General features: G+C 57.7%; 55 protein-coding genes and 5 tRNA genes (1 of these 60 cut by a window edge). 33 read left to right on the top strand and 27 right to left on the bottom strand.

The features are described from left to right. The 4 genes from ACMWJS_RS08400 to ACMWJS_RS08385 form a co-directional block, all read left to right on the top strand. Nucleotides 1-715: the 3' portion of a LacI family DNA-binding transcriptional regulator gene (locus ACMWJS_RS08400; RefSeq protein ID WP_262790554.1), read on the top strand. 299 nt of this gene lie to the left of the window's left edge; only the last 715 of its 1014 coding nucleotides appear in the window; its start codon lies off the left edge, out of view; its stop codon occupies nt 713-715. Between the two features lie 134 nt (nt 716-849). After that, on the top strand, nt 850-1395 hold the full coding sequence (gene hydN / locus ACMWJS_RS08395; protein ID WP_032643033.1) for an electron transport protein HydN: 546 nt from the start codon (nt 850-852) through the stop codon (nt 1393-1395). Between the two features lie 5 nt (nt 1396-1400). Then, the gene (gene hypF, locus ACMWJS_RS08390) at nt 1401-3641 is read left to right on the top strand and encodes a carbamoyltransferase HypF (protein ID WP_414746940.1); all 2241 of its coding nucleotides are present in this window, start codon (nt 1401-1403) and stop codon (nt 3639-3641) included. Then, nucleotides 3619-4641: a HoxN/HupN/NixA family nickel/cobalt transporter gene (locus ACMWJS_RS08385; RefSeq protein ID WP_414746939.1), complete on the top strand. Its 1023-nt coding sequence runs from the start codon at nt 3619-3621 to the stop codon at nt 4639-4641. Before hypF ends, ACMWJS_RS08385 begins: the two co-directional genes overlap by 23 nt. 81 nt (nt 4642-4722) lie before the next feature. On the opposite strand, the gene norW is transcribed toward ACMWJS_RS08385, so the two are convergent. Both norW and norV read right to left on the bottom strand, forming a co-directional pair. Next, entirely contained in the window at nt 4723-5856 is a 1134-nt protein-coding gene (norW, locus tag ACMWJS_RS08380; protein WP_414746938.1) for an NADH:flavorubredoxin reductase NorW, read from the bottom strand. After that, entirely contained in the window at nt 5853-7295 is a 1443-nt protein-coding gene (gene norV / locus ACMWJS_RS08375) for an anaerobic nitric oxide reductase flavorubredoxin (RefSeq protein ID WP_414746937.1), read from the bottom strand. The genes norW and norV overlap by 4 nt, the downstream gene beginning before the upstream one ends. 188 nt (nt 7296-7483) lie before the next feature. Between norV and norR the strand changes: the two genes are divergently transcribed. After that, nucleotides 7484-8998, top strand: coding sequence for a nitric oxide reductase transcriptional regulator NorR (gene norR, locus ACMWJS_RS08370; protein ID WP_235403482.1), 1515 nt, complete (start codon nt 7484-7486; stop codon nt 8996-8998). Here norR and gutQ read toward each other — a convergent pair. The 7 genes from gutQ to srlA all read right to left on the bottom strand — a co-directional run bounded on the left by gutQ (nt 8995) and on the right by srlA (nt 13930). Beyond that, a complete protein-coding gene (gutQ, locus tag ACMWJS_RS08365; RefSeq protein WP_414746936.1) occupies nt 8995-9960 on the bottom strand; it encodes an arabinose-5-phosphate isomerase GutQ in 966 nt (321 codons plus the stop codon). The genes norR and gutQ overlap by 4 nt on opposite strands. Continuing rightward, a complete protein-coding gene (srlR, locus tag ACMWJS_RS08360) occupies nt 9953-10726 on the bottom strand; it encodes a glucitol operon DNA-binding transcriptional repressor SrlR (RefSeq protein WP_032640855.1) in 774 nt (257 codons plus the stop codon). The genes gutQ and srlR overlap by 8 nt, the downstream gene beginning before the upstream one ends. 63 nt (nt 10727-10789) lie before the next feature. Beyond that, nucleotides 10790-11149, bottom strand: coding sequence for a transcriptional regulator GutM (gene gutM, locus ACMWJS_RS08355; protein WP_045908515.1), 360 nt, complete (start codon nt 11147-11149; stop codon nt 10790-10792). 92 nt (nt 11150-11241) lie between these two features. Then, nucleotides 11242-12021 carry a sorbitol-6-phosphate dehydrogenase gene (srlD, locus tag ACMWJS_RS08350; RefSeq protein WP_023294411.1) on the bottom strand — a complete coding sequence of 260 codons (780 nt, stop codon included), beginning with the start codon at nt 12019-12021 and terminating at the stop codon, nt 11242-11244. 14 nt (nt 12022-12035) lie between these two features. Then, nucleotides 12036-12398, bottom strand: a complete 363-nt coding sequence (gene srlB, locus ACMWJS_RS08345; protein WP_022649147.1) for a PTS glucitol/sorbitol transporter subunit IIA — start codon at nt 12396-12398, stop codon at nt 12036-12038. A 12-nt stretch (nt 12399-12410) separates the two neighbouring features. Then, nucleotides 12411-13370: a PTS glucitol/sorbitol transporter subunit IIB gene (locus ACMWJS_RS08340; RefSeq protein WP_039025237.1), complete on the bottom strand. Its 960-nt coding sequence runs from the start codon at nt 13368-13370 to the stop codon at nt 12411-12413. Continuing rightward, nucleotides 13367-13930: a PTS glucitol/sorbitol transporter subunit IIC gene (srlA, locus tag ACMWJS_RS08335; RefSeq protein ID WP_003862164.1), complete on the bottom strand. Its 564-nt coding sequence runs from the start codon at nt 13928-13930 to the stop codon at nt 13367-13369. Before srlA ends, ACMWJS_RS08340 begins: the two co-directional genes overlap by 4 nt. 251 nt (nt 13931-14181) lie before the next feature. Here srlA and mltB point away from each other — a divergent pair, with 251 nt between their 5' ends. From mltB to ACMWJS_RS08240, 19 genes are all read left to right on the top strand, one after another. After that, complete coding sequence (gene mltB, locus ACMWJS_RS08330) at nt 14182-15282, top strand: lytic murein transglycosylase B (protein ID WP_045908517.1); 1101 nt, start codon at nt 14182-14184, stop codon at nt 15280-15282. A gap of 300 nt (nt 15283-15582) precedes the next feature. Then, complete coding sequence (locus ACMWJS_RS08325) at nt 15583-16236, top strand: metal ABC transporter ATP-binding protein (protein WP_414746935.1); 654 nt, start codon at nt 15583-15585, stop codon at nt 16234-16236. Further along, complete coding sequence (locus ACMWJS_RS08320) at nt 16233-17093, top strand: metal ABC transporter permease (RefSeq protein ID WP_024907701.1); 861 nt, start codon at nt 16233-16235, stop codon at nt 17091-17093. The genes ACMWJS_RS08325 and ACMWJS_RS08320 overlap by 4 nt, the downstream gene beginning before the upstream one ends. A 14-nt stretch (nt 17094-17107) precedes the next feature. After that, entirely contained in the window at nt 17108-17986 is an 879-nt protein-coding gene (locus ACMWJS_RS08315; protein ID WP_414746934.1) for a metal ABC transporter substrate-binding protein, read from the top strand. Between the two features lie 129 nt (nt 17987-18115). Next, nucleotides 18116-18613 (top strand): nicotinamide-nucleotide amidase, encoded by a 498-nt coding sequence (pncC, locus tag ACMWJS_RS08310; RefSeq protein WP_045908520.1) that lies wholly within the window; start codon nt 18116-18118, stop codon nt 18611-18613. A gap of 89 nt (nt 18614-18702) precedes the next feature. Next, nucleotides 18703-19761 (top strand): recombinase RecA, encoded by a 1059-nt coding sequence (recA, locus tag ACMWJS_RS08305; RefSeq protein ID WP_048224541.1) that lies wholly within the window; start codon nt 18703-18705, stop codon nt 19759-19761. A gap of 69 nt (nt 19762-19830) precedes the next feature. After that, complete coding sequence (recX, locus tag ACMWJS_RS08300) at nt 19831-20331, top strand: recombination regulator RecX (RefSeq protein ID WP_032640869.1); 501 nt, start codon at nt 19831-19833, stop codon at nt 20329-20331. Between the two features lie 131 nt (nt 20332-20462). Further along, nucleotides 20463-23090: an alanine--tRNA ligase gene (gene alaS / locus ACMWJS_RS08295; protein WP_008499543.1), complete on the top strand. Its 2628-nt coding sequence runs from the start codon at nt 20463-20465 to the stop codon at nt 23088-23090. A gap of 241 nt (nt 23091-23331) precedes the next feature. Beyond that, on the top strand, nt 23332-23517 hold the full coding sequence (gene csrA / locus ACMWJS_RS08290; RefSeq protein ID WP_000906486.1) for a carbon storage regulator CsrA: 186 nt from the start codon (nt 23332-23334) through the stop codon (nt 23515-23517). A gap of 329 nt (nt 23518-23846) precedes the next feature. Continuing rightward, nucleotides 23847-23939: transfer RNA gene (locus ACMWJS_RS08285), tRNA-Ser, on the top strand. A 4-nt stretch (nt 23940-23943) separates the two neighbouring features. Beyond that, nucleotides 23944-24020, top strand: a tRNA-Arg gene (locus ACMWJS_RS08280). Between the two features lie 64 nt (nt 24021-24084). Continuing rightward, nucleotides 24085-24161, top strand: a tRNA-Arg gene (locus ACMWJS_RS08275). Nucleotides 24162-24190: 29 nt separating this feature from the next. Beyond that, nucleotides 24191-24267: transfer RNA gene (locus ACMWJS_RS08270), tRNA-Arg, on the top strand. Nucleotides 24268-24294: 27 nt separating this feature from the next. Beyond that, nucleotides 24295-24371: transfer RNA gene (locus ACMWJS_RS08265), tRNA-Arg, on the top strand. Between the two features lie 250 nt (nt 24372-24621). Continuing rightward, on the top strand, nt 24622-25188 hold the full coding sequence (gene yqaB / locus ACMWJS_RS08260; protein WP_032648006.1) for a fructose-1-phosphate/6-phosphogluconate phosphatase: 567 nt from the start codon (nt 24622-24624) through the stop codon (nt 25186-25188). Further along, nucleotides 25185-25613, top strand: coding sequence for a YqaA family protein (locus tag ACMWJS_RS08255; protein WP_021241956.1), 429 nt, complete (start codon nt 25185-25187; stop codon nt 25611-25613). The genes yqaB and ACMWJS_RS08255 overlap by 4 nt, the downstream gene beginning before the upstream one ends. 83 nt (nt 25614-25696) lie before the next feature. Then, nucleotides 25697-27241, top strand: a complete 1545-nt coding sequence (gshA, locus tag ACMWJS_RS08250) for a glutamate--cysteine ligase (protein WP_045909305.1) — start codon at nt 25697-25699, stop codon at nt 27239-27241. A 153-nt stretch (nt 27242-27394) separates the two neighbouring features. Continuing rightward, nucleotides 27395-27910 carry an S-ribosylhomocysteine lyase gene (gene luxS, locus ACMWJS_RS08245; protein ID WP_014833019.1) on the top strand — a complete coding sequence of 172 codons (516 nt, stop codon included), beginning with the start codon at nt 27395-27397 and terminating at the stop codon, nt 27908-27910. Between the two features lie 64 nt (nt 27911-27974). After that, a complete protein-coding gene (locus ACMWJS_RS08240; RefSeq protein WP_414746933.1) occupies nt 27975-28739 on the top strand; it encodes an AraC family transcriptional regulator in 765 nt (254 codons plus the stop codon). On the opposite strand, the gene leuA is transcribed toward ACMWJS_RS08240, so the two are convergent. The 13 genes from leuA to ACMWJS_RS08175 form a co-directional block, all read right to left on the bottom strand. Further along, on the bottom strand, nt 28726-30381 hold the full coding sequence (leuA, locus tag ACMWJS_RS08235; RefSeq protein WP_414746932.1) for a 2-isopropylmalate synthase: 1656 nt from the start codon (nt 30379-30381) through the stop codon (nt 28726-28728). The two genes, ACMWJS_RS08240 and leuA, sit on opposite strands and share 14 nt — an antisense overlap. 204 nt (nt 30382-30585) lie before the next feature. Beyond that, on the bottom strand, nt 30586-32133 hold the full coding sequence (gene emrB, locus ACMWJS_RS08230) for a multidrug efflux MFS transporter permease subunit EmrB (protein ID WP_028014182.1): 1548 nt from the start codon (nt 32131-32133) through the stop codon (nt 30586-30588). 16 nt (nt 32134-32149) lie between these two features. Beyond that, nucleotides 32150-33322, bottom strand: a complete 1173-nt coding sequence (emrA, locus tag ACMWJS_RS08225) for a multidrug efflux MFS transporter periplasmic adaptor subunit EmrA (protein ID WP_045909303.1) — start codon at nt 33320-33322, stop codon at nt 32150-32152. A 126-nt stretch (nt 33323-33448) separates the two neighbouring features. Beyond that, nucleotides 33449-33979, bottom strand: a complete 531-nt coding sequence (gene mprA / locus ACMWJS_RS08220) for a transcriptional repressor MprA (RefSeq protein ID WP_023308933.1) — start codon at nt 33977-33979, stop codon at nt 33449-33451. Between the two features lie 313 nt (nt 33980-34292). Beyond that, nucleotides 34293-35477: an MFS transporter gene (locus tag ACMWJS_RS08215; RefSeq protein ID WP_414746931.1), complete on the bottom strand. Its 1185-nt coding sequence runs from the start codon at nt 35475-35477 to the stop codon at nt 34293-34295. Nucleotides 35478-35639: 162 nt separating this feature from the next. Further along, nucleotides 35640-36635 carry a glycine betaine/L-proline ABC transporter substrate-binding protein ProX gene (proX, locus tag ACMWJS_RS08210; protein WP_048029249.1) on the bottom strand — a complete coding sequence of 332 codons (996 nt, stop codon included), beginning with the start codon at nt 36633-36635 and terminating at the stop codon, nt 35640-35642. A 9-nt stretch (nt 36636-36644) separates the two neighbouring features. Beyond that, nucleotides 36645-37709, bottom strand: coding sequence for a glycine betaine/L-proline ABC transporter permease ProW (gene proW / locus ACMWJS_RS08205; protein WP_248222190.1), 1065 nt, complete (start codon nt 37707-37709; stop codon nt 36645-36647). After that, nucleotides 37702-38904, bottom strand: a complete 1203-nt coding sequence (gene proV, locus ACMWJS_RS08200) for a glycine betaine/L-proline ABC transporter ATP-binding protein ProV (RefSeq protein WP_008502574.1) — start codon at nt 38902-38904, stop codon at nt 37702-37704. The genes proW and proV overlap by 8 nt, the downstream gene beginning before the upstream one ends. Nucleotides 38905-39234: 330 nt before the next feature. After that, nucleotides 39235-40194: a class 1b ribonucleoside-diphosphate reductase subunit beta gene (nrdF, locus tag ACMWJS_RS08195; RefSeq protein ID WP_048029250.1), complete on the bottom strand. Its 960-nt coding sequence runs from the start codon at nt 40192-40194 to the stop codon at nt 39235-39237. Between the two features lie 9 nt (nt 40195-40203). Beyond that, the gene (gene nrdE, locus ACMWJS_RS08190; RefSeq protein WP_414746930.1) at nt 40204-42348 is read right to left on the bottom strand and encodes a class 1b ribonucleoside-diphosphate reductase subunit alpha; all 2145 of its coding nucleotides are present in this window, start codon (nt 42346-42348) and stop codon (nt 40204-40206) included. Then, nucleotides 42321-42731 (bottom strand): class Ib ribonucleoside-diphosphate reductase assembly flavoprotein NrdI, encoded by a 411-nt coding sequence (gene nrdI, locus ACMWJS_RS08185; protein WP_024907682.1) that lies wholly within the window; start codon nt 42729-42731, stop codon nt 42321-42323. Before nrdI ends, nrdE begins: the two co-directional genes overlap by 28 nt. Continuing rightward, complete coding sequence (gene nrdH, locus ACMWJS_RS08180) at nt 42728-42967, bottom strand: glutaredoxin-like protein NrdH (protein WP_008502570.1); 240 nt, start codon at nt 42965-42967, stop codon at nt 42728-42730. Before nrdH ends, nrdI begins: the two co-directional genes overlap by 4 nt. A 252-nt stretch (nt 42968-43219) precedes the next feature. Continuing rightward, nucleotides 43220-43546, bottom strand: coding sequence for a DUF883 domain-containing protein (locus ACMWJS_RS08175; protein WP_008502569.1), 327 nt, complete (start codon nt 43544-43546; stop codon nt 43220-43222). A 160-nt stretch (nt 43547-43706) separates the two neighbouring features. On the opposite strand from ACMWJS_RS08175, the gene ACMWJS_RS08170 reads away from it, so the two are divergent. Then, the gene (locus ACMWJS_RS08170) at nt 43707-44051 is read left to right on the top strand and encodes a DUF2002 family protein (protein ID WP_008502568.1); all 345 of its coding nucleotides are present in this window, start codon (nt 43707-43709) and stop codon (nt 44049-44051) included. 32 nt (nt 44052-44083) lie between these two features. Here the strand turns inward: ACMWJS_RS08170 and alaE are convergent, their stop codons facing one another. Then, entirely contained in the window at nt 44084-44533 is a 450-nt protein-coding gene (gene alaE / locus ACMWJS_RS08165; RefSeq protein ID WP_023617655.1) for an L-alanine exporter AlaE, read from the bottom strand. A 494-nt stretch (nt 44534-45027) separates the two neighbouring features. Between alaE and stpA the strand changes: the two genes are divergently transcribed. After that, nucleotides 45028-45432, top strand: coding sequence for a DNA-binding protein StpA (stpA, locus tag ACMWJS_RS08160; protein WP_048029252.1), 405 nt, complete (start codon nt 45028-45030; stop codon nt 45430-45432). A 38-nt stretch (nt 45433-45470) separates the two neighbouring features. Here stpA and ACMWJS_RS08155 read toward each other — a convergent pair whose 3' ends face one another. From ACMWJS_RS08155 to ACMWJS_RS08145, 3 genes are all read right to left on the bottom strand, one after another. After that, nucleotides 45471-45650, bottom strand: a complete 180-nt coding sequence (locus ACMWJS_RS08155) for a hypothetical protein (RefSeq protein WP_048029253.1) — start codon at nt 45648-45650, stop codon at nt 45471-45473. A 79-nt stretch (nt 45651-45729) separates the two neighbouring features. Further along, the gene (locus tag ACMWJS_RS08150; protein WP_414746929.1) at nt 45730-46251 is read right to left on the bottom strand and encodes a rhodanese family protein; all 522 of its coding nucleotides are present in this window, start codon (nt 46249-46251) and stop codon (nt 45730-45732) included. 9 nt (nt 46252-46260) lie between these two features. Beyond that, nucleotides 46261-46560, bottom strand: coding sequence for an ArsR/SmtB family transcription factor (locus ACMWJS_RS08145; RefSeq protein ID WP_048029255.1), 300 nt, complete (start codon nt 46558-46560; stop codon nt 46261-46263). Nucleotides 46561-46741: 181 nt separating this feature from the next. On the opposite strand from ACMWJS_RS08145, the gene ACMWJS_RS08140 reads away from it, so the two are divergent. Next, on the top strand, nt 46742-46900 hold the full coding sequence (locus ACMWJS_RS08140) for a YqaE/Pmp3 family membrane protein (RefSeq protein ID WP_045909293.1): 159 nt from the start codon (nt 46742-46744) through the stop codon (nt 46898-46900). Here the strand turns inward: ACMWJS_RS08140 and ACMWJS_RS08135 are convergent. Beyond that, nucleotides 46897-47826: a LysR substrate-binding domain-containing protein gene (locus tag ACMWJS_RS08135; RefSeq protein ID WP_048029256.1), complete on the bottom strand. Its 930-nt coding sequence runs from the start codon at nt 47824-47826 to the stop codon at nt 46897-46899. The two genes, ACMWJS_RS08140 and ACMWJS_RS08135, sit on opposite strands and share 4 nt — an antisense overlap. Nucleotides 47827-48146: 320 nt before the next feature. Here ACMWJS_RS08135 and ACMWJS_RS08130 point away from each other — a divergent pair, with 320 nt between their 5' ends. The 6 genes from ACMWJS_RS08130 to ACMWJS_RS08105 all read left to right on the top strand — a co-directional run bounded on the left by ACMWJS_RS08130 (nt 48147) and on the right by ACMWJS_RS08105 (nt 55717). Next, nucleotides 48147-48752: an ankyrin repeat domain-containing protein gene (locus ACMWJS_RS08130; RefSeq protein WP_196352678.1), complete on the top strand. Its 606-nt coding sequence runs from the start codon at nt 48147-48149 to the stop codon at nt 48750-48752. A gap of 109 nt (nt 48753-48861) precedes the next feature. Next, nucleotides 48862-50403 (top strand): acyl-CoA synthetase FdrA, encoded by a 1542-nt coding sequence (gene fdrA, locus ACMWJS_RS08125; RefSeq protein ID WP_414746928.1) that lies wholly within the window; start codon nt 48862-48864, stop codon nt 50401-50403. Beyond that, on the top strand, nt 50403-51818 hold the full coding sequence (locus tag ACMWJS_RS08120) for a DUF1116 domain-containing protein (RefSeq protein WP_334755572.1): 1416 nt from the start codon (nt 50403-50405) through the stop codon (nt 51816-51818). Before fdrA ends, ACMWJS_RS08120 begins: the two co-directional genes overlap by 1 nt. 11 nt (nt 51819-51829) lie before the next feature. Next, entirely contained in the window at nt 51830-53383 is a 1554-nt protein-coding gene (locus ACMWJS_RS08115) for a xanthine permease (RefSeq protein ID WP_334755571.1), read from the top strand. Further along, nucleotides 53380-54336, top strand: coding sequence for a carbamate kinase family protein (locus ACMWJS_RS08110; RefSeq protein ID WP_414746927.1), 957 nt, complete (start codon nt 53380-53382; stop codon nt 54334-54336). The genes ACMWJS_RS08115 and ACMWJS_RS08110 overlap by 4 nt, the downstream gene beginning before the upstream one ends. A gap of 1 nt (nt 54337) precedes the next feature. Then, complete coding sequence (locus tag ACMWJS_RS08105; protein ID WP_414746926.1) at nt 54338-55717, top strand: amidohydrolase family protein; 1380 nt, start codon at nt 54338-54340, stop codon at nt 55715-55717. Nucleotides 55718-55774 lie beyond the last annotated feature (57 nt).

The raw sequence follows: 55774 nt of genomic DNA, 5'->3' as shown, positions 1-55774 counted from the left end.
GCACAGCGCCGATGAAGAGCGCGAGGCGATCCAGTATCTGCTCGATATGCGCTGCGACGCGGTGATTATCTATCCGCGTTTTCTGAGCGTGGAAGAGATGGATGAGATCGTCGAGAAGTGCGAGCAGCCCATTATGGTGCTCAACCGCCGCCTGCGGAAAAACAGTAGCCACAGCGTGTGGTCCGATCATAAAGCCTCCAGCCAGGACGCGGTGTCACAGCTGATTGCGAAAGGGCATCGGGAGATCGCCTTTATCACCGGCTCGCTGGATTCTCCCACCGGGGTTGAGCGTCTCTCCGGCTATAAGGACGCGCTGGCGCAGCACGGTATTCCGCTGCGCGAGGGGCTGATTGCGCAGGGGAAGTGGAACCCCGCCAGCGGCGCGGCGGCGGTGTCCGAACTGCTTGCTCGGGGTGAGCGCTTTACGGCGCTGGTGGCGAGCAATGACGATATGGCCATCGGTGCCATGAAGCAACTGCACGACAGCGGCGTGGCCACGCCGGACGCGGTGTCGGTGATCGGTTTCGACGACGTGGCCATTGCGCCTTACATTGTGCCGTCGCTCTCCAGCGTCCGCATCCCGGTAACGGAAATGATCAAAGAGACCATCAGCCGCCTGATCTTTATGCTCGACGGCGGTGAGTTTAAATATCAGCAAACCTTCTCCGGCGAGCTTGTCCTGCGCGACTCGGTTATTGACGGCCCGCACCGCTGATGTCGACAGCTGTCATCGTCATAAGTGACGATGACGGCACCACTGTGATTTTTAAAATGCTATAAAATCAATAATTTAATTATTGGCACGGTTTATGAATATCTCCGCGCATAACTGTAATGCTGGAGAAGCAGATGAACCGTTTTATTATGGCCGATGCCAGTAAGTGTATTGGTTGCCGTACCTGTGAAGTGGCGTGCGTGGTTTCCCATCAGGCGGAGCAGGACTGCGCGTCGCTTACCCCTGACACCTTCCTGCCGCGCATCCACGTCATCAAAGGCGTGAATATTTCCACCGCCGCCATCTGTCGCCAGTGCGAAGACGCACCGTGCGCGAACGTCTGCCCGAACGGGGCGATTAAACGCGAGAAAGGCTTTGTGCACGTGATGCAGGAGCGCTGCATTGGCTGCAAAACCTGCGTGGTCGCCTGTCCGTATGGCGCGATGGAGGTGGTGGTCCGTCCGGTAGTGCGCAACAGCGGTATGGGGCTGAGTGTGCGCGCGGACAAAGCCGAAGCCAACAAATGTGACCTGTGCTACCACCGTGAGGCCGGCCCGGCCTGTATGGAAGCCTGCCCGACGCACGCGCTGGTCTGCGTGGATCGCGACAAGCTTGAGCAGATGAGCGCCGAAAAGCGCCGTCGCGCGGCGTTCGACACCTCGTCATCACTGCTGTTCTGAGCCGTATGAGCAGCAACGGCATTCAGCTGCGGGTGCGCGGCAAAGTGCAGGGCGTCGGGTTTCGTCCCTTCGTCTGGCAGCTGGCGCAGGCGCTTCAGTTGACCGGTGACGTCTGCAATGACGGAGAGGGCGTGCTGGTGCGCCTCGCGGGTAATGGGGGGGCCTTTACCGCGAGGCTGCATCAGGACTGCCCGCCGCTGGCACGCATTGACCGCGTGGAAGCGCAGCCGTTTACCTGGTCGCGCGTGCCGGAGGACTTTACCATCCGCCACAGCGCGGCCGGGACGATGGACACCCAGATTGTCCCCGATGCGGCGACCTGCCCGGCGTGTCTGGCTGAGATGGGCGACCCACGCGAACGCCGTTATCGCTATCCGTTTATCAACTGCACCCACTGCGGGCCGCGGTTTACCATTATCCGCGCCATGCCTTACGACCGCCCGGCCACGGCAATGGCGCCGTTCCCGCTCTGCGGGCCGTGTGAAGCCGAGTACCGCAATCCTGCCGACCGCCGTTTTCACGCCCAGCCGGTCGCCTGCCCGGACTGCGGGCCCGCGCTTATGTGGCATGCGGGCGACATGACCGCTGAGCGCGAGGCTGCGCTGCGCGCGGCGGTGGCGATGCTGAAAAGCGGCGGTATTGTCGCCGTCAAAGGGCTAGGGGGCTTTCACCTCGTCTGTGACGCGCGTAACCCGCAGGCGATCGCGACGCTTCGGTCACGCAAGCAGCGGCCCGCGAAGCCGCTGGCGGTGATGATCCCGCATGCGGATGACCTGCCGGAGACGGTTCAGACGCTGCTACGCTCACCCGCCGCACCCATTGTGCTCACGCCAAAAGCCTGGCTGCCCGCGTTCCCGGAAGGTATCGCACCCGGTCTGGATTCCGTGGGCATCATGCTTCCTGCGAACCCGCTGCAGCACCTTCTGATGATGGACTGCCAGTGCCCGCTGGTGATGACCTCCGGCAACCTTAGCGGCAGGCCGCCTGCCATCACCAACCGGCAGGCGCTGGATGAGCTCGGCGACATCGCAGACGGCTTCCTGCTGCACAACCGCGATATCCTGCAGCGGATGGATGATTCAGTGATGGATCGCGACGGCGCGATGCTTCGCCGGGCGCGCGGTTTTGTGCCTGATGCCATCACGTTGCCTGCCGGGTTCGAGAATATCCCCGCCATGCTGTGCACCGGCGCGGAGAAGAAAAACACCTTCTGCCTGGTGCGTGGCAGCCAGGCGGTGCTGAGCCAGCATTTTGGCGATCTCGGTGACGAGGGTGTCGAAGCGCAGTGGCGTTCCGCGCTGTCGGTGATGCAGGACATCTACGCCTTCCAGCCGGAACGCGTGGTGTGCGACGCCCATCCGGGATATCGCGCTCGTCAGTGGGCACAGGCGCAGGCGTTGCCCCTTGAAGAGGTACACCACCATCACGCTCACGCCGCGGCGTGCCTGGCCGAAAACGGCTGGCCGCGCGATGGCGGAGACGTTATCGCCCTGACGCTGGACGGGATCGGTATGGGGGAAAACGGCGCGCTGTGGGGCGGAGAGTGCCTGCGGGTCAGCTATCTCGACTATGCGCATTTGGGTGGTCTGCCTGCCGTTGCGCTGCCGGGCGGCGATCTGGCGGCGCGGCAGCCGTGGCGTAATCTGCTCGCCCACTGTCTGGCGTTTGTACCCGACTGGCAGCAGTACCCGGAAACCCATGCGGTTCAGCGCCAGAACTGGCCGTTGCTGGCGACGGCGATCCAGCGTGGCATCAACGCGCCGCGAGCTTCTTCCTGTGGTCGCCTGTTTGACGCGGTTGCCTGTGCGCTCGGCATCGACACGCAGCGTTACGAAGGGGAAGCGGCCTGCCGGCTGGAAGCCCTGGCATCGCAGTGCGCGGGTGTCGACCATCCGGTGACGCTGGAAGTGGATAACCTCGCGCTTTTCTGGCAGCAGTGGCTGAGCTGGCAGGCGGAACCCTGCGCGCGCGCCTGGGCGTTTCACGATGCGCTGGCAAAAGGGCTGGCGGAGCTCGCCACGTTTCATGCCCGGCGCCTGTCGCTGTCGACAATCTGTCTCAGCGGCGGGGTATTACACAACCGTCTGCTGTGCGCACGTCTGCGTCATTATCTTTCTGACTTTACGCTTCTTTTTCCTTCGCGCCTGCCCGCAGGTGACGGAGCGATCTCCTTCGGGCAGGCGGTGGTCGCCGCTGCCCGGTCATGTTTACAAAGGACTAAAAATGTTACGACTGTTACGCAATGAACCTCGCGCCGCGCTTCTGCTGCTGGCTCTGGTAATGGCAAACCTGTTGGCCTGGGGATGGGCATGGCACACTTTTAGCGGCAGCACGGCGCTGATGGCGGCAAGCCTGCTGGCGTGGTGCTACGGACTGCGTCATGCGGTGGACGCTGACCACATTGCAGCCATAGATACCGTGACGCGTAAGATGATGCAGCAGGGCAAACGCCCGTCCGGCGTGGGGGCGTGGTTCTCGCTGGGCCACTCCACCATCGTGGTGCTGGCCTCCATTGCCATCGCCGCTACCGCCACGGCGTTTCAGAAGAACATGGCGTGGTTCCACGAAACCGGCAGCCTGATTGGTACCGCCGTTTCCGCGACCTTCCTGCTGGCGATGGCGCTGGTGAATATGGTGATCCTGCGCGGCGTCTGGCGCAGTTTTCAGGCGCTGAAACACGGCAGGCCTGTGCAGGACGACATCACGCTACCTGCTCAGGGCGGGGTAATGAACTGGCTGTTTGGCAAGACCTTCCGCCTCGTCAATAAAAGCTGGCAGATGTACTTGGTTGGCTTCCTGTTTGGTCTCGGCTTTGATACGGCCACCGAGATCGGCGTGCTGGGGATCTCTGCCGCCAGCGCGTCCAGCGGGATGTCGGTGTGGTCAATCATGATCTTCCCGGCACTCTTCGCCAGCGGCATGGCGCTGGTGGATACCCTCGACAACCTGCTGATGGTCGGCGCCTACGGCTGGGCGTTTAACAAGCCGCAGCGCAAGCTCTACTACAACATGACCATCACCGGCACCTCCGTGGTGGTGGCGCTGTTTATCGGCGGGCTGGAAGCGCTGGGTCTGCTGATGGATAAATTTGACCTCAGCGGCGGCCTGTGGGATCTGATTGGCACGGTGAACGACAATCTGGGCAACGCCGGGTTTGTCGTCGTGGGTTTGTTTATCGCCTGCTGGCTGATTTCCATGGCGAATTACCGCTGGCGCGGCTACGACGCGCTGGTGGTACGTTCCTGACCGACCCAGCCCGGTGGCGCTACGCTTGCACGGGTCTGCATGTAGGCCGGGTAAGCGCAGCGCCACCCGGCAATACGAGGGTTAAGCAGGGAGCGATTTCAGCAGGGCGAAGGCCTCTTTCATCCTGTCTTCACTGACGACAAAGGCGCGCATCTGACCGTCATTATCCGTACCGCGCGCCACCATGCCCTGCGGCGAAAGGGCAATCTGCCAGTTCAGATCCTGACGCTGCGTTTCGCCTGCGAGATGCAGCGGTAATTCCGGCGTTTTCACTTTGACCAGCATGGCGGCTAATTTCACCGGCGTACTGCCGCCGAGCAGGTTTTTCGCCAGAGACAGCGCGCTTAATTGAATCGGCTGTAAAAAGGGCAGCACCTGGCCGTTAATTTCCGCGCAGTCGCCCAGGGCATAAATGTCCGGCTGGGTGGTTTGCAGGTAGCTGTTAACCTTCACGCCGCGGTTGATTTCGGCGCCTGCGCGATGCGCCAGCGCCGTTTCCGGGCGCAACCCCGTCGCCGCAATCACCACATCCACTTCCACGCTGCGGCTGCGGTCGAGCGTTACACGTATGCCGCTGCCGGTTTTGCTCAGGCTCTGCAGCTGCGATTTCAGCAGCAGATGGACGCCCATGTCGGTCAGATGATGCTGTAAGCGGCTGCTCACTTCAGCGGGCATCAGTGCTGACAGAATGCTCGCCGCGTGGTCGACCAGGGTGACGGATTTACCCGCACGGCAGAAATCCATCGCCAGTTCGGTGCCGATCAGCCCGCCGCCGACAATCATCACCCGCGTGGCGTCGTGAAGCTCCGTTTCGCTGGCCTGATACGCCTGCTGGCTGTTGAGCGTGACCATCAGCTCGCGGCCCTCAACCGGCGGCACAAACGCAGAGGCACCCGTGGCCAGCACCAGCTTGTCGTACTGCCAGGTTTTATCTTTCGCTTTCACCAGACGGGCGTCGGCGTCGATATCGGTGACCCAGGTGTACGGAAACAGACGCAGGTTAAACTGTTCTGCGAACGCCCCCGCCGTCTGGCGGATGAGATCGTCGGCGCGCTGGTTCTGGCTAATGACGTGGCTTAAATCAGGCTTGTTGTACTCGTCCATGCTGTCGGCGGCGATCAGCGTCAACGGCACGTTAGCGTCCTGTTTGCGGATATTTTTTACCAGCTGGCGGGCGGCAAAACCCGAGCCGATAATGACGATGCCGTGGCTCATTTTACCTCCGTTGCCAGTTCATCAAAAACGTCTTTCCCGAGGGAACATTCCGGGCAGAGGAAGTTGTCCGGCACCTCACTCCACGGCGTGCCTGGGGCGACATCCTGCAGCGGCTCGCCCCGTTCCGGGTCGTAAATCCACTGGCATACGCTGCACTGCATGCATGGACCGAGGTCGGCAGCGGCGGCTTCAGCTATGGCTTCCGGCGCAATCGCCGCGGCGGGGGTGGTTTCCGGCAGCGGTGCGAGCGCCCACTGACGGGCAATGTCGCGGCCGTGCTGGCGGCAGATTTCCAGGGCGTCGATATCCGGCCGCCATTTCGCCTTCAGACTCATCGACATCTCAAACCCTGCATCCTGTAAACGGGTAGAGAGACGGTCTACCGCGCCGCCGCTCCAGCCGTGGGAGCCAAAGGCGCTGGCGCGCTTGTTGCGAAAACGCAGGCCGGTCATCTCTTCGACCAGACCGGCAATCTTCGGCATCATCACGTTGTTCATGGTGGACGTACCCACCAGCACCCCTTTTGAGCGGAAGACGTTGGTGAGGATCTCGTTTTTATCACTGCGCGCCACGTTGAAGATTTTCACCGCCACGTTCGGGTCCACTTCGTTGATGCCCTGGGCAATGGCGTCCGCCATCATGCGGGTATTGTTGGACATGGTGTCGTAGAAGATCGTGATGCGGTCTTCCTGATAATCCGCCGCCCATTTCAGGTACAGCTCGACGATCTGGGTGGGGTTTTCACGCCACACCACACCGTGAGAGGTGGCAATCATCTCCACCGGCAGGTTAAAGCCGAGGATCTCGGTGATTTTTGGCGTCACCAGGCGGCTGAACGGGGTCAGGATGTTGGCGTAGTAACGCTGGCACTGCTCGAAAAGCTCGGTCTGATCCACTTCGTCATTAAACAGGCGTTCGTCGCAGTAGTGCTGGCCGAAGGCGTCGTTACTGAACAGCACCGCGTCGCCGGTCATGTAGGTCATCATGCTGTCCGGCCAGTGCAGCATCGGGGTTTCCACGAAGATCAGCTGTTTACCGTTGCCGATATCCAGCGCATCGCCCGTTTTCACGGTGTGGAAGTTCCACTCCGGATGGTGGTGATGACCGTTGATCGAGTCGATGGCGTTGGTGGTGCAGTAGATCGGAGTGTCCGGAATATACGACATCAGCTCGGTCAGGGCACCGGCATGATCCTCCTCCGCATGGTTGATGATGATGTAGTCGATGGCATTCAGGTCGATTTCACCGCGCAGGTTCTGCACGAACTCGCGGCTGAACCTGTGATCGACGGTATCGATCAGCACGTTTTTTCCTTCGCGGATGAGATAGCTGTTGTAGCTGCTGCCGCGCAGCGTTTTGTATTCCGTTCCGTGGAAATCGCGCACTTCCCAGTCACGTTGACCGACCCAATGAATGTTATTTTTAACCAGAATAGACATAGCAAACCTCAGCGTAATATCACGTTTTTCAAATAGGATGGTTTGCTTATATCAAGCTGCGTGCCAACTTTTAATTTATTGATTTTTATAAATTAATGTTTTTATGATCCGTAATGGGTAGTCATTATGACTATCAAAAACAGTGTCATTATGACAATATGCATTGTCAAAATGACAGCGAGGCAGGCATGAGCTTTTCCGTAGACGTGCTGGCGAAGATCGCCATTGAGCTGCAAACCGGTATCGGCCATCAGGACCGCTTTCAGCGGTTGATCTCCACGCTGCGCCACGTGCTGGCGTGCGACGCCTCGGCGCTGCTGCGCTACGAAGGGCGGCAGTTTATTCCCCTGGCGATCGACGGCCTGGCGAAGGACGTGCTCGGGCGGCGCTTTACCCTTGAAGGCCATCCACGTCTGGAGACCATTGCCCGCGCGGGTGACGTGGTGCGTTTCCCGGCGGACAGCGACTTGCCCGACCCGTACGACGGGCTGATTCCCGGCCAGGAGAGCCTGAAGGTGCACGCCTGTATCGGCCTGCCGCTGTTTGCCGGGCAGAATCTGATTGGGGCGCTGACCCTCGACGGCATGTCGCCGGACCAGTTCGATACTTTCAGCGATGAAGAGCTGCGCCTCATTGCGGCGCTGGCTGCCGGGGCGCTTAACAACGCGCTGCTGATTGAACAGCTGGAGAGCCAGAATATCCTTCCCGGCAGCCCGGCGTCGTTTGAGCAGGTCACGCACACGGAGATGATTGGCCTCTCTCCGGGCATGGCGCAGCTCAAAAAAGAGATTGAGATTGTTGCCGCGTCCGATTTGAACGTGCTGATCTTCGGGGAGACCGGCACCGGCAAGGAGCTGGTGGCGAAGTCGATTCATGAAGCGTCGCCGCGCGCGGTCAATCCGCTGGTGTACCTCAACTGCGCCGCGCTGCCGGAAAGCGTGGCGGAAAGCGAATTGTTTGGTCACGTCAAAGGGGCGTTTACCGGCGCTATCAGCAACCGCAGCGGCAAGTTCGAAATGGCCGATAACGGTACGCTGTTTCTGGATGAAATAGGCGAGCTTTCCCTGTCGCTACAGGCCAAACTTCTGCGCGTATTACAGTACGGCGATATCCAGCGCGTGGGCGATGACCGCAGCTTAAGAGTGGATGTGCGCGTGCTGGCGGCGACCAACCGCGACTTGCGTGAGGCGGTGCTGGCCGGGCAGTTCCGCGCCGACCTGTTCCACCGCCTGAGCGTGTTCCCGCTTACCGTGCCGCCGCTGCGCGAACGCGGGGACGACGTGGTACTGCTGGCGGGCTATTTCTGCGAACAGTGCCGTCTCAGGATGGGGCTTTCCCGCGTGGTGCTGAGTCCGGGGGCGAGGGCCCATCTGCTGAGCTACGGCTGGCCGGGCAACGTGCGCGAGCTGGAACACGCGATTCACCGCGCGGTGGTGCTGGCGCGAGCGACGCGTTCGGGTGATGAAGTGGTTATACATGCCCGGCATTTTGCGCAGCATGATGAAACCGCACCCACGATTGCCCATGCAGCTCCGGAGATAACGAGCGAAAACCTGCGCGACGCGACAGAGGCGTTTCAGCGTCAGATGATTATCCGCGCGCTGGATCAGAACAACCGCAACTGGGCGGCGTGCGCCCGGGCGCTGGAGATGGACGTCGCCAACCTGCACCGGCTGGCGAAGCGTCTCGGGCTGAAGGGTTAGATAATCCCGGCCTGATAGAAATCCTGCAGGTTGATGGCGCCGCACAGCCTGCCGGTGTCATCCACCACCGGTGCGGCGGTGATTTTGCGCTTCATCAGCACCTCTTTGGCTTCAATGGCGCGGCTCTCGGCGTTCAGCGTCAGCCCGCCCTGGGTCATGGCGTCCGACACTTTGGTTTCTAGCTTGCCACCGCCCACCAGCCAGCGGCGCAGGTCGCCGTCGGTGAACACGCCTTTGACGTACCCGTCGTCATCGCACACCGCAACCAGCCCCAGACCGGTGCGGCTGAGCTCCAGCATCGCGTCCATGACGCTGGTATTGAGTTTGACCTGCGGAATCGCATCGTTAGTGCGCATCAGGTGGTGAACCTTGTTGAGCAGGCGTGCCCCGAGCGCCCCCGCCGGATGCGAGCGGGCGAAATCTTCTTCGTTAAACCCACGCGCCTGCATCACCGCCATCGCCAGCGCGTCGCCCATCATCAGGGTATTCACGGTGCTGGAGGTCGGGGCGAGGTGCATCGGACAGGCTTCACGCTCAACGGAAATATCCAGCGTCGCTTTGGCGGCCAGCGCCAGCGGTGAGCGGGATTTCCCGGTCATCGCCAGCAGGGCAACCGATTTTTCCTGCAGACGCGGAATGATGAGATCCAGCTCTTTTGCCGAACCGGAGTAGGAGATAAACAGCATCACGTCGCGGCTCTCAATCATTCCCAGATCGCCGTGCAGCGCTTCTGCAGGATGCACGAAGAAGGCCGGGGTGCCGGTGCTGGCCAGCGTCGCGGCAATCTTTTTGCCGATGTGGCCGGATTTACCGATGCCCGCCACGATCACTTTGCCTTCGCAGTGGATAATGGTGTTGGCGGCGCGGACAAAATCCTCGCCCAGACGTTCCGGCAGGCGGCTGGCTTCCTGCAGCTCCAGCATCAGCGTCTGGCGGCCCGTTTCTAACAGAAAATCACTCATCTCTCTCTCCGGTTACGATCACGTCGATGCCTTTCTCTTCCAGCGCTTTTTTGAACGCCGGATCGATACCCGCGTCGGTAATCAGCTTATCAACACTTTCCAGGCTACAGACAATGTTGGGGCTTTTGCGGCCAAACTTCGACGAGTCTGCCATCAAAATTACTTCCCGCGCGGCGTTGCACATGGCTTTACTGACGCTGAACACTTCGTTGAACGTCGTAACGCCCGCGTTCAGGTCGATGCCGTCGGTGCCCATGAATAGTTTATCAAAGCTGAAGTGGTCGAAGGCGTTCTCCGCAAGCTGTCCGTGAAATGAGGCGGATTTTTTGCGAAAGGTGCCGCCGGGCATCAGGATGGTCTGCTCGCTGTCGAATTCCGACAGGGCGTTGACGATATGCAGGCTGTTGGTCATCACCGTGATGTTGTTAAAGCGGCTGAGCAGCGGGATCATCTGCAGGACGGTACTGCCGGCATCCAGAATGATGGAGTCGCCATCGTGGATAAATTTTACGGCGGCTTCGGCAATCAGCGCTTTCTGGTGGGTATTGATCAGCGTTTTGTGGTCGATAGGCGGGTCCGCTTCGTCTTTATTGAGCACCACGCCGCCGTAGGTTCGAATGACGGCGCCAGAGTTTTCGAGCAATACGAGGTCCTTGCGTATCGTTGTGCCGGTGGTGTCAAAGTAGTGGGCCAGATCCTCTACCGAGCATTTTCCCTGCTTTTGCAGATGCTCAAGAATGGCCGCCTGGCGCTGACGAGGTTTCATAGGCGCTTCGTTCCTTAGGTTGCGAAATGATAATTTCGCAAGTCTATATCTTTCACAACGAAATTATCCATGTTTCAGATTAAGCGCTAATGATAGTGCATTCTGACAGAGTGGATCATGGGGAAAGATCACATCAGGCTGTAATTCCTGCAGCGAAATGCCGTTGATTGCCTGGATTTTCACCGGACGGGCAAAGACGGTCATGCCGCGCATGATGAGGGAATCGCAGACGTTATTGTTTTCATCCAGCGCAATAGCCACGACGACGCGTGGTTTAAAGCGTCCGCCGGAACGTCCGACGCCCACGCGGCCTTTCTGGCACAGGGCGTCAAACGCGCGGTTAAACTGGTGAATTTGCCAGCCGCCGAACGCCATCTGACAGAGCCAGGCGAGGGCGGCGACGGTGATGAGTGCGGTAACCATATCTGCTCCTTTAATGGCCGGGTGGCGGCTGCGCCTTACCCGGCCTGCGGGGATGGTAGCCCCGGTAAGCGCAGCGCCACCGGGGAATGAACTCAGAACATCACCTGCCCGCCGGTGACGTTAATCGACTGTCCGGTGCAGTACGAGGCTTTCGGGCTGGCGTAAAACAGCAGCATGTTCAGCACGTCCTGGTAATCGCACCCGCGCTTGAGCGGCACTTTATCGATGTAGTACTGCTCCACTTCTTCCGCTTTGATGCCGAGCTTGGTGGCGTACTGCGGTAGCAGGGACTGGAACATCGGCGATTTCAGCAGGTTGCCGAGCATCAGCGAGTGAACGGTAATGCCGTATTCGGCCAGATCCAGCGCCAGAGACTGGGTCAGCCCCACGCCGCCAAACTTCGCCGCGCTGTAGCCGGAGTTATGCTTGCTGCCCACTTTCCCCGATTTAGAGTTGATCTGAATGATGCGCCCCTGAATGCCGTCGCGGATCATCAGACGGGAAAACTCGCGGGCACAGAGGAAATAGCCCACCAGATTGACCTGCAGCGAGCGGTCAAAATCCCCCAGCTCGAAATCGCTGATAAAGGCCGCTTTCGCAATTCCCGCGCTGTAGACCAGCAGGTCGGTACGGCCAAAAATCTCGTCCACGCCGCGGGCCAGCGCCATCACGCTCTGCTCGCTGGTGGCGTCGGCGCCAAACCCGTACGCCATTCCTTCACCAAACTCGGTATTGATGGTGTCCGCCACGCGGGCGGCTTTTTCACTCTGGATGTCCACTACCGCCACGCGGTAACCCTCTGCGGCAAGCCCACGGCAGAGGAACTCGCCTAAGGTTTGTCCCCCACCAATGACAACGGCAACCTGACTCATGTCTATCTCCTTAATTACGCAACAAATTTTAACGTGCAGCCTGGGGTGACAGCCTGCGGAACCGGACCCTCAACGTGAACCGTGCCGGGATACTCCGCCTGCGGCTGGCCGTCGAAACGCAGGGTGATGTGGCCCAGCTCGCGCAGGTTTTGTTCAGCGACGTCGCCGACGGCGGTCACGGCATAGCGCGCCTCGCCCAGCTCCAGCTGGCTCCCGGCCTTCAGCTCACCGTTCAGCTCGCCGTGGCAGTGGATGAAGCAAAACTCTTCGATATCAGCAGGCGCCCCTTCGCGAAAGGTGATCAGCATCTGGTCGCTCAGCGCGTCGGCGGCGCTCTGGCCGATGCGGGTAATGGTGGTCTGGTAAATCACGGTCATGGCAGGCATCTCTTATTGATAAATAAAGCCGGAAACAAACCAGGCAATCAGCACCGTCGGCGCGCCCGTCAGGAAGCGGCTGACCAGCACGGACGGCACGCCCACGCGCACGGTGTCCTGGCGCGCTTCGGCCAGCGACAGCCCCACAGGGATAAAGTCGCACGCCGCCTGGGCGTTAATGGCAAACAGGGCGGGCAGGGCGAGGTGCGGGGGAATGTTCCCCAGACCAATCTGCACGCCAATCAGCACGCCGATGACCTGAGCAATCACCGCGCCCGGGCCGAGGAACGGCGACAGCAGCGGGAAGGAGCAGATCAGCGCCAGCGTCACCAGCCCAAGCGGGTGGCTGGCAAGCGGGGCGAGGCCGTGGGCAATCCAGTCGCCCAGGCCGGAGGCCATGATGATGCCGATCAGCGCCGAGACGAACGCCATAAACGGCAGAATGGTCTTCAGCACCGTGTCGATGGTGTCGCGCCCGGACTGGAACAGCACTGCCACGGCAGACCCCATCCCCATCCCGACTTTCGCCAGCAGGCCATCGCTCTGCTCGGTAATTTTCTTGCTGGTGTCGTATTCGCGCGGAGCCGCTTTTTGCGGTGCAGACGTCCCCTTCACCAGGGTGATGTTGTCTTCCTTGACGCCCGAGACATAAATGTCTTCGAGGATGTACTGCGCCAGCGGGCCGGATTTCCCGGTGGAGTGAATATTTACCGTCGGAATGCGGCGCTTCGGATAGATACCGCAGCGCAGCGTGCCGCCGCAGTCGATCACCGCCACGCCGATTTCCGCCTCCGGCGGTTCCCCTTCTTTGAAGCCGTCGACCGCCTCCCAGCCCGTCAGCTCGCGCAGCCTGTCGACGATCGCCGGGCGGGTACCCGCGGTGATGTAAACAATCTTTTTGCCTTCGGTGGCGTCGAACTCCAGCGGGCCGCCCCAGCCGCCCGTGCCTTTCTCAATGCGGATCCGGTTCATGCTGTGGCTCCTGAAAGATGGACCTTCTGTTCAAGCTGGATGCCCATTTTTTTCTCAAAAATAGCGGTGGTGAGGTCGGTCACCCAGCCGCGGAAGAAGTTGGTGACCAGACCGACCAGCAGGTAGCTCACCGCCAGCGGGCCGAGCGGCAGGCCAAGCGTGGTAAGGCCGCTGGCGATCCCGAGATAAACGAACAGCTCGCCGGGGTTGATGTGCGGGAACAGGCCGTTCATCGAATGGCAGCTGTAGGAGGCGGCGGCGTAATAGCTCGGCTTGTACTTCTCTGGCATAAAGCGGCCGAGGCTTAAGGTCATCGGGTTGCAGAACACGAAGGTGCCGATAAAGGGCAGTATCAGGTAGCGGGACAGCGGGTTTCCGGCGCAGCGCTGGGCGAAGCGTTCAATACGCTGCTGCCCGATAAAGTTAATCAGCGCGTTCATGATAACCAGCAGGCTGATCAGCAGGGGCAGGATCCCGGTCACCATGCCGGTGAACACTTCTCCGCCTTTCTGAAACAGCCCGATGAACCACTCGGCGCCGTGGGTGATGGTTTCTATCATTCTTCTCTCCTGTAGGGCGTTTGTTTTTGTCTATCTGCGGCTAATAATAATCACTTTGAAAGGTTTTAAAGTGTTAGTTAGATCTCACAATGAAAGAAAAATGTATTATTTTGAAAGTTAATTGACGTGGTGAATGATTTTCGGGGGAAAAAAGCACGGATTTGCGTTGGGGAGGTGCGTACCGCTTCCTTGAGGTGTTGCGGATGCTTTACCATACTGGGTTCTTATCGAACCCGTTAAATGGATGTCTCATGTTCAAGCGTCGTTATGCAGCGCTGTTGCCTGCGCTTATTCTGCTGTCTGCCTGTAGTAGCAAACCTAAGACCGAAGCCGTTCAGCAAACGGCGGGCGCGCCTTCCGGAGGATTCCTGCTGGAGCCGCAGCACAATATGATGCAGATGGGCGGCGACTTCGCGAATAACCCGGCGGCCGAGCAGTTCATCGATAAAATGGTGAGCAAACACGGCTTTGACAGACAGCAGCTGCACGAAATTTTGTCTCAGGCCAAGCGTCTGGACTACGTGCTGCGCCTGATGGACAGACAGGCGCCGACGGCCCAGGTGCCGAGCGGGCCAAACGGGGCGTGGCTGCGCTATCGCAAACAGTTCATTACCCCGGACAACGTGCAAAACGGCGTGGCGTTCTGGAATCAGTATGAAGAGGCGCTCAACCGCGCGTGGCAGGTGTACGGCGTACCGCCTGAAATCATCGTCGGGATTATCGGTGTGGAAACCCGCTGGGGCCGCGTGATGGGCAAAACCCGCATCCTGGACGCGCTGGCGACGCTCTCCTTTAACTATCCGCGCCGCGCGGAGTATTTCTCTTCCGAGCTGGAAACCTTCCTGCTGATGGCGCGTAACGAACAGGACGATCCGCTCGATCTGAAAGGGTCGTTTGCCGGCGCGATGGGCTACGGCCAGTTCATGCCGTCGTCCTATAAACAGTATGCCGTCGACTTTAACGGAGATGGCCATATCAACCTGTGGGATCCGGTGGATGCCATCGGCAGCGTGGCGAACTACTTCAAAGCGCACGGCTGGGTGCCGGGCGGCCAGGTGGCGGTGCAGGCGAACGGTCAGGCGCCGGGGCTGGAAAATGGCTTCAAAACTAACTACAGCATTTCGCAGCTGACCGCGGCAGGCTTAACGCCAACGCAGCCGCTGGGCAATGCACAGCAGGCGAGCCTGCTGCGTCTGGATGTTGGAACGGGCTATCAGTACTGGTACGGACTGCCGAACTTCTACACCATCACCCGCTATAACCACAGCACCCACTATGCGATGGCCGTATGGCAGCTGGGGCTGGCGGTATCGCAGGCCCGCGTGCCGGCGGCGTCACCGTTTAGTCAGTAAGTTACCCCGACGGGTAGGCCGGGTAAGGCAACGCCGCCACCCGGCTTGGCCGCGCACACGGTGCGGCCTGATGCCCTCTCCCACGGGAGAGGGCGTTTTGCAGAAACATTTCGCCACACTCCCTATTCAAACCTGCCATTTACATCTTAGCCACCTTTCATTATTGTTATGTTATAACATTTAAACTGGTATCGAGATGTCAACGTCCCTTTTTTCTCTGTCTGCTCCGGTTCGGCTTTTGCTGGCGCTGGTGCTTATTGTCTTTCTCGGGCTGGCCGTGCGCTGGGCGGTGGCGTTGCCATGATTGTGATGAATGAACTGGTCGCGGGTTATGAACGCCAGCCCGTGACGCGGCCCCTCTCGGGCACGATTGCGCGTGGAAGTATGACCGCGATTGTCGGCGCTAACGGCTGCGGGAAATCTACCTTACTGAAAACGCTCGCCGGGTTTATCCCGCCCGTAAGCGGCGGTTTTCGCTGGCAGGGAAAGCGCCCGGTGATTGGCTGGCTGGCACAGCGCCACGCGCTGGAGGCGCAGTTTCCGCTAACCGTACGGGACGTGGTAAGCATGGGCTGCTGGCCTGGCATTTCGCTGTTTTCCGGGTTTCGCCGCGAAACGCGGCTGCGCATTGCCAGCGCGCTTGAGCGCGTCGGGCTGGAATCCATGGCGTTATCCACCATCGATGAGCTCTCCGGCGGCCAGTTCCAGCGCATGCTGTTCGCCCGCGTCCTGGTGCAGCAGGCGCCGCTGGTGATGCTGGATGAGCCCTTTACCGGGGTCGATGAGGTCACCTGCAACGTACTGATGGATGTGATGCTGGAGATGTATATGCAGGGGCAAACGCTGCTCGCGGTACTGCACGACAGCGAGCGCGTGTCGCGCCATTTCCCGCAGACGTTACGGCTGGATGCTGACGTTCCTCAATGGAAAACCGAGCGGGTGAGGGTGGCATGATCTGGCATCTCTTTTTTCAGCCGTTTATCGAGTATGGCTTTATGCGTCGCGCACTGGTGGTTTGCCTGGCGCTCTCGGTCAGCACCACCGCGCTTGGCGTGTTTCTTCAGTTGCGCCGGATGAGCCTGATGGGCGACGCCCTTTCTCACGCCATTTTACCGGGCGTCGCCGTGGGATACTTGCTCAGCGGCATGTCGCTGCTGGCGATGAGTATCGGCGGTTTTATCGCGGGCATTACCGTGGCGCTGCTGGCCGGTCTGGTCAGTCGCCGCACGCCGCTTAAGGAAGATGCCAGCTTTGCCGGGTTTTATCTCGGCTCACTGGCCCTGGGGGTCACGCTGGTATCGCTTCGTGGATCGAATGTCGATCTGCTGCATTTGCTGTTTGGCTCCATCCTCGCCGTGGACAACGACGCCGCGCTGTTTGTCACGGGCGTGTGCATGTTCACCCTTATTGTGCTGGCGATGTTCTATCGCGGGCTGGTTACCGAAGCGTTTGACACCGCCTGGCTACAGGTGAACGCCCGCTGGCTGCCCGGCCTGCTGCACGGACTGTTTCTGGCGCTGCTGGTCCTTAACCTGGTGGCCGGTTTTCAGGTGCTCGGCACGCTGATGGCCGTTGGTCTGATGATGCTGCCGGCTGTGGCAGCTCGCTGCTGGGTACGCACGCTACCGGCGTTACTTCTGATGGCGGGCATCAGCGGTATTTTCTGCGCATGGCTGGGGTTGAGCCTCTCCTGGGCGATGAGTCTTCCGGCCGGGCCATCCATCGTGCTCACCGCCAGCGCGCTGTTCTTTATTTCCATTTTATTGGGTACGCGAAGCAGGCTCGCTGGCAGTCTGCGGGCGTATTTTTAACGCAAGGGGAAACGATGAAACGTACAGGATTAGCAGTGGCGCTCGCGCTGGGGATGATGTCGCACGGCGTGATGGCGAAAACGCTGAATGTGGTCACCAGCTTTTCGATACTGGGGGATATCACCCAGGAGGTGGGCGGTGACCATGTGAAGGTGACGACGCTGGTGGGGCCGGATGGCGATCCGCATACCTTCGAGCCGTCGCCGAAAGACAGCGCGGCGCTGAGCAAGGCCGATGTGGTAGTGGTAAACGGCCTGGGGCTGGAGGGCTGGCTTGACCGTCTGGTGAAAGCCTCCGGGTTCAAAGGACAACTGGTCGTTGCCTCAACCGGGGTGAAAACCCACACGCTTGAGGAAGATGGAAAGACCGTGACCGATCCACACGCGTGGAACAGCGCGGCGAACGGGGCGCTGTATGCACAAAATATTCTGAACGGGCTGGTGAAAGCCGATCCGCAGGACAAAGCCGCGCTGGAAGCCTCCGGTAAACCCTATATCACGCAGCTTAACCAGCTGGATAGCTGGGTCAAAACGCGCTTTAGCCAGATCCCGCAGGCGAAGCGTAACGTGTTGACCAGCCACGACGCGTTCGGCTATTTCAGCCGTGCCTACGGCGTGAGGTTTATGGCGCCGCAGGGACTGTCCTCCGAGAGCGAGGCCAGCGCGGCGCAGGTTGCTGAGATTATCAATCAGATCAAAGCCGACGGCGTAAAAACCTGGTTTATGGAAAATCAGCTCGATCCGCGTCTGGTGAAGCAGATTGCGTCGGCGACGGGCGCGCAGCCGGGGGGCGAGCTTTACCCCGAAGCGCTGTCGGCCAAAGGCGGGGTGGCAGACACCTACGTTAAGGCGTTTCGCCACAATGTGAATACGCTCGCCAACAGCATGAAATAACTTTTCCACGGCCGGTGCGCCCGCACCGGCTTTTTTCTGAAGCACCCTCGTAAAACCCGAAGCGCGTCCCCACATCTGACGAGAAAGTGCTATCTTGTGCAGCACGTTTTTCTGATGCCTGGAGCGAGAATGACTGACCATGAATTGATGCAGCTTAGCGAGATAGTTGGCCTTGCGCTTAAGCAACGTGGGGCGACCCTTACCACCGCTGAGTCCTGCACCGGCGGCTGGGTGGCGAAAGCGATTACCGATATTGCCGGCAGTTCCGCCTGGTTTGAACGCGGATTTGTGACCTACAGTAACGAAGCTAAAGCACAGATGATTGGCGTGCGCGAATCCACGCTGGAACAGCACGGCGCGGTCAGCGAACCGGTGGTCATCGAGATGGCGATTGGCGCGCTCAAAGCGGCGCGAGCTGATTTCGCCATTTCCATTAGCGGCATCGCGGGGCCGGACGGCGGCAGCGACGTGAAGCCTGTCGGCACCGTCTGGTTTGGTTTTGCCACCGCGAAAGGTGAAGGGATCACCCGCCGGGAGTGCTTTAGCGGCGATCGCGAAAGCGTGCGTCGTCAGGCAACCGTTTATGCGTTAAAAACGCTCTGGCAACAATTTCTACAAAACACTTGATACTGTATGACCATACAGTATAATTGCACCAACAGAACAGAAATCCACGGTGAAGCACAGTCGCTTCTCCCGGCATGACAGGAGTAATAATGGCTATCGACGAAAACAAACAGAAAGCGTTGGCGGCAGCACTGGGCCAGATCGAAAAGCAATTCGGTAAAGGCTCCATCATGCGCCTGGGTGAAGACCGTTCCATGGATGTGGAAACCATCTCCACCGGTTCGCTTTCTCTGGATATCGCGCTGGGCGCTGGCGGTCTGCCTATGGGCCGTATCGTAGAGATCTACGGGCCAGAGTCCTCCGGTAAAACCACCCTGACGCTGCAGGTCATTGCCGCAGCACAGCGCGAAGGTAAAACCTGTGCGTTTATCGATGCCGAGCACGCGCTGGACCCTGTGTATGCCCGTAAGCTGGGCGTCGATATCGACAACCTGCTGTGTTCTCAGCCGGACACCGGTGAGCAGGCGCTGGAAATTTGTGACGCGCTGGCGCGTTCTGGTGCTGTTGACGTTATCGTGGTCGACTCCGTTGCTGCACTGACGCCAAAAGCGGAAATCGAAGGTGAAATCGGCGACTCTCACATGGGCCTCGCGGCACGTATGATGAGCCAGGCGATGCGTAAGCTGGCGGGTAACCTGAAGCAGTCCAACACGCTGCTGATCTTCATCAACCAGATCCGTATGAAAATCGGCGTGATGTTCGGTAACCCGGAAACCACGACCGGGGGTAACGCCCTGAAATTCTACGCCTCTGTCCGTCTGGATATCCGCCGTATTGGCGCGGTGAAAGAGGGTGAGAACGTGGTGGGTAGTGAAACCCGCGTGAAGGTTGTGAAGAACAAAATCGCTGCGCCGTTCAAGCAGGCTGAGTTCCAGATCCTCTACGGCGAAGGGATCAACTTCTACGGTGAGCTGGTTGACCTGGGCGTGAAAGAGAAGCTGATTGAAAAAGCGGGCGCCTGGTACAGCTACAACGGTGACAAGATTGGTCAGGGTAAAGCGAATGCCATCTCCTGGCTGAAAGAGAACCCGGCTGCGGCGAAAGAGATCGAGAAGAAAGTGCGTGAGCTGCTGCTGAACAACCAGGACTCCACGCCAGATTTCGCGGTTGATAGCGCGGATGCTGAAGAAACTAACGAAGACTTTTAATTCTTTCGTTTAACAATGAAGGGCTGCTGATGCGGCCCTTTTTGCATTTCTGAATCAGCAGGTTTTTTTATGAGTGAACCGACAACACGTCGACCCGCGTATGCACGCCTACTGGATCGCGCGGTGCGCATCCTGGCCGTTCGTGACCACAGTGAACAGGAGCTGCGGCGAAAACTGTCGGCACCGGTGATGAGTAAAAACGGCCCGGAAGAGATTGATGCCACTGCGGAAGATTATGACCGCGTCATCGCATGGTGCTATGAGCATCGCTATCTTGATGACGAGCGTTTTGCCTCGCGGTTTCTCGCCAGCCGTGGCCGCAAGGGATACGGGCCCGCGCGCATCCGGCAGGAGCTAAACCAGAAAGGGGTGGCCCGGGAGTCCATCGAAAAAGCGATGCGCGAATGCGACATTGACTGGTGCGAGCTGGCAAAAGAGCAGGCCATTCGTAAGTACGGCGAACCGCTGCCGCGTGAATTTTCAGAAAAAGTCAAAATCCAGCGCTTTTTGCTCTACCGCGGCTTCCTGATGGAAGATATTCAGGATATCTGGCGTAATTTTGCCGATTGAACGCATGCGGGATTTTACTTCCCACCAAAGAAAACTTATCTTATTCCCACTTTTTCCAGTAGCTGGTCTGTCCAACGGTTTACCGATACAGGCTGGCTACGACATTTCGTTAGCTTGATTTCAGGATAATTATGAGCAAGAGCACCGCTGAGATCCGTCAGGCGTTTCTCGATTTTTTCCATAGTAAGGGACACCAGGTTGTTGCCAGCAGCTCCCTGGTACCGAACAACGATCCGACTCTGCTGTTTACCAACGCCGGGATGAACCAGTTCAAGGATGTGTTCCTTGGTCTCGACAAGCGTAATTATTCCCGCGCCACAACCTCACAGCGTTGCGTGCGTGCGGGCGGTAAACACAACGACCTGGAAAACGTCGGTTACACCGCGCGTCACCACACCTTCTTCGAAATGCTGGGTAACTTCAGCTTCGGCGACTACTTTAAACACGATGCTATTCAATATGCGTGGGAACTGCTGACCGGTGAAAACTGGTTCAACCTGCCGAAAGAGCGTCTGTGGGTTACCGTCTATGAAACCGATGACGAAGCCTACGAAATCTGGGAAAAAGAAGTCGGGATCCCGCGCGAGCGTATTATTCGCATCGGCGATAACAAAGGCGCGCCTTACGCGTCCGATAACTTCTGGCAGATGGGTGACACCGGTCCTTGCGGTCCGTGCACCGAGATCTTCTACGATCACGGCGACCACATCTGGGGCGGCCCTCCAGGCAGCCCGGAAGAAGACGGCGATCGCTACATTGAGATCTGGAACATCGTCTTCATGCAGTTTAACCGTCAGGCCGACGGTACGATGGAGCCGCTGCCGAAGCCGTCCGTTGATACCGGTATGGGTCTGGAGCGTATTGCCGCGGTACTGCAGCACGTTAACTCCAACTATGAGATTGACCTGTTCAGCACCCTGATCAAAGCCGTTGCGGAAGTGACCGGCGCGACCGATCTGAACAACAAATCGCTGCGCGTTATCGCGGACCACATTCGTTCCTGCGCGTTCCTGATTGCCGACGGCGTTATCCCGTCGAATGAAAACCGTGGCTACGTGCTGCGTCGTATCATTCGTCGAGCTATCCGTCACGGCAACATGCTGGGCGCGAAGGATACCTTCTTCTATAAACTCGTTGGGCCACTGATTGGCGTGATGGGGTCAGCCGGTGACGAGCTGAAACGCCAGCAGGCGCAGGTTGAGCAGGTTCTGAAAACCGAAGAAGAGCAGTTTGCCCGTACGCTGGAGCGTGGTCTGGCGCTGCTGGACGAAGAGCTGGCGAAGCTTAAGGGCGACACGCTGGATGGCGAAACTGCTTTCCGCCTGTACGACACCTACGGCTTCCCGGTTGACCTGACGGCGGACGTTTGCCGCGAGCGTAACATCAAAGTTGACGAAGCGGGCTTCGAAGCCGCGATGGAAGAGCAGCGCCGTCGTGCGCGCGAGTCCAGCGGCTTCGGTGCAGACTACAACGCGATGATCCGCGTTGATAGCGCGTCTGAATTCAAAGGCTATGAGGCGCTGGAACTGACCGGCAAAGTGACCGCTCTGTTTGTTGACGGTAAAGCCGTAGACAGCATCAGCGCGGGCCAGGAAGCCGTAGTCATTCTGGACAAAACGCCGTTCTACGCCGAATCCGGCGGCCAGGTTGGCGATAAAGGCGAACTGAAGGGCAATGGCTTTAGCTTCAGCGTGACCGACACTCAAAAATACGGTCAGGCGATTGGTCACCAGGGCAAACTGGTTTCCGGTTCTCTGAAAGTGGGCGAGGGCGTCCAGGCTAACGTTGATGAAGCTCGCCGCGCGCGCATTCGTCTGAACCACTCGGCAACCCACCTGATGCACGCTGCCCTGCGCGACGTACTCGGTACCCATGTTGCACAGAAAGGTTCTCTGGTTAACGACAAAGTGCTGCGCTTCGACTTCTCGCATTTTGAAGCGATGAAGCCGTCTGAAATCCGTGCGGTGGAAGATCTGGTGAACGCGCAGATCCGTCGCAACCTGCCAATCGAGACCCATATCATGGATCTCGAGGACGCGAAGAAAAAAGGTGCGATGGCGCTGTTTGGCGAGAAATACGACGAGCGCGTTCGCGTGCTGAGCATGGGCGATTTCTCTACCGAGCTGTGCGGCGGTACGCACGCCTCGCGCACCGGTGATATCGGCCTGTTCCGCATTGTTTCCGAGTCGGGAACGGCGGCAGGTGTGCGTCGTATTGAAGCGGTGACCGGTGAAGGTGCGATTGCCAGCCTGCATGCGCAGAGCGATCAGCTGCACGACATCGCGCAGCTGCTGAAAGGCGATAGCCAGAACCTGGGCGAGAAAGTGCGCGTTGCGCTGGATCGCACGCGTCAGCTGGAAAAAGAGCTGCAGCAGCTGAAAGAGCAGGCTGCGGCGCAGGAGAGTGCAAACCTCTCCAGCAAGGCTGTAGACATTAAGGGCGTCAAACTGCTGGTCAGCGATCTGGCGGGCGTTGAGCCTAAGATGCTGCGTACTATGGTCGACGATCTCAAGAACCAGCTTGGTTCTACCGTTATCGTGCTGGCGACGGTGGCAGAAGGTAAGGTTTCTCTGATTGCGGGCGTCTCTAAGGATGTGACTGACCGCGTAAAAGCAGGGGAACTGATTGGTATGGTCGCTCAGCAGGTGGGCGGCAAGGGTGGCGGTCGTCCGGACATGGCGCAAGCCGGTGGTACGGATGCGGCGGCACTTCCTGCGGCATTAGCCAGCGTTGAAAGCTGGGTAAGCGCGAAACTGTAATAACTACAAAGCACAAGCAGACGCCATAGCGGTAACGTTATGGCGTCTTGTTCACTGTGCTATCGATAACGATAAAGTCAGGTTGAGTTTGTGTATATCGGCTAAACTTACGTTTAACAGAATGTGATGCCGTGACTGCTTACACTTTACGTGTTTGTCATCGCTTACTTTTTGGCGTTATATGATGGATAATGCCGGGATACAAGAGACCCGACTCTTTTAATCTTTCAAGGAGCAAAGAATGCTGATTCTGACTCGTCGAGTTGGTGAGACCCTCATGATTGGGGATGAGGTCACCGTGACAGTTTTAGGGGTAAAGGGTAACCAGGTACGTATTGGTGTTAACGCTCCTAAAGAAGTATCTGTCCACCGTGAAGAGATCTACCAGCGTATCCAGGCTGAAAAATCCCAGCAGTCCAGTTACTGATATTGTCGCGCGAGACGCAACCCTCCCGCTATTTTTCCTGCTCAAAGTTACCGTTTAATTTCAATCGCTCTCTTTTTAACCACTCCGCTACCCTTATCTCGTCCCAACACCGTCCTTTCTGCATCAGTTTTCTGTGAAGATGCCTGCAAAATCCGCTTATAAAACACCCTCTTTGCGGCTTTTACATGCGAATTGCGTGTGATTTGTGCAAACGATAAAAGCTTTTGGAAAATTGTTTGACTTATAAGTCCCAGAAAGTAATATATGCGCCACGCAGCGACGAGAAGCTCTTAACGAGTTGCTCGAAGCACTCGAAAGAGGCGTTGTGTGGTGAGGTGGCCGAGAGGCTGAAGGCGCTCCCCTGCTAAGGGAGTATGCGGTCAAAAGCTGCATCCGGGGTTCGAATCCCCGCCTCACCGCCATTTTGCATCCGTAGCTCAGCTGGATAGAGTACTCGGCTACGAACCGAGCGGTCGGAGGTTCGAATCCTCCCGGATGCACCATCTATTACTTCATATTGCTTTAGAAGTGATATGAATATCGAGCAGTACAGTAGTAAATCCCGATGCATCCGTAGCTCAGCTGGATAGAGTACTCGGCTACGAACCGAGCGGTCGGAGGTTCGAATCCTCCCGGATGCACCATTTACTATTTCTGAAAGCAGTACCCTGATGCATCCGTAGCTCAGCTGGATAGAGTACTCGGCTACGAACCGAGCGGTCGGAGGTTCGAATCCTCCCGGATGCACCATTACTGTTTCTAAAAGCATTTCCCGATGCATCCGTAGCTCAGCTGGATAGAGTACTCGGCTACGAACCGAGCGGTCGGAGGTTCGAATCCTCCCGGATGCACCATATTCTCCTGGATAACAGCGATGCTGTTGTTTTAAGGTCAGCGAGTTAATCGCAAGCACCAGGGAGGATAACGTTGCTTTAGCAACGGCCCGCAGGGCGAGGCGTAAGCCGAGTAATTCTCCCGGATGCACCATCTTCTCCTTCTTTGTTTATTCCTTCGACGTTCCGTCAGCAATCACTCTCTCTGTCAGCGACAAAAACCACCATTTACGATAAAGTAATGCTTTGTTAATCGGTTAGCGAGAGCACGATGTACGCACAGTATGACGGTTTGATCTTCGATATGGATGGTACCCTTCTGGATACCGAACCCACGCATCGTCAAGCCTGGACCGACGTCCTGGGCCGCTACGGTATGCGTTTCGACCTTCAGGCGATGATCGCCCTCAACGGCTCTCCAACCTGGCGTATTGCACAGGCCGTGATTGAACTGAATCAGGCCGATCTCGACCCGCACCTGCTCGCACGCGAAAAAACCGATGCGGTAAAAGCCATGCTTTTGGATACCGTACGTCCTTTGCCGCTGATTGATGTGGTAAAAGAGTGGCACGGGCGTCGCCCGATGTCGGTGGGGACGGGTAGCGAAAGCGCGATTGCAGAGGCATTACTCAATCATCTTGGCCTGCGCCACTATTTCTCTGCCGTGGTTGCCGCCGATCATGTTAAACATCACAAGCCTGCACCTGACACCTTCCTGCTCTGCGCAGAATTAATGGGCGTCCCGGCGGCAAAATGCGTCGTGTTTGAAGACGCCGATTTCGGCATCCAGGCCGCGCGTGATGCTGGAATGGATGCGGTGGATGTGCGCTTACTGTGAGTGACGCGCTGTCACTTGCCTCATTATTCGCCAGCAGTTTTCTCAGCGCCACGCTGTTACCGGGCAATTCGGAAGTGGTGCTGGTGGCGATGCTGTTGTCTGGCGTGAGTCAGCCCTGGCTGCTTGTAGTAATAGCAACAATGGGTAATAGCCTTGGAGGGCTGACTAACGTTATTCTTGGGCGTTTCTTTCCGCTGCGTGAAAAATCGCGCTGGCAGGAAAAGGCAGTCGGCTGGCTAAAACGCTATGGCGCTGCCACGCTGTTATTAAGCTGGATGCCTGTAATAGGCGATTTACTGTGTCTGCTGGCGGGATGGATGCGCATCTCCTGGGGACCGGTGCTCTTTTTTTTGTGCCTTGGCAAGGCGTTGCGTTATGTCCTCGTGGCATGGGCAACGCTGCAGGGTATGACGTGGTGGCACTAATTGGTGGAATGAATACGCGACCTTCAATCGTCAACCATTACAATTATGCTGAGTAACATTACTTTGACAGGCGGGAGGTCAATTTGATCCCGGACGTATCTCAGGCGCTGGCCTGGCTGGAAAACCACCCTCAGGCATTGAAGGGTATTCAGCGTGGTCTCGAGCGTGAAACGCTGCGCGTTAACGCGGACGGCAGTTTAGCGACAACGGGTCACCCGAAGGCGTTAGGCTCGGCGCTGACACATAAATGGATCACAACCGATTTCGCTGAAGCGCTGCTGGAGTTCATCACCCCAGTAGAGGGTGATATTGATCATATGCTGACGATCATGCGCGATATCCATCGCTACACCGCGCGCAACCTGGGCGACGAGCGCATGTGGCCCCTCAGCATGCCGTGCTATATCGAGCAGGGCCAGGAGATTGAGCTGGCACAGTACGGCACGTCAAATATCGGCCGGCTGAAAACGCTCTACCGTGAGGGGCTGAAAAACCGCTACGGCGCGTTGATGCAGACCATCTCTGGCGTGCACTACAACTTCTCGTTGCCAATGGCATTCTGGGAAGCGAAATGCGGTGAAACGGATAAAGACGCTATCTCAGCAGGCTACTTCCGCCTGATCCGAAACTATTACCGTTTCGGCTGGGTGATCCCGTATCTGTTCGGTGCATCGCCTGCTATTTGCTCATCCTTCCTGCAGGGAAAACCGACGACGCTGCCGTTCGAGAAGACTGACTGCGGAATGTACTATCTCCCGTACGCCACCTCTCTGCGCCTGAGCGATCTCGGCTATACCAATAAATCGCAAAGCAATCTCGGTATTACGTTTAACGAATTGCACGAATATGTGGCAGGATTGAAGCGGGCGATCAAAACCCCGTCAGAAGAGTACGAGAAAATCGGCCTCGAAAAAGACGGTAAGCGTTTGCAGATCAACAGCAATGTGCTGCAGATTGAAAACGAGCTGTATGCGCCTATTCGTCCTAAGCGCGTGACGCGCAGCGGGGAAACCCCGTCGGATGCGCTGCAGCGCGGCGGGATCGAATACATTGAAGTGCGCTCGCTGGATATCAACCCGTTCTCACCGATTGGCGTTGATGAACAGCAGATTCGCTTCCTGGATCTGTTTATGGTCTGGTGCGTGCTGGCGGATGCGCCGGAAATGAGTTCAGATGAACTGCTCTGTACCCGTACAAACTGGAACCGCGTGATTCTGGAAGGGCGTAAGCCGGGTCTGACGCTGGGTATCGGCTGCGAAACGGCACAGTTCCCGCTGACGAAAGTCGGCAAAGATCTGTTCCGCGATCTGAAGCGTGTTGCCCGGACGATGGACAGCATCGACGGCGGGGATGCGTATCAACAGATTTGCGACCAGCTGGTGGAATGCTTTGATAACCCGGAACTGACGTTCTCAGCACGCATTCTGCGTTCTATGATTGATCAGGGCATTGGTGGTACGGGGCGTTCACTCTCGGCGGAGTACCGTGAGATGCTGATCCAGGAGCCGTTAGAAATCCTGAGCGAAGCAGATTTTGTCGCGGAACGCGAAGCGTCCGTTGTGCGTCAGAAAGAGGTTGAAGCGGCGGATACCGAGTCGTTTGAGGCGTTTCTGGCGAAGCAGGCTTAAGCAGAAAAGAAAAAGGCCACATCGCTGTGGCCAAAATATACATCTCTGAATTCAGGGATGATGATAACAAATGCGCGTCTTTCATATACTCAGACGCGCATTCTGTAGAAGAGTTCAGTTTATTTTAAAAAAAATCACTATCGGAGGTGACGTATGCCGTTATTAGATAGCTTTACTGTCGACCATACCCGTATGGAAGCACCTGCAGTCCGCGTGGCGAAGACCATGCACACCCCGCACGGCGACACGATCACCGTCTTCGATCTGCGTTTCTGCGTGCCAAACAAAGAAGTGATGCCGGAGAAAGGCATTCATACGCTGGAACACCTGTTCGCTGGCTTCATGCGTGACCACCTGAACGGCAACGGCGTTGAGATCATCGATATCTCTCCGATGGGCTGCCGTACCGGTTTCTACATGAGCCTGATTGGTCAGCCTGAAGAGAAACGTGTGGCAGATGCCTGGAAAGCGGCCATGCAGGACGTGCTGAAGGTGAAAGAGCAGAACCAGATCCCTGAGCTGAACGTTTACCAGTGCGGTACCTACCAGATGCACTCTCTGGAAGAAGCGCAGGAAATCGCGCGTCATATCATCGAGCGTGATGTGCGCGTGAACAGCAACGAAGAGCTGGCCCTGCCGAAAGAAAAACTGCAGGAACTGCACATCTAGTATTGTGCCTGTGGATGCCCGGTGGCGCTTCGCTTACCGGGCCTACATTGTGTTGGTGCCTCCTTTGACCACAACCTTAACCTTCTCCTTTACCCACCGTCCCCTCGTTCCGTTTGCCCATGATTACGTTCATGGTGACAGCGAACCCTGGCACAAGCACGACTGCGCGCAGCTGCTGCACACCCTGAGAGGCGTGGTACGGGTGGATACCGCATCAGGCTGTTGGGTTGTTCCTCCCGGTCGCGGCGTCTGGCTGCCTGCGGGCACGCAGCATTCCCTGCGCATTACCGGCAACGTGGCGGCGCGAACGCTGTTTATTGATCCGCTGGCGCGGGCCGATCTCCCGGCCACCTGCCAGATCGTGCAGATCACGCCGCTGCTGCGCGAGCTGATCCTCGTCTGCCTTGCTTTACCTGAATCGTACTCACCCGGAAGCCGGGATGAGCGCGTCTATGAGCTCATTCTCGATGAAATCCGCACTATGCCGGTGCTGCCGTTTCACCTGCCGGAGCCGGAAAGTGAGGCGCTACGTCGCCTGTGTCTGCAAATCCGGCAACACCCGGGTGAAAGCTGGAGCAGCGCGCAGGCTTCGAGCATGATGAACATGAGCGAGCGCACGCTGAACCGCCATTTTCAGCAGCAGACGGGATTAAGCTACGGAGAGTGGTTGAGGAGGGCGCGCCTGCTGGAAGCCTTAGTGCGGCTGGCGCAGGGCCAGCCGGTATTACGCGTGGCGCTGGATCTGGGGTACGGCAGTCACAGCGCCTTTACGGCCATGTTCCGTCGGGTGATGGGCGTCTCTCCCAGCGATTACTTTAAGAACGACTGACGGCGTTAAAGAGCGCCTGAAGCGACGCGCGCGCCACGTCGCTATCAATGCCCACGCCCCAGCGGCTGCTGCCGTCCTGGAACAGACAGCGGATGTAGGCCACCGAGCGGCTGTCGCTGCGTTCACCTAACGTATGCTCGTGATAATCCTTAATCACGAACGGGGCGTTGACCCAGCGGCTCAGGCCGTGAGCGGCGGCGGAGAGCAGACCGTTGCCCTGACCTTCCAGCTGGCGCGTTCCTCCCTGTGTGACGACGCTGGCCGTCAAACGCAGCTGGCCGTCCTGCTGGCTGTCGCTGCGGTAGGATTGCAGCGCATAGTGCGGCGTTGCCACCAGGCCGTAGCGGGTGCGGAACAGCTGCCACAGTGCATTTTGCGTCATCTCTTTTCCGTGACGATCGGTTTCCTGCTGCACGTGCTGGCTGAAATCCTGCTGCAGGGCGCGGGGCAGTTTCAGCCCATGGTTTTGCTCAATCAGCCACGCGCTGCCGCTTTTTCCTGACTGGCTGTTTACGCGGATCACCGCTTCGTAGGTGCAGCCGATATCCTGGGGATCGACGGGCAGGTAAGGCATCTCCCAGCGATCGCCTGGCCTGCGGGCATCAAAGCCTTTTTTAATCGCGTCCTGGTGCGAACCGGAGAAGGCGGTATAGGCCAGCCGTCCTGCCCACGGATGGCGCGGGTGGACCGGCAACTGATTGCAGGTTTCCACCACTTCCACCACCCGGTTCATTTCGCTAAAGTCCAGATTCGGGCTAACCCCCTGGCTGTAGAGGTTCATCGCCAGCGTTACCAGGCAGACGTTACCCGTACGTTCCCCGTTACCAAACAGACAGCCCTCCACGCGGTCAGCCCCTGCCATTACGGCCAGCTCCGCGCAGGCAACGCCGGTACCGCGGTCGTTATGCGGATGCACGCTGATGCAGACATCGCGGCGGCGGCTGAAGTGGCGGCAGAAATACTCGATCTGGTCGGCATAGACGTTCGGCGTGCTCACTTCGACGGTGGCAGGTAAGTTGATCACCATAGGCCGCTCGTCGCACGGCTGCCAGATTTCCGCCACGGCTTCACAAATCTCCAGCGCAAACTCCGGCTCGGTAAAGCAGAAGGTTTCCGGGGAGTATTCATATTGCCAGCGGGTGTCGGGATTTTCCTCACACAGCTGGCGAATAAGCCGAGTCGAGCGCGTCGCCAGCTCAACGATTTGCGCTTTCTCCATGCCGAAGACCAGGCGGCGGAACAGCGGAGCGGTGGCGTTATACAGATGCACGGTAGCCTGCTTCGCGCCGCGCAGGGATTCAAAAGTGCGATGGATGAGATCTTCCCGTGCCTGAGTGAGCACCTGAATTGTCACGTCATCCGGGATGCGGTTCTCTTCAATCAGCTGGCGAACGAAGTTGAAATCCGTCTGTGAGGCGGAAGGAAAGGCAACCTCGATCTCTTTGAATCCGCAGTCCAGCAACAGAGCCCAGAACTGCAGCTTGCGGGCGCTGTCCATCGGCTCGGCAAGGGCCTGGTTGCCGTCGCGCAGGTCGGTCGAGAGCCAGCGCGGCGCGCGGGTGATGCGTTGTTCCGGCCAGCGACGGTCGGGCAGGGAAAGGGTGGGATAGGGTTGGTACTTGTCGGCGGGTGTGTTCAGCATGATGCGCTCCTGTTGTCTTTTCACTATCGTGAATCGATTTCAGGCGCGCTGCTTTATCGGAACTGACAATGGCTGTCGCGTTCTGGACACAGTGCGGTTTTTTGCCGGATGGCGGCTACGCCTTATCCGGCCTACGTTCGTAGGCCCGGTAAGCGTAGCGCCACCGGGCAACCGTCGCACAGAACGAGCAACCCGCGCGCAAGACTAGTGCGCGCCGCCACCGCCGCCACCGGCACCAAACGGCGGTCTGGCAAACCACACCAGCCCCAGCAGGACGATAAAGATCCCTGCCGATATCCAGAAAATCTCGTTGGCCGAGATAATCAGCCCCTGGTTGGTGATCTGCTGGGCAATCCAGCCGGACGCCTGCTGCTCCGTCATTCCCATCCCCTGAAGCTGGCTATACATCTGCTGAGCATTCGGGTTGTACGGGTTCACTGCTTCGGTCAGCTGAGCGTGGTGCATCGATTCGCGGTTCGTCCACAGGGTGGTGGTGATCGACGTACCGATGGAGCCCGCCAGCGTACGGGTGAAGTTCGACAGGCTCGACGCGGCTGCCAGACGCTCGGGTGGTAAGCCAGAGAGCGTGATGGTGGTCAGCGGCATAAAGAAGCACGCCACCGCGAAGCCCTGAATGAACTGCGGCCACGCCGAGGCGCCAAAGTCCATTCCCGGCTCAAAGGTATACGCACGCCAGTAGAAGCACACCGCATACATGATGAAGCTGAACGTCACCAGCCGACGCATGTCGAGCTTATGGGCGAAGCGGCCAATTATCGGCGACAGCAGGACCGGGATCACCCCAACGGGTGCTGACGCCAGACCCGCCCAGGTGGCGGTATAGCCATACACCTCCTGCAACAGCTGCGGCAGCAGAACAATCGCGCCGAAGTAGAGCATATAGGCGAGGCTGATACACAGGCAGCCGATGGTGAAGTTTCGCGACTTAAACAGCGAGAGATCGACTATCGGGTTGTCGTCCGTCAGCTCCCAGACGATCAGGAAGCTGATCGACACCACCGCGACAATGGTCAGGATGATAATTTCCTGCGAGTTGAACCAGTCGAGCTCTTTACCGCGGTCGAGCATGATCTGCAGACTGCCGATACCCAGGATCAGCAGCGCCAGCCCGATGCTGTCGATACGCCGTTGTTCGGTGCGCGTCTCTCGTCCCCGCAGCGACTGCAGCGTCATCAATACCACGACGGCGCCAATCGGTACGTTGATGAAAAAGATCCAGCCCCAGTGGTAGTTATCGCTGATGTACCCGCCCAGAATCGGTCCGCAGATAGGCGCGACGATAACGGTCATCGACCAGAGCGCCAGCGCGACGGAACGTTTTGCGGGAGGGTAGTTGCTCAGCAGCAAACTCTGGGAAAGCGGGATCAGCGGCCCCGCGACAATCCCCTGAATGACGCGGAAGAAAATCAGCATCGTCAGGCTGCTGGACATGCCGCACGCCCACGAGGCCAGTACAAACGCCACCGTGGACCAGAGGAACAGCTTCACCTCACCGACGCGCTTTGCCAGCCAGCCGGTGATCGGAATGGAGATGGCGTTTGCCACCCCAAACGAGGTAATGACCCAGGTCCCCTGGCTCAGCGACGAGCCAAGGTTACCGGCGATGGTTGGGATCGCCACGTTTGCGATGGTGGAGTCCAGCACCTGCATGAATGTCGCCAGCGACAGCGCAATGGTCATAATGACCAGCTGCGCGCCTTCCAGCGGTTTTTGCGGCTTTTGCTGTTGCATAACGCTCACCTTCGGATTAACCGGCGTTTGCCTTCACGATGTCATCGATCAGCTTGTTGACCGGATCGAGGCTAATTTCACGGGCGTTACTTTCATAAGCCGGGCTGCTACGCACCTGGCTTGCCAGGATCTGACCGTCGCGGTTGGCGGTGTCAACCGTCACCAGCGTGGAGAGGCCGATACGCAGCGGATGATCCGCCAGCTGCTTAGCATCCAGTTCGATACGCACGGGCAGACGCTGTACGACTTTGATCCAGTTACCGGTGGCGTTCTGCGCAGGCAGCAGGGAGAAGGCGCTGCCGGTCCCCATATCCAGACCCACCACTTTCCCGGTGTACTTCACGTCATCGCCATAGATGTCGCTGACAACCGTCGCGGTCTGGCCGATACGCATATGCGCAAGCTGCGTCTCTTTAAAGTTGGCGTCGACCCACAGGTTGTCTGCCGGTACGACCGCCATCAGCGGCGTGGTCGGGCTAATCTGCGCCCCAGGCTGAACGGAACGACGGGAGACATAGCCGGTCATCGGGCTGACGATTTTAGTACGCTGCAGGGCAAGCCACGCGTTGCGCACTTCGGTCGCCGCCTGCTGAACGGCAGGCTGGTTTTCCAGGCTGGTGCCCAGCACCATCGCCTGGTTGGCGTTGTACTGTTGAATGGCCACATCCAGCTGTGCCTGAGCGCTGGCGACGGCGTCGCGGGCGTGCTGCAGCTCTTCACGGCCAATCAGGTTGGCGGTGCCGAGCGGCACGCGGCGGTTCAGGTCACTCTGCGCCTGTGCGAGTGCGGTTTTCTGCACGTCGATGTTGGCCTGCAGCTGCTTGCTGTTGATCATCAGCTGGCGGGTCTGGCGGACGCTGGAGGCCAGCGCGGTCTGTGCTTTTTCAAACGCCTGCTGGGCGTCGGTTGGATCGAGAGTCACCAACACATCGCCTTTTTGCACAAAGTCGGTATTGTCAGCCCAGACTTTCGTCACGCTGCCCGACACCTGCGCCATAATTTGTACCTGGTTCCCTGCCACGTACGCGTCGTCAGTCTCTTCAGCATGACGCAGTACTAAAAACCAATAGATCCCATATGCCACGGCAATAATGATAAAGAGCAAGGTCAACAGAAGAAGGGCGCTCTTACGTTTGCCTTTCTTGTTGGCCGGTTGCTGCGGGGTAGTGCTCTCCGCATTTGCGCTCATTGTTGTTCTCCACGATCTTCTTATTTTCACATCGGCTGAGCCGACCTGTTGTCAGAAAGGCCAGCAGTGTGACGTGCTGGCCTGTCGGTTTTCTTATGAATCTGGAATGGTGAGCGTGTCGTCGCGTTAGCGCAGCGCCTCAAGAACGGCGCCGTCTTCATCCATCTGGTCCAGACGGGTGAGCAGCTTGCGAGTGATGTGCTCAAGCTGGTCACGCTCGGCGGTGCTGAGGGCGGACCAGAGTTTGTGCAGGCAATTGTGCTGAGGTGGCAGCACCTCGCGCAGGAACTGGTGACCTTTATCGGTCAGTTGCAGATGCAGGCAGCGGCGATCGTTGTCGCTTTCACGGCGCTCAATCCAGCCACGCTTTTCGAGCTCATCGGCAATTCGGGTCGCATTGGTACGGGAGGAGCCCAGCGCGCAGCTCAGCTCGGAAGGCTGAATGCTGTGGTTTTCCTGAGACTCCAGCGTGATCAACGCCATAAACAATGTCTCGTTAATCCCTTGAGCTTTCAGCATTTTATTACGGTTTTCCAGTAGCTTACCCTGCATGTGCATGCACAGGCGAGTCAGCAGGATTTCCTGGTACGGGAAGTCCTCATGGCGACTGGCGCGGAATTTAAGCATTTGTTCAATGGGCGTAAACGAACTATCCATTTGGGCATAACCTCATTAATTACAGCCGATATAGTAACGATAGTGACAAATAATGTAAATGAATTATTTGTGCGGTTATATCCGCCAAATTAATGTCACCATCAGAAAGCGCCGGGTAAGTCCGTGACCCGGTGAGCACAGAAAGCGTAGGGTGTGAACCCGCTGAAGAGAGGATGTGAGGACGGGGGTCTGAACTATTCATGCCAATTGTAAATATGTCACCCACATTAAAATTTCTGGGATAAATGATTACGTTTACATTAACAGAGTGAAGGGCCTCTTAACACCCTAAGAGGCCAACGCAATGTAAAACTTAATGAATTGCATCCTGACGATGGTAGCCGCGCCACCATACTAGAAGGTTAAGCGTGGCGACGATGGCGCCGATCGCACATACCCCTGACCAGCCGGCATGCTGCCATGCCGAGGCGGAAATGAGCGAGCCCGCCGCGCCGCCAATGAAGTAGCTGGTCATGTACCCGGCCGTCAGGCGGTTACGCGCCTCTGGCTTCACGCGATAGATGACGGTCTGATTGGTGATGTGAACGCCCTGCACGGTGAGATCGAGCACCAGGATACCGACGATCAGCGCCAGCACCGAGACGTGCCCATACCAGATTGCCGCCCAGGAGAGCAGGAGTAATATCAGCCCCGCGGAGGTGGTCAGGTGGGATTTGCCCTTGTCGGCCAGCCCGCCTGCGGGACGCGCGCCCAGTGCGCCTGCGGCACCGGCCAGACCGAACAGGCCAATCACCCCTTCGGAATAATTGAACGGCGGCGCGGCCAGCAGAAACGCCATCGACGTCCACAGAATGCTGAAGTTGGCGAAGGTGAAGCAGCCCAGCAGGGCGCGGGTGCGCAGAAGTTTATCCTGGGTGAACAGGCTGAAAACGGAGGCCAGCAGCTGCGGGTAGTTCAGGTGATTTTCCTGCTTCACTTTTGGCAGCCCGCGCCACAGTGCCAGCGCCATGATGACCATCAGCACGCTCGCCACCCAGTATACGGTGCGCCAGCCGCCGAGGCTTGCCAGCAGCCCGGCAACGGTACGCGCCAGCAAAATCCCCAGCAGCAGGCCGCTCATGATGGTGCCCACCACCTTGCCGCGTTTTTCCGGGGAGGCGAGGGTCGCTGCGAGCGGAACCAGGATTTGCGCGACCACGGAGAACAACCCCGTCAGCGCGGTACCGATAATCATCATCGTCAGCGACTGGCTGCTGGCGGTGATCAGCATCCCACCGGCGGCCAGCAGGGTCATGGAGACGATCAGCATTCGGCGTTCAAACATATCGCCGAGCGGCACCAGGAACAGCAGCCCGGCGGCATAACCGAGCTGGGCTGCGGTGACAATAAAGCCTGCTGAACTGGCGGAAAGGTCAAACGCGCGGGCGATGGTGTCGAGAAGAGGTTGCGCGTAATAGTTGCTGGCGACGGCCAGACCCGTGGCCACGGACATTAAAAGAATGAGTGCGGGGCTAAGCCCTTGAGCTGTTTTTGTCATTGGTTTCAGGAATCGTTAGTTAAGTGATTATTTTTCCGGAAACCATAATAGCGAATGATTGTGAATGTTGGGGGATTGTTGTGTGTGTGTTTGTGCGGTTAGCCCTCACCCTCTTCCCTTTGGGATGTACAGGGGAGAGGGTGAGGGGTAGGGTTTTGTTTTTTACTTCTGCGCCTCAAGCGCCTCTTTCACCCAGCCGTCAAACTGCTGCTGGTGGGCTTTGATCCAGCCGTCGACGTGGCCTTTGACATCTGCCTCAGACGATTTACCCGCGTGCATCATCGCGTTCTGGGCGTTGATGTCCGCCAGCGGCAGCTTCATCACCGAGAACAGCTTCGCCGCGGCCGGGTTTTTTTCGGCCCAGGCTTTGTTCGCCACGATATGCATGGTGTTCACCGGGAAGCCGTAGTTCATACCGTTCGGCAGTTTGGTGTCGATATCTTTCTGCTCGCCCGGGAGGGAGGAGAACGGCACCTGCAGCCACACCACGTCTTTCCCCGGCTTCAGCACGTCGCTCACCCAGTATGGCGTCCAGGTGTAGTAAATCACCGGTTTACCCTCTTTGAAGCGGGCAATGGTGTCGGCCATCATCGCAGAATAGTTGCCGTGGCTCACGTCGACCGTTTTCGCCAGATCGAACGCCTTGTTCTGGTGGTTAATCACCGCTTCGCAGCCCCAGCCCGGCGAGCAGCCCATCATGTCGGCCTTGCCGTCACCGTTGGTGTCGAACAGTTTGGCGATCTTCGGATCTTTCAGCTGTTCGATATTGGTGATGTGGTATTGGTCGGCTGTTTTCTTGTCGATCAGATATCCCTGCGCCGCGCCAGTGACAAAGGTGCCTTCACGGTAGAATTTCTTGTCGCCACCGGCGGCGGCATACATGTCGTCGTGCAGCGGCTGCCAGTTCACGGCGGTGAAGGTGGCGTCACCGGAGGCAATCGAGGTATAGCCCACGTTGTAATCCACTTCGCTCGGCGTGTTAACCGTGTAGCCGAGTTTTTCCAGCGCGCGGCTGACGATCAGGGTCTGGAAGCTCTCTTCCGAAATGGTGCTCTGCACCGGCTGCACGGTAATGCCTTTGCCCGGCAGATCAGCCGCGAACGTGCTGGTGGAGACAAGGGTGGCAAACGCTGTGGCAAAAAGGACGTTATGTCGCATCGTTGTTCCTTATTTTCTAAAGGGGCGGGTGAGTAACCCGACAGGGCCGGTGGAATACCAGCGACGGTTGCCGCGACTGCGTGAATCGCGACCGACGGCCTGGGTCAGGCGGTCAAGAATAATGGCGAGGATCACGATCCCGACGCCGCCGACGGTGGCCAGCCCCATGTCGAGACGGCCAATGCCGCGCAGCACCATCTGACCGAGACCGCCAACGGCGATCATCGAGGCAATCACCACCATCGACAGGGCCAGCATCAGCGTCTGGTTAACGCCCGCCATGATGGTTGGCATGGCCAGCGGGAGCTGAACCTTAAACAGCATCTGGCGCGGGCTGGCACCGAACGAGCGTGACGCTTCGATCAGGTCCGCAGGCACCTGGTTGATCCCGAGAATGGTCAGACGAATAATCGGCGGCAGGGCAAAGATAATGGTGACCACCACACCCGGCACGTTGCCGATGCCGAACAGCATCACAATCGGCACCAGATAGACGAACGCCGGGGTGGTCTGCATTGCATCCAGTAGCGGACGGATAATCTTCGCCGCCCGCGGGCTGCGCGCCAGCCAAATCCCCATCGGCAGGCCGATGACAACGCAGAAGAGCAGGGCGGTCAGCACCAGCGCCAGGGTGATCATCGCCTGCGACCAGGCCCCAATCGCGCCGATGGCAATCAGCGAAATCAGCGTGGCGACACCCATGCCGGCGCTGCCAAACTGCCAGGCGATCAGGGAGAACAGGATAATCGCCACCGGTGCCGGCATGCCCAGCATCAGCTGCTGGAAGCCGTTCAGGATGTAATCCACCGGGATGCGGATCCCCTGGAACACCGGGCGGAAGTGCGTCACCACCCAGTCGATCCCCTCCGTGACCCAGCTGTCCAGCGGGATCAGCGTTTTATGGAACGGGTCCATGATGTTGAAGTGTTCTGGCGCAGGCGCGGGGGCGCTGTTCAGCCAGTCTGCCGCGCCGCCGCCGTCGGCGGGGGCTGGCGTGGAACCCCACGCGTCGGCGGATTGTGCAGCGTTATCCGCTGCTTCAGTGGTTCCCCACGGGTTAGTTTGGTCAGCCATTGTTTGCCCCCTCGCGATCTAAAGCCTGCAGCAGCATCCGTTTTGAGATGATGCCGACGTACTGTTGTTCCTCACCCACCACCGGCACGGCGCACGGCGCCTGCCCTACGTGAGAGAGCAACTCGCTGAGCGGCGTTTCGGCGTCCACGGCAAGCGGAGCGTCAATCAACGCCGCATCGATGCCCTGGTTTTCGCTAAGCGCGGTTTTCAGAGAGTCGATGGAGACAACGCCGACAAATTTATTGCCGCGTTCAACCAGATAACCGTATTCACGGTCTTCGTCCTGCAGCAGCTTAAGCGCCGAGCGCGGGCCGAAGCCTGGGGTTTTACGAATAATGCCGTTTGGCGTTCGACGGGCAATATCTTTGGCGCTAAAGACCTGGCTAATATCCACGCCACGGAAGAAGGTGCGGACATAATCATTCGCCGGATTATTGAGTATTTCATCCGGCGTGCCGACCTGCACCACTTCACCGTTTTGCATAATGGCAATACGGTCGCCAATACGCATGGCTTCATCCAAATCGTGGGAAATAAAGACAATGGTTCGCTGATGTTTAGCCTGTAATTTTACCAGCTCATCCTGCATCTCGGTGCGAATTAACGGATCGAGGGCGGAGAAAGCTTCGTCCATTAATAAAATGTCTGGATTAATGGCTAATGCGCGGGCTAATCCCACGCGCTGACGCATACCGCCGGAAAGTTCATCCGGGTACGCATGCGCATAATTTTCCAGCCCTACCTGACGCAGGGCATCAAGGGCTTTTTCCTGACGTTCCTGCGCAGGCGTGCCGGCTAATTCCATGCCGAAGGCGGTATTATCCAGTACCGTCATGTGCGGCATCAGCGCGAATGACTGGAATACCATCGCAATCTTCTTTCTGCGCACCTCGCGAAGCTCGGCGTCTGATATTCTGGCGATATCCACGCCGTCAATCAGTACCTGTCCGCGGGTGGGTTCAATCAGGCGATTGAGAAGGCGAACCATAGTGGATTTACCCGAACCGGATAATCCCATGATGACAAAAATCTCGCCTTCTTCAATGGCCAGACTGGCGTCTTTAACGCCAAGCGATAGCCCGGTTTTTTCCAGAATTTGCTCTTTCGAAAGGCCTTTCTCAATATATTTGAATGCGCGCTGCGGATGCTCGCCAAATACTTTATAAAGATTTTTCACTTCTAATTTAATTGCCATGCAATAGAGAGTGTCCTGTTATTTGTTTATGTCGATATGATTACCATGGTAAATTGTTAACGGGCATAACCCTAACATACTGAGAATCTGAGACAACCCTGGGTTTGCTTATGACGTGAATTTTCAGGGAAGCGAAACGGCTGAATTTCCCATGAGTAAAGGGCTGAGCGTGATCTGAATTTTTCTCAATTTTTTGCTGTGGCGCAGGAGAATTTCGCCTGAATCGGGTGATTCAGGCGAATATGACGCAGAAATGACAGTGTAGTTGCTTTGTAAATATTAGAGAGGAAATTGTTGGGTTTATATTAAATTAACGAACGTTAACGTTCATTAAAAATCCCAGTCTTCATCCTCAGTTTCCACCGCTTTGCCCATCACGTACGATGAACCCGACCCGGAGAAGAAATCGTGGTTTTCGTCGGCGTTGGGCGACAGCGCGGACAGAATCGCCGGGTTCACCTCCGCCATCTCCGGTGGGAAAAGCGCCTCGTAACCCAGGTTCATCAGCGCCTTGTTGGCGTTGTAGCAGAGGAAGGCCTTCACGTCTTCCTCCCAGCCGGTACCAGCGTAGAGTTCTTCGGTATAGCTCAGCTCGTTGTCGTACAGATCCATCAGCAAATCAAGCGCAAACCCTTTGAGCTCCTCTCGCTCCGCGTCGCTGACCTTTTCCAGGCCTTTCTGATACTTATAGCCAATGTAATACCCGTGCACCGCTTCATCACGAATGATGAGGCGAATCAAATCGGCGGTGTTGGTGAGCTTGCCCCTGCTCGACCAGTACATGGGCAGCCAGAAGCCAGAATAGAAGAGGAAGGATTCCAGAAACACGCTGGCGATCTTCTTCTTCAGCGGCTTGTCGGCCCGATAATACGTCAGCACCAGCTCCGCCTTTCTCTGTAGTGACTCGCTTGCTTCACTCCATGCGTAGGCCGCGTCCACGTCTTTGGTCTGGCACAGCGTGGAGAAAATCGAACTGTAGGAGCGGGCGTGCACCGCCTCCATAAAGCTGATGTTCGACATCACCGCCTCTTCGTGCGGCGTCAGCGCGTCACTCATCAGAGCCGGTGCGCCGACGGTATTTTGAATGGTGTCGAGCAGCGTCAGGCCGGTAAAGACGCGGATCGTCAGCTGCTGCTCGGCGTGGCTCAGGGTTTGCCAGGCCGGAATATCGTTGGAGAGCGGGACCTTTTCTGGCAGCCAGAAGTTGCTGGTCAGGCGGTTCCATACCTCCAGGTCTTTATCGTCCTGGATTTTGTTCCAGTTAACGGCACTCACGCGTGACAGTTTCATCCTTTCTCCTTACAGCGCGCAGGACACGCAGCCTTCAATTTCGGTGCCTTCCAGCGCAAGCTGGCGCAGGCGAATGTAGTAGAGCGTCTTGATACCTTTCTTCCAGGCGTAGATCTGCGCTTTGTTGATGTCCCGCGTGGTGGCGGTATCCGGGAAGAACAGCGTCAGCGACAGTCCCTGATCCACGTGTTTCGTCGCCTCGGCGTAGGTATCGATGATTTTTTCCGGGCCGATCTCATACGCGTCCTGGTACAAAGCCAGGTTCTCATTGGTCATAAACGGGGCTGGGTAGTAAACGCGTCCGGTTTTGCCTTCTTTACGAATTTCAATTTTCGACACGATCGGGTGAATGCTTGACGTGGCGTGATTGATGTAGGAGATCGAACCGGTTGGCGGTACGGCCTGCAGGTTCTGGTTGTAGATGCCGTAGCGCATCACATCATCACGCAACTGCTGCCACATCGCGCGCGTCGGCAACACGATCCCGGCACGAGCAAACAGTTCGCGTACTTTTTCGGTTTTCGGCTGCCAGTCGCCGTCAAGATACGGGCTAAAATACGCCCCGCTGGCGTAGCGGGACTGCTCAAAGCCCGCGAAACGCTGGTTGCGCTCGCGCGCCAGCATCATCGAGGTATGCAGTGCGTGCCAGGTGACGGTGTAAAAATAGAGGTTGGTGAAGTCCAGCCCTTCCGGACTGCCGTAGGCGATGCCCTCCCGCGCCAGATAGCCGTGGAGGTTCATCTGCCCCAGCCCGATAGCGTGCGACGCAGCGTTGCCCGCCTCAATGGACGGCACGCTGCGGATGTGGCTCATGTCCGACACCGCTGTCAGCCCGCGAATGGCGGTTTCTATCGTGCGTCCAAAGTCGGGTGAATCCATGGTGTGGGCGATATTCAGCGACCCGAGGTTGCAGGAGATGTCTTTGCCGATCTCCGCATAGTCCAGATTCTCGTCATAGCCGGACGCGCTGTTGACCTGCAAAATCTCCGAGCACAGGTTGCTCATGTTGATGCGCCCGGCAATCGGGTTCGCGCGGTTTACCGTATCTTCGTACATGATGTACGGATAGCCGGACTCAAACTGAATTTCGGCAAGCGTCTGGAAGAAATCGCGGGCGTTGATATATTTTTTGCGAATGCGCTCGTCGGCTACCAGCACGTCATAAAGTTCGCTGATGGCCACGTCGCCAAAGGCTTTGCCATAGATTCGCTCAACGTCATACGGCGAGAAGAGCGCCATCTCGGCATTCTCTTTGGCCAGTTTAAAGGTGATATCCGGGATCACCACGCCAAGCGACAGGGTTTTGATACGGATTTTTTCGTCGGCGTTTTCGCGCTTGGTATCGAGAAAACGCAGAATGTCTGGATGGTGCGCGTGCAGATAAACCGCTCCCGCGCCCTGGCGCGCGCCAAGCTGGTTAGCATAGGAGAACGCATCCTCCAGCATTTTCATCACCGGGACCACGCCCGAGGACTGGTTTTCGATGCGCTTGATCGGCGCGCCTGCTTCGCGCAGGTTAGAGAGCAAAAACGCCACGCCGCCGCCGCGTTTGGAAAGCTGCAGCGCCGAGTTCACCGCGCGGCCAATCGACTCCATATTATCTTCGATACGCAGCAGGAAGCAGGAGACCAGCTCACCGCGCTGGGCTTTGCCGCAGTTGAGAAAGGTGGGCGTGGCGGGCTGGAAGCGGCCGGAGAGGATCTCGTCGGTGAGTTGTTGCGCCAGCGCTTCATCGCCCTGCGCCAGGGTCAGCGCGACCATCACCACGCGATCTTCAAAGCTTTCTAAGTAGCGCTTACCGTCAAAGGTCTTCAGGGTGTAGCTGGTGTAGAACTTCCACGCGCCAAGGAACGTCTGGAAACGAAAGCCGCTGGCGTGGGCGCGTTCAAACAGCTTCACGACGAAGGCGCGTTCGTAGCGGGTGAGGACGCGCGCGTCGTAGTAACCCTCGTTAACCAGGTGGTCGAGACGTTCATCCTGGCTCGTAAAGGTCACGCTGTTGGGCCGCACGTGGGCGGCAAAAAAGGCGTCCACCGCCTCACGGTCTTTATCAAACTGAATGCGTCCCTCCCGGTCATAGAGGTTAAGCATCGCGTTTAATGCGTGGTAATCCGGCGTCGCCTGCATTACCCGTTCTGCGGTTGTCGTTGCCAAAATTCGTTCACTCCTTTACGCACGTTTTCGACGTCCTGCTGTGTCCCCATCAGCTCAAAGCGATAGAGATACGGCACGCCGCATTTTTGAGAGATGACATCTCCGGCGCGGCCAAAGGCGTCGCCGAAATTGCGATTCCCCGCCGCAATGACGCCGCGGATCAGCTCCCGGTTATGAGGATCGTTCAGAAAGCGGATCACCTGGCGAGGCACTGCGCCCGCCGTGCCGCCTCCGCCATAGCTGGGCACCACCAGAATGTAAGGTTCCTCTACCCGGATCCGCTCCCGCTCGTTAAGCGGAATGCGCACCGCAGGCAGCCCGACGCGCTCAATAAAACGGAGCGTGTTTTCCGAGCTGCTGGAGAAGAACACCAGTCTGCTCATGCCCGTGCGGCCTGCGCGGCGATGCGGTTGATCATGTCCGGACGGAAGCCAGACCAGCTGGTCTCCCCGGCCACCACCACCGGAAGCTGACGGAAACCCTGCGCGCGAAGGGTATCGGCGGCCTCGGGCTGCTGGTCAATATTCACCATCTCAAAGGCCACGCCGCGGCTTTCCATCGCCCGTTTAGTTGCGTGGCACTGAACACAATCGTTACGAGTGTAAATAATAATGCTCATGATTCGTATTTCCATTTAAAATGAGAGAACGGCGCGAATCATCGCGTCAGGGTGTGTATGTCTTGCTAAAAGGAATACTAGATGTAGTTGTCTTAATTTTCAACCATACAAGATATGGGAAATTCAGATTGATGTTGTCCCGATGATGAGCACAGCGGGGCAGGGCAGGCTATGCGGGTTTTACAGGCGAGAAGGCAAAGAAAAGCCCCGGCAGCCACTGACCACCGGGGCAGATAACGGTGCGTGAGCGGGTTATTTACGCAGGCTAAGCAGAGCGCCCACAAAGATACCGACTGCCGCTACCGTGCCGAGCGTACAGAGCGGCTTCTCGCGCACGAAGGTCGTTGCGCAGCTGACCGCATCGCAGGCAGCCTGTGTCGTACGCGTGCGGCCGTTTAAGCGCGCGCGGGTTTCACGGAGCAGAGACTGAGCCTTACGTTTTGCGGCATCCGCTTCGTCCTTCGCGTCACTTCCCCAGGATTTCAGCACCTCTTCCAGCGTGTCCGCTAATTGGCTGACATCATTACGAATATCCTGCGCATCGTCATTAATATCGTTTCGGTTCGGTCTGTTAAACATACGATCCTCCGTAATTTTGCGTTCCCGTTCAGTTTAGTTCAGAAATTTAATATCTGAAGCGCATCACGCGTTATCCGGCAGTTTATGGACTATTCTGAAAGCCCTGCTAATGCTGAATACTGTAAGGTTGCCGGGCAGGAAAAGATAACGAGGAAAAGATATGTATTTACGACCTGATGAGGTGGCGCGCGTTCTTGAAAAAGAGGGATTCACCATGGATGAGGTGACGCCAAAAGCGTATGGATATCGCCGTGGCGAGAATTATGTTTACGTTAATCGTGAAGCAAGAATGGGACGTACCGCTCTCATTATTCACCCGACGCTGAAAGACAGAAGCCTGTCATTTGCTGAGCCTGCCTCGGATATTAAAACCTGCGATCACTATCAGCAATTTCCGCTCTATTTAGGCGGAGAGACGCATGAGCATTATGGTATTCCGCATGGTTTCAGCTCGCGTATGGCGCTGGAACGGTTTTTGAAGGGACTGTTTGGCGACGTACAGTAAATTTGCGACTGGCATGCGCCAGTCGCTTCACATCACGCTTTTGCCTGGCTGTACTGGCTGACCTTAAACAGGCGGCGACAGTAGTCGAGGAAATAGCCGTACACCGCCCCCATCAGCATTGAAATCACAATATTCGAACTGACGGCCGCAGCGATCTGGTGCCAGTCCGCGCCCACCGTCAGCAGAATAGCCACGTAAACCGGCGACTGGAACGTCACATAGGCCAGAACGTCCGCCAGGTTTTTCACCCAGCCTGCGGGGCTGATACGACGTGCGAAACGCATGACGGCATCGCGGTATAAGCCGTAAGGCCATGCAATAATAATATTGACCGGGATCGCCACCAGACGAGAAGAAAGTGACTGCTCGAAGGTCATTCCGGAGAGGAATATTTCGATCAGCATGTTCACAACGGAACAGTAGACAACCATCGCGAAAGTATCCGCCACGGCATGGCGAAGGCGTGATTGCGGTGAGAACATGTCTGAACTCCTTGAGAAGAACACAAAAGAAACGATTTTCCCGAAGCGATTAGTGCTTTAGGTTGGTTTGTTTGACGTGTATAGCGTATATCTCTATGTTTGAACTAACAACTAGTGATTAATTTTTATTTAAACGCGTTTTGTCCACAAAATTCTCTAAAATTGATGGTTTTTTGTTCGCTTCGTTATAATGTGTCTCGTGTGATGATTTTTTAATGTAAATCATAGGGTTGTATCTCTTCGCACTGACGAGGGCGTCAACCCGCTTTTGGACAGCGCAGGATGCTGAAATTTTGATTAAGGATGACCATTTATATTGATGGGGTGATTGAATCCATGCGTATCCCACAGGCGTTATAAGATAATATTAAGGGTGGCAGTAAAACATATTTACGCTATTGGCAGGGACGCCCCGCGGGTAGATATTTCAGCGGAAATGAATTATTCTGTCGGTGATTTATCTATTTACCCTAAAGAGAAGGTTTTCAAATAATATGTCTTTGACGTTACAGAATCTTAATAATATCCGAACTCTGCGCGCCATGGCACGCGAATTATCCCTGGACGTTCTTGAGGAAATGCTGGAAAAGGTCAGGGTCGTTGCTGAAGAGAAACGTAGTGAGCTGGCGGAATTAGAGCAGCAGCGGGCTGAGCAGCAGGAGAAAATTAATGCCCTGCTGGAACGAATGAAAGCCGATGGTATTTCACCGACCGATCTGCTGGGCTCTGAACTGGGGCAGGCGGGTAAGCCAGTGAAAAAGCGCAAGCCGCGTGATGCCAAATATCGCTTTATTGACCAGAACGGTGAGGAGAAAACGTGGACCGGCCAGGGCCGCACGCCGAAGCCTATTGCCAGCGCGCTGGCAAACGGCAAATCACTGGAAGATTTTCTGATCTAAACAGGTAAACCGGGCGGAACACACCGCCCGGCATTTTTTCAGCAGACGCCGAAATCACCGTCTTCAGTATACGGCGCCAGATCGGCCGCTTTCAGGGTATATTTCTCGCCTTGCTCATTGCTGGCCTGTACCGCCACAACGCTGTCACCATTCACTTCAAGCACTTTCAGCTTCGGGCCGCCTTTACGCGGTTGTACATAATCACCGACAGAAAACATATTACCTCCTCATCGTTTTAGCGATCTTCACCTTAGCCCACGTATGACGGCGGGTACAGCGTATTTCAGCGATTACTGCTTATGAGGTACGACGGTTCCAGGGCATCACCTTGAGCAGCCTCGCCATGCCGCAAAAACCGGTCACCCCGGCGAACAGCAGCCCCGCTCCTACGAAGCCGCTGAGCAGGAAAAAGCCGTCGGAGACGCTATAGCCCAGCACCACGCCGCAGAGAATGAGCAGCCCGGCGGCAATTTGCACCTGACGCATCAGCGGCAGCGGCTGGGTTTTGTCTTCGACAGTCTGCAGACCCGCCAGCTTCCAGCCCTGAATGCCCCCTTCGACCACCAGTGCCTGAGCGGGGGCGGCAGCCTGCGCAAGGCGATCGGCATTGCCTGAGGTGCGGGCGCCAGACTGGCAGTGAAAAATCACCGTTTCGCCCGCGTGCGTTTTAAGTCCACCGGGTAAGGTATCCAGCGGCATGGACTGCGCGGCGGGAATATGCTCGCGGGCGTACTCGTCGGCATCACGAATATCAATCAGCTTTGCACCTTCAGCGATGCGGGCGCTGGCCTCGCGCGGCGAAATAAGGGGAAGTGACATGGCGGCTCCTTACGGGCAATAAAGGGTTTTCAGGGTACTGATGAGCTGATGCACCGCATCGTTTTTAATGAAATAGCGAATGCGCTGCGCCTCGCGGGTACTGTCAATCAGACCTTCCTCACGCATGCGCGCCAGATGCTGCGATGTGGCGGAAGGGCTTAGCCCCGTCGCGCGGGCCAGTTCCCCCGCGCTGGTGCCGGGGGCGCCGCACAGCGTGCAGAGGATCAGCAGGCGACGCGGATTGCTCATCGCTTTTAAAAGGTTTGCGGCCTGCTCTGCGCTGGCCTGAAGCTGTTCGAGTTCGGTCATGATATTTTAGTATTTGCTTAATTAAGTTAATGCTAAAGTAATTGTGCGCATTACGCCAGCGTCAAAAGCGTAAAAGAGGGTAAACGCGGGGGAGAGAACTGGCGCAGACAGGTAAACTGGCTATGCTTAGAGATAGTTCTCTTTATTATTTTCAATGGATTAGCTTGCACGGAGTTTTGATATGGGTTTTTGGCGTATTGTTTTTACCATCCTGTTGCCGCCGCTGGGCGTGCTGTTGGGCAAAGGTTTCGGGTGGGCGTTTATTATCAACATTATTCTGACGCTGCTGGGCTACATCCCGGGTCTTATCCACGCTTTCTGGGTTCAGAGTAAGAGCTAAGCACGCCAGAGTAAGTCGCTGTAGATCCCGGTCAGCACGCCCTGGGGGCCAAACTGCTGTTTGATCCAGCGCGTGACCTGGCCGGTCGCGGCATGCTGCGTGGCGAGCAGCATGCGCGAATCCTGACGCGGGTTATTGATACGCCGCGTCACCAGCAGCCCGTCTTCCACCGCTTCCCGCGCCATATGTTCCGGTAAAAAACCTATCCCTTCGCCCAGAATCTGACACTGGCATTTAGTATTAAAGTCCGGCACCAGAATCGCCTCCTGCCCGTGTAGCAGCCAGCCCACCTTCTTGTTAATGGTGTGCGCGGTATCTTCCACCATGATGTTGGGGTACAGGCGCAGCTGGCTTTCCGCTATCGGTTCCGGAACGAACGCCAGCGGGTGCGCCGGCGCGATGGCAAACACCCAGCGGATAGCGCCGATTTCGGTGTAGTCAATTCCGCCGCCGTCGAGCAGCGTGTCCGGTGCGCCAATGGCGATATTGGCCTGGTTGTTGATAATGGAGTCCCATACGCCGTTATAGACCTCGGTGGTGACGGTGATCTGGCAGGTGGGAAACTGCTTTTTCAGCACCTGCAGCAGCCGCGCGGTATGGCGCGGCGTATACAACAGCTGGTTGATACAGATGCGCACCCGCGCCTCGATGCCCTGTGAGATGGTATCAATCCCGCGCTTGATGGCGTGAAAGTCGTTAAGCAGGTCGGTGGCTTTGCGGTAAAAGTAAAAGCCGGACTCGGTCAGTTCAATGCTGCGCGTGTTACGCACGAACAGCACCACGTCCAGCCCGGTCTCCATGCGCTTAATGGTGTAGCTGATGGCAGAGGTGGTGACGCCCAGTTCGGCGGCGGCTTTGCTGAAGCTGCCAAAGCGGGCGGCGGTGGTGAAGGCCAGCAGGTTCTCTTCGGTAAAGATGGAATTCATATCACGGCTCCCTCAGACATCAGTTTTGAACATATTTTAACAACGCTGTTACAACGTATTTGAAGCCGATCACAGTTCTGACGCTTTGCCGAAAGCCCTGGTGCATAAGGCTTTATCAGATATAAGCATAATGCGTTTTGATGCACTAAAAAGCGGTTAAACATAAGAAAAAGGTTGCACAGACGCACGTTTTGACCGAACTGTTGAATTTAACTCAACAATGAATTGACTGTCGATGAATCATTTTTAAGCGGATTCTTTTATGACCAGGCTGTTGCTATTCTCAGGTCAACAGAAAGAAAAACATCGGGAGTCTGAATATGTCTGCAACTGAACTGGTTACCGAATTTCTGCTGGCGGCAGAAGAGGGCAATAGCGATGCGCTAAAAGCCTGTCTGGAGAAAGGCGTGGATATTAACGCCACTAATCGCCAGAAAAGAACCGCCGTTACGATTGCCAGCCTGAAAAAACACTATTCCTGCGTAGAATTTTTAATTGCCGCCGGGGCAGATATTGATAAACAGGATCAGACCTGCTTTAACCCTTTCCTCATTAGCTGCCTGACGAATGATTTAACCCTCCTGCGGCTGGTATTACCCGCGAATCCGGATCTCGACCGCCTGACGCGTTTTGGCGGCGTGGGCATTACGCCTGCCAGTGAAAAAGGGCACGTGGAGATCGTGCGCGAGCTGCTGGAAAAAACCGATATCAACGTTAACCACACCAACTTTGTCGGCTGGACGCCGCTGCTGGAAGCCATCGTGTTAAACGACGGCGGCGAAAAGCAGCAGGCGATCGTGAAGCTGCTGCTGGATCACGGCGCGAACCCGCATATGACCGACAAATACGGCAAAACCCCGCTCGAACTGGCGCGGGAGAAAGGCTTCACTGAGATTGCCGACCTGCTGCTGGCGGCGGGCGCGTAAAACAATCGGTCAGCCCGTCCCGGCTGGCCGCTAATTAAATAAAGCATTTTTTACCGACGTGCATTGTGCTCGACGGCGGCCCCCTTTTATCCGCTTTCAGGAGAAAATAATGCCAACGAAAATTGTCATAAAAAAGAACACCTATTTTGACTCCGTGTCATTAATGTCCGTTTCCACTAAAGCCAATAAATTGCCGGGCGTTGAACAGGCCTTTGTCGCCATGGCAACGGAAATGAATAAGGGCGTATTAAAAAACCTCGGGCTGTTAACGCCGGAATTAAATGAGGCGAAAAACGGCGACCTGATGATCGTCATTAAAGGCGACGCGGCGAATGATGAAACGCTGGCCGCTATTGAAGCGCTGTTCACGCGTAAAGAGAGCACGGGCTCCCATGAAGCGCGCTACGCGACGATTGCCAGCGCTAAAACCCATCGCCCGGAGAGCAACCTTGCGGTGATTTCCGTCAACGGCACCTTCGCCGCCCGCGAGGCGCGTCAGGCGCTGGAAAACGATCTCAACGTGATGCTCTTCTCCGATAACGTCTCGCTCGACGACGAGCTGGCGCTGAAGCAGCTGGCGCACCAGAAAGGACTGCTGATGATGGGGCCGGACTGCGGCACCGCCATCATCAACGGCGCGGGACTGTGCTTCGCCAACGCGGTGCGTCGCGGACCGATTGGCATCGTCGGCGCATCTGGCACCGGCAGCCAGGAGCTGAGCGTGCGCATCCATGAATTCGGCGGCGGCGTGTCGCAGCTGATTGGCACCGGCGGGCGAGATCTCAGCGAGAAAATTGGCGGCCTGATGATGCTGGACGCCATCGACATGCTGGAAGCCGACGAGGGCACCCAGGTTATCGCGCTGATCTCCAAACCAGCGGCTCCTGCCGTGGCAGAAAAGGTACTGGCCCGCGCCAGAGCCTGCCGCAAGCCGTTGGTTGTTTGCTTCCTCGGGCGCAATGAACCGCCCGCCGATGAGGACGGACTGCAGTTTGCGCGCGGCACCAAAGAGGCGGCGCTGAAGTCCGTTTTGCTTACCGGCATCAAAAAAGAGTCCCTTGATCTGCATCCGCTCAACTGGCCATTGATTGAAGAGGTGCGCGCCCGCCTGACCCCGCAGCAGAAGTACATTCGCGGCCTGTTCTGCGGCGGCACCCTGTGCGACGAAGCGATGTTTGCCGCGCTGGAGAAGTTCGACGACGTGTACAGCAATATCCAGCCGGATCCCGCTAAACGCCTGCCGGACGTCAGCGTCAGTAAAGCCCACACCTTCCTCGACTTTGGCGACGATGACTTCACCAACGGCAAACCGCATCCGATGATCGACCCGACCAACCGCATCAGCCGCCTGCTGCAGGAGGCGCGCGATCCGGAAGTGGGCGTCATCGTGATGGACTTTGTGCTGGGCTTCGGCGCGCACGAGGATCCAGTGGGGGTGATGATTGAGGCGATCAAAGAGGCGCAGGCCATCGCGAAGGCCGATAACCGTCCGCTTGAGATCCTCGGATACGTGCTCGGCACCGATCAGGATCCGCAGTCGCTGGCAGAGCAGTGCCAGATGCTGACCGACGCAGGCGTCATCTGGGCCAGCAGCAGCACCAACACCGGATTACTGGCACGCGAATTTGTCTGCAAAGGGGAGAACGCATAATGACCACCTTATTTAACCAGCCGCTGAACGTCATTAACGTGGGTATCGCGATGTTCAGCGACGATCTTAAAAAGCAGCACGTTCCCGTGACCCAGCTCGACTGGACGCCGCCGGGGCAGGGCAATATGCAGGTGGTTGAAGCGCTGGATCAGCTGGCGGAAAAACCGCTGGCGGAGAAGATCGCCGCCGCCAACCAAATCGCGCTTGAGCGCATTATCCAGTCCCATCCGGTGCTGGTGGGCTATGACCAGGCGATTAATGTTGTGCCGGGGATGACCCGCACCACCATTCTGCACGCTGGTCCGCCTGTCTCCTGGGAAAACATGTGTGGCGCGATGAAAGGCGCGGTCACCGGTGCGCTGGTGTTTGAAGGGCTGGCGAAAGATCTGGACGACGCGGCACGGCTTGCCGCCTCTGGCGAGATCACCTTCTCGCCATGCCACGAGCATGACTGCGTGGGCTCCATGGCGGGCGTCACCTCTGCGTCGATGTTTATGCACATTGTTGAGAACAAAACCTACGGCAACCGCGCCTTCACCAACCTCAGCGAGCAGATGGCGAAGATCCTGCGCATGGGGGCCAACGACCAGAGCGTCATCGACCGCCTGAACTGGATGCGGGACGTGCTCGGCCCGATGCTGCGCGACGCGATGAAGATTATCGGCGAAATCGACCTGCGCCTGATGCTGGCCCAGGCGCTGCACATGGGCGATGAGTGCCACAACCGCAACAATGCTGGCACCACGCTGCTGATCCAGACGCTGACGCCGGGGCTGATCCAGGCGGGCTATCCGGTTGAGCAGCAGCGCGAGGTGTTCGAGTTTGTTGCCAGCAGCGACTACTTCTCCGGCCCGACGTGGATGGCGATGTGTAAAGCCGCCCTGGACGCCGCCCACGGCATTGAATACAGCACCGTGGTTACCACCATGGCGCGTAACGGCTACGAGTTCGGCCTGCGCGTTTCCGGCCTGCCAGGGCAGTGGTTCACCGGCCCGGCGCAGCAGGTTATCGGCCCGATGTTCGCGGGCTATAAGCCGGAAGACTCCGGGCTGGATATCGGCGACAGCGCCATCACCGAAACCTACGGCATCGGCGGTTTTGCGATGGCGACGGCCCCGGCAATCGTTGCGCTGGTGGGCGGCACGGTGGAGGAAGCTATCGACTTCTCCCGTCAGATGCGCGAAATCACCCTTGGCGAAAACCCGAACGTCACTATTCCGCTGCTCTCGTTTATGGGGATCCCGACCGCCATCGACATCACCAGAGTCGCCGGCAGCGGCATTCTGCCGGTAATTAACACCGCTATTGCGCATAAAGATGCGGGCATCGGCATGATTGGGGCGGGCATCGTTCACCCGCCGTTTAGCTGTTTTGAAAAGGCGCTGTTGACCTTCCGCGATCGCTACTTTTTATAAGGCATGCATCCATGAAAAACATGAAACTGGAGTGGAAAAGAGGTGACTGGGCGGCGTATTTCGGGTTGATGACCAACAACCTGACCAATTTGCTGACCATGATGGGGTTGCTCATTTTTGTCGTCGGCATCCCGAAGGAGATTGTTTATGGACGCATTGCGCCAGCCTTCGGGCTGGCGGTGCTGACCGCGAGTATTTGCTACGCCTGGTTTGGCATGCAGATGGCGCGCGCCACCGGACGCATGGACGTCACCGCACTGCCGTCCGGCCCGAGCGCGCCGTCGATTTTTACCGTGACCTTCCTGGTGCTGATGCCGGTCTATCAGCAGACCGGTGATGCGGAGTTCGCCATCCAGATTGGCCTGGTGTGGTGCTTTGTTGAGGCGATGATCCTGGCGGGCGGCTCGTTTTTAGGGGAAACCATCCGCAAGATGATCCCGCGCACCGTGCTGCTGTCGTGCCTGTCCGGTTTGGGTCTGCTGCTGCTGGCGATGAACCCGATGCTGCAAGCGTTCGAGGCGCCGACCGTGTCGTTTATCGTGCTGCTGCTGATTTTCATCAACTGGTTTGGTAAAAAGCCGATCTTTGCCCGCATCCCAACCGGGTTGCTGCTGCTGATTGCCGGCACGGCCCTGGCGTGGATCTCCGGCCTGCAGAGCCCGGAGGCGATCAAAGCCTCCATGTCATCGTTCGGCTTTAACCCGCCGCAGGTGCACGTGGAGGGCTTCCTGCAGGGGCTGCCGCACGCGCTGCCGTATCTTGCCTCTGCCGTACCGCTGGGTCTGGCGAACTACATCTTTGACCTGGAGAACATCGAAAGCGCCCACGCGGCGGGGGATGAATACCCGACGCGTAAAGTCATGCTGGCGAACGGTCTGGCCTCCATGCTCGGCTGCCTGATGGGGAACCCGTTCCCGGTGACGGTTTACGTCGGCCATCCCGGCTGGAAAGCGATGGGGGCGAGCATTGGCTATACGCTGGCCTCCGGCGTGACCATGTTCATCGTGCCGCTGTTCGGACTGGGGGCGTTTATGCTCGCCATCATTCCGATGACTGCCATCGTGCCGATTCTGGTGTTTATCGGCGTGGTCACCGCCAACCAGGTAGTGAGGGAAACGCCGAAGGTGGAAGTGCCCGTGATCTTCATCTGTCTGTTCCCGTGGATCGCCAACTGGGCGCTGACCATGATGAACAGCGTGATGGGCGCGGCGGGCACGAATGCCGCCAAAATCGGTACCGACGTGCTGCACAGCAAAGGGATCTACTACGAAGGATTAGTCCATCTGGGGAACGGGGCACCGCTCGCCAGCATGCTGTGGGGTTGTATCGCCATTTTCGCCATCATCAACAAACCGCTGCGCGGTGCCGTGGCTGCGGCGGGCGGGGCGCTGCTGGCGCTGTTTGGGGTGATCCACGCTCCGGTCGTGGGCTTTGCCGAAGGCCGTTCGCTGATGTTCGTCACCGCGTATCTGATGATGGGCGGCATGTTTGTGGTGAAGCATGTGCTGGATAGCCGTGAAGCAGCGAGCGCTGAGCCGGGTACTGTTGCGAAGGAGCACGTATGAAAGAGCTTATGGTCGTCGCCATTGGCGGCAACAGCATTATCAAAGACAACGCCAGCCAGTCGGTTGAACATCAGGCGCAGGCGGTTAAAGCGGTGGCAGAGTCGGTGCTCGAAATGCTGGCCTCCGACTATGACATCGTGCTTACCCACGGCAACGGCCCTCAGGTGGGGCTGGATCTGCGCCGGGCTGAAATTGCCCACGAGCAGGAGGGGCTTCCCCTCACGCCGCTGGCAAACTGCGTGGCGGACACCCAGGGCGGCATTGGCTACCTGATCCAGCAGGCGCTGAACAACCGCCTGGCCGCGCGCGGGGAGCAAAAAGCGGTTACGGTCGTCACGCAGGTGGAAGTGGATAAAAACGATCCCGGTTTTACGCACCCGACGAAACCGATCGGCGCGTTCTTCAGCGAGGCGCAGCGCGACGAGCTGCAGCGCGCGCACCCGGACTGGCACTTTGTTGAGGACTCGGGCCGGGGATATCGTCGCGTGGTGGCCTCTCCGCAGCCGCTGCGCATTGTCGAGGCCGATGCGATCAAGACCCTGACGCAAAAAGGCTTCGTGGTGATCGGCGCGGGCGGCGGCGGTATTCCCGTGGTGCGCTCGGCGCAGGGCGATTACCAGAGCGTCGACGCGGTGATTGATAAAGATCTCTCCACCGCGCTGCTGGCGCGCGAGATCCACGCCGACGTGCTGGTGATTACCACCGGCGTGGAGAAGGTGTGCGTCAACTTCGGCAAGCCAAACCAGCAGGCGCTGGACACCGTCAACGTAGCGGAGATGACGCGCTACAGGGAAGAAGGTCACTTCCCGGCGGGCAGCATGCTGCCCAAAATCGTCGCCTCGCTGGAATTTTTACACAACGGCGGCAAGCGGGTGATCATCACCTCGCCAGATTGCCTGCCCGCCGCGCTGCGCGGGGAAACCGGTACCCATATTGTGAATGAAGGAAGATAAGATGAGTGAAAACAAAAGCCGCCGTGAATTTATCAGCCAGAGCGGCAAAATGGTGACCGCCTGCGCGCTGTTTGGCGCGACCGGATCCGTCGCGTATGCTGCTGACTCCGCAAAGCCACTCTGCGAGACCGGTAAGCCTATGAATATCACCGCGAAACATTACTATCTGGACAACGTGCTGCTCGAAGCCGGCTTTAACTTCGACGGTGGCGTGGCGACGAGCACCCGTACCGAGCTGAAAACGCTGGAGATTAAGGACGGGAAGATCGTCGCCCTGCGCGACAACAAGCGCCACGCCGACGGCACGCTGCCGCACTACGATGCGGGCAACAAGCTGATGCTCCCGGCAATGCGCGACATGCACATCCACCTGGATAAAACCTTCTACGGCGGCCCGTGGCGATCGCTCAACCGCCCGGCGGGCACCACGATTCAGGATATGATCCGCCTGGAACAAAAGCTGTTGCCTGAGCTGCAGCCCTACACCCAGGAGCGTGCGGAAAAGCTGATCGACCTGATCCAGTCGAAAGGCTCCACCATCGCCCGCAGCCATTGCAACATTGAGCCGGTTTCCGGCCTGAAAAACCTGGAAAATTTGCAGGCGGTCCTGGCGCGCCGCAAACCTGGTTTTGACTGCGAAATCGTCGCCTTCCCGCAGCACGGGCTGCTGCTGTCGAGTTCTGAAAAGCTGATGCGCGAGGCGTTGCAGGCCGGGGCGCACTACGTGGGCGGGCTGGATCCAACCAACGTTGACGGCGCGATGGAGAAATCTCTCGATCTGATGTTCCAGATTGCGCTGGACTACGACAAAGGGGTGGACATTCACCTGCACGAAACCAGCCCGGCGGGCGTGGCGGCGGTGAACTACATGGTCGAAACCGTGGAGAAAACGCCGGCGCTGAAGGGGAAACTCACCATCAGCCACGCCTTCGCGCTGGCGACGCTCAACGAACAGCAGGTGGATGAGATCACCACCCGCATGGCGGCGCAGCAGGTAACCATCGCTTCGACCGTGCCGATTGGCACCCTGCATATGCCGCTGAAGCAGCTGCGCGAGAAGGGCGTGTTTGTGATGACCGGCACCGACAGCGTGATCGACCACTGGTCGCCGTACGGTCTGGGAGACATGCTGGAAAAAGCCAATCTTTACGCCCAGCTCTACATCCGCCCGAACGAGCAGACGCTCTCCCGCTCGCTGGGAATTGCGACCGGCGACGTGCTGCCGCTGAACGACAAAGGGGAGCGCGTGTGGCCGAAAGCGCAGGATGACGCCAGCTTTGTGCTGGTGGACGCCTCCTGTTCCGCCGAAGCCGTGGCGCGCATTTCCCCGCGTACCGCAACGTTCCATAAAGGAAATCTGGTCTGGGGTACGGTGGGCTAAAAGCGAGCCGGGTGGCGCTGCGCTTACCCGGCCTACTGTAACCCTCAAATCGTAGGC

This window comes from Enterobacter sp. HK-058-C-ECC (assembly GCF_047531125.1).
Lineage (GTDB): Bacteria > Pseudomonadota > Gammaproteobacteria > Enterobacterales > Enterobacteriaceae > Enterobacter > Enterobacter quasiroggenkampii.
The sequence above is the reverse complement of the archived record's forward strand: the minus strand, read 5'-3'. Positions and strand labels throughout refer to the sequence as shown.

What these genes read in the sequence shown, in the direction of transcription:
- ACMWJS_RS08155 (WP_048029253.1), bottom strand. Translation starts at nt 45,650, where the DNA reads ATGTTTTCTGTCGGTGATTATGTACAACCGCGTAAAGGCGGCCCGAAG.
- ACMWJS_RS08325 (WP_414746935.1), top strand. Translation starts at nt 15,583, where the DNA reads ATGATTGTGATGAATGAACTGGTCGCGGGTTATGAACGCCAGCCCGTG.
- ACMWJS_RS08130 (WP_196352678.1), top strand. Translation starts at nt 48,147, where the DNA reads ATGTCTGCAACTGAACTGGTTACCGAATTTCTGCTGGCGGCAGAAGAG.
- srlR (WP_032640855.1), bottom strand. Translation starts at nt 10,726, where the DNA reads ATGAAACCTCGTCAGCGCCAGGCGGCCATTCTTGAGCATCTGCAAAAG.
- ACMWJS_RS08170 (WP_008502568.1), top strand. Translation starts at nt 43,707, where the DNA reads ATGTATTTACGACCTGATGAGGTGGCGCGCGTTCTTGAAAAAGAGGGA.
- ACMWJS_RS08150 (WP_414746929.1), bottom strand. Translation starts at nt 46,251, where the DNA reads ATGTCACTTCCCCTTATTTCGCCGCGCGAGGCCAGCGCCCGCATCGCT.
- luxS (WP_014833019.1), top strand. Translation starts at nt 27,395, where the DNA reads ATGCCGTTATTAGATAGCTTTACTGTCGACCATACCCGTATGGAAGCA.
- norR (WP_235403482.1), top strand. Translation starts at nt 7,484, where the DNA reads ATGAGCTTTTCCGTAGACGTGCTGGCGAAGATCGCCATTGAGCTGCAA.
- srlD (WP_023294411.1), bottom strand. Translation starts at nt 12,021, where the DNA reads ATGAGTCAGGTTGCCGTTGTCATTGGTGGGGGACAAACCTTAGGCGAG.
- nrdF (WP_048029250.1), bottom strand. Translation starts at nt 40,194, where the DNA reads ATGAAACTGTCACGCGTGAGTGCCGTTAACTGGAACAAAATCCAGGAC.
- yqaB (WP_032648006.1), top strand. Translation starts at nt 24,622, where the DNA reads ATGTACGCACAGTATGACGGTTTGATCTTCGATATGGATGGTACCCTT.
- ACMWJS_RS08215 (WP_414746931.1), bottom strand. Translation starts at nt 35,477, where the DNA reads ATGACAAAAACAGCTCAAGGGCTTAGCCCCGCACTCATTCTTTTAATG.
- emrB (WP_028014182.1), bottom strand. Translation starts at nt 32,133, where the DNA reads ATGCAACAGCAAAAGCCGCAAAAACCGCTGGAAGGCGCGCAGCTGGTC.
- ACMWJS_RS08105 (WP_414746926.1), top strand. Translation starts at nt 54,338, where the DNA reads ATGAGTGAAAACAAAAGCCGCCGTGAATTTATCAGCCAGAGCGGCAAA.
- norW (WP_414746938.1), bottom strand. Translation starts at nt 5,856, where the DNA reads ATGAGCCACGGCATCGTCATTATCGGCTCGGGTTTTGCCGCCCGCCAG.
- leuA (WP_414746932.1), bottom strand. Translation starts at nt 30,381, where the DNA reads ATGCTGAACACACCCGCCGACAAGTACCAACCCTATCCCACCCTTTCC.
- nrdI (WP_024907682.1), bottom strand. Translation starts at nt 42,731, where the DNA reads ATGAGCAGACTGGTGTTCTTCTCCAGCAGCTCGGAAAACACGCTCCGT.
- ACMWJS_RS08315 (WP_414746934.1), top strand. Translation starts at nt 17,108, where the DNA reads ATGAAACGTACAGGATTAGCAGTGGCGCTCGCGCTGGGGATGATGTCG.
- nrdH (WP_008502570.1), bottom strand. Translation starts at nt 42,967, where the DNA reads ATGAGCATTATTATTTACACTCGTAACGATTGTGTTCAGTGCCACGCA.
- proW (WP_248222190.1), bottom strand. Translation starts at nt 37,709, where the DNA reads ATGGCTGACCAAACTAACCCGTGGGGAACCACTGAAGCAGCGGATAAC.
- mprA (WP_023308933.1), bottom strand. Translation starts at nt 33,979, where the DNA reads ATGGATAGTTCGTTTACGCCCATTGAACAAATGCTTAAATTCCGCGCC.
- ACMWJS_RS08135 (WP_048029256.1), bottom strand. Translation starts at nt 47,826, where the DNA reads ATGAATTCCATCTTTACCGAAGAGAACCTGCTGGCCTTCACCACCGCC.
- gutM (WP_045908515.1), bottom strand. Translation starts at nt 11,149, where the DNA reads ATGGTTACCGCACTCATCACCGTCGCCGCCCTCGCCTGGCTCTGTCAG.
- gutQ (WP_414746936.1), bottom strand. Translation starts at nt 9,960, where the DNA reads ATGAGTGATTTTCTGTTAGAAACGGGCCGCCAGACGCTGATGCTGGAG.
- proX (WP_048029249.1), bottom strand. Translation starts at nt 36,635, where the DNA reads ATGCGACATAACGTCCTTTTTGCCACAGCGTTTGCCACCCTTGTCTCC.
- emrA (WP_045909303.1), bottom strand. Translation starts at nt 33,322, where the DNA reads ATGAGCGCAAATGCGGAGAGCACTACCCCGCAGCAACCGGCCAACAAG.
- recX (WP_032640869.1), top strand. Translation starts at nt 19,831, where the DNA reads ATGAGTGAACCGACAACACGTCGACCCGCGTATGCACGCCTACTGGAT.
- stpA (WP_048029252.1), top strand. Translation starts at nt 45,028, where the DNA reads ATGTCTTTGACGTTACAGAATCTTAATAATATCCGAACTCTGCGCGCC.
- ACMWJS_RS08320 (WP_024907701.1), top strand. Translation starts at nt 16,233, where the DNA reads ATGATCTGGCATCTCTTTTTTCAGCCGTTTATCGAGTATGGCTTTATG.
- norV (WP_414746937.1), bottom strand. Translation starts at nt 7,295, where the DNA reads ATGTCTATTCTGGTTAAAAATAACATTCATTGGGTCGGTCAACGTGAC.
- ACMWJS_RS08385 (WP_414746939.1), top strand. Translation starts at nt 3,619, where the DNA reads ATGTTACGACTGTTACGCAATGAACCTCGCGCCGCGCTTCTGCTGCTG.
- hydN (WP_032643033.1), top strand. Translation starts at nt 850, where the DNA reads ATGAACCGTTTTATTATGGCCGATGCCAGTAAGTGTATTGGTTGCCGT.
- alaE (WP_023617655.1), bottom strand. Translation starts at nt 44,533, where the DNA reads ATGTTCTCACCGCAATCACGCCTTCGCCATGCCGTGGCGGATACTTTC.
- ACMWJS_RS08120 (WP_334755572.1), top strand. Translation starts at nt 50,403, where the DNA reads ATGACCACCTTATTTAACCAGCCGCTGAACGTCATTAACGTGGGTATC.
- mltB (WP_045908517.1), top strand. Translation starts at nt 14,182, where the DNA reads ATGTTCAAGCGTCGTTATGCAGCGCTGTTGCCTGCGCTTATTCTGCTG.
- alaS (WP_008499543.1), top strand. Translation starts at nt 20,463, where the DNA reads ATGAGCAAGAGCACCGCTGAGATCCGTCAGGCGTTTCTCGATTTTTTC.
- ACMWJS_RS08340 (WP_039025237.1), bottom strand. Translation starts at nt 13,370, where the DNA reads ATGAACCGGATCCGCATTGAGAAAGGCACGGGCGGCTGGGGCGGCCCG.
- ACMWJS_RS08175 (WP_008502569.1), bottom strand. Translation starts at nt 43,546, where the DNA reads ATGTTTAACAGACCGAACCGAAACGATATTAATGACGATGCGCAGGAT.
- pncC (WP_045908520.1), top strand. Translation starts at nt 18,116, where the DNA reads ATGACTGACCATGAATTGATGCAGCTTAGCGAGATAGTTGGCCTTGCG.
- hypF (WP_414746940.1), top strand. Translation starts at nt 1,401, where the DNA reads ATGAGCAGCAACGGCATTCAGCTGCGGGTGCGCGGCAAAGTGCAGGGC.
- fdrA (WP_414746928.1), top strand. Translation starts at nt 48,862, where the DNA reads ATGCCAACGAAAATTGTCATAAAAAAGAACACCTATTTTGACTCCGTG.
- ACMWJS_RS08110 (WP_414746927.1), top strand. Translation starts at nt 53,380, where the DNA reads ATGAAAGAGCTTATGGTCGTCGCCATTGGCGGCAACAGCATTATCAAA.
- srlA (WP_003862164.1), bottom strand. Translation starts at nt 13,930, where the DNA reads ATGATAGAAACCATCACCCACGGCGCCGAGTGGTTCATCGGGCTGTTT.
- csrA (WP_000906486.1), top strand. Translation starts at nt 23,332, where the DNA reads ATGCTGATTCTGACTCGTCGAGTTGGTGAGACCCTCATGATTGGGGAT.
- srlB (WP_022649147.1), bottom strand. Translation starts at nt 12,398, where the DNA reads ATGACCGTGATTTACCAGACCACCATTACCCGCATCGGCCAGAGCGCC.
- recA (WP_048224541.1), top strand. Translation starts at nt 18,703, where the DNA reads ATGGCTATCGACGAAAACAAACAGAAAGCGTTGGCGGCAGCACTGGGC.
- ACMWJS_RS08140 (WP_045909293.1), top strand. Translation starts at nt 46,742, where the DNA reads ATGGGTTTTTGGCGTATTGTTTTTACCATCCTGTTGCCGCCGCTGGGC.
- ACMWJS_RS08145 (WP_048029255.1), bottom strand. Translation starts at nt 46,560, where the DNA reads ATGACCGAACTCGAACAGCTTCAGGCCAGCGCAGAGCAGGCCGCAAAC.
- proV (WP_008502574.1), bottom strand. Translation starts at nt 38,904, where the DNA reads ATGGCAATTAAATTAGAAGTGAAAAATCTTTATAAAGTATTTGGCGAG.
- ACMWJS_RS08115 (WP_334755571.1), top strand. Translation starts at nt 51,830, where the DNA reads ATGAAAAACATGAAACTGGAGTGGAAAAGAGGTGACTGGGCGGCGTAT.